We start from the raw sequence: 57,671 nt of genomic DNA, 5'->3' as shown, positions 1-57,671 counted from the left end.
AATGTTCCTGCACAATGCTGTCTAATTCACGCATGAATTTAGGCACTGCATTCCACAGGGTTTGTTCGATGGTGGTAAAGCCCCATTTGGCTTCATCGACAGGGGTTGGGCGATGTTGGCGAATTTCATCGGTTTGCCAAGCCGAGCTGATCAGCTGTTTTAAATCTGCCAAAACTGCCTGACGTTCACGTGGTGTCAGTTTTTGCTGATCCATTTTAAACAAGCAGTCATTAATATCGTCATATTTTTGAATGAGGGTACGACGGCTGACTTCAGTCGGATGCGCAGTTAAAACCAACTCAATTTTTAGCTCGCAGACTTGTTGAAAGAGTGTTTCTGCAGAAATTTGGTTGTCTTTAAACTTGATAAATAAGTGATCTAGTGGGTTTGGAGAAACGCCATTTTCATCAAATTCGCTTTGGCGACGGCTCCGCACCACATGATATTGCTCGGCAATGTTGGCAAAGTTCAAAAAGTGGGTAAAGGCACGGGTGAGCGGTAAGATTTCATCATCTTCCAGACTTAAAAACAGTTGTTCGAGTTGTTTTTCAGCTTCGGCTTGTCCATCGCGCGCGCCTTTAGATAAAGCACGAATTTGTTCGACCTGATTAAACAAATCTTGTCCTGCGTGTAACTTGAGGGTTTCACCCAATAAGTTGCCAAGTAAGCGTACGTCATCGCGTAGAGGAGCATCAATTTGTTGAATCATTCGTTGTTCTCCATGTTCTGTGTTTTTCTACTCTGTTAAGACTATACCCCGATTTAGATACAATCCAAGCGGGCTATCTACAAAAGTTGCATGGATTTTGCGCATCTGAAGTTATAGTGCCAAGTGGCAGTATTTAGGAGAGAAATACAGGACGGAGATATGAGTCAGTTGATCATTCGTATATGTGTAAGGTGAGAGTTAGATTTCGCATGATGAGGCTGCAAAATTAGCTTGCTCAGCCATAACGCAGCATAAAAATACCAATCGCATCTTCAATAATCTTTTGAGATTGTGCAGCATCGGGCACGGCACGTACACCGAGTAAAACTTCATGGTGACGTAAACCATGCAATAAGGAAACGATCAATTCAGTTTGCGTTTTTGGTTCATCGGCCTGAATAAACTGCAATTCTACTGCTTGGCGAAAGAAGCTTTCCCACATCGCGCGAAGTTTGGCATGTGAGGCATTGTAAAACTGCAATGCCAACGGATTTTGCTCCGAGGCCAGTTCCATCAGCAAATGTTCTAATTTAATCGCTTCAGGCATATTGACCAAGTTCAAGGACAGTTTACAGGCTTGGTATAAGGCCTGCTTAAAATTGCTATGTGCAGTCAAGTCCAAAGGTTGTGCTTTGAGCAGACTTTCACAGGTTTCTTCAATGGCACAGGAAAATAGCGTGGCTTTGTCTTGAAAGTGGTTATACACCGTTAATTTGGTCACGCCTGCTTCACGTGCAATCTGATTCATACTAGAACCATGAAAGCCCAACTTTAAAAACAAGTGTTTTGCCGACATTAAAATGCGTTGGCGTTTTTCTAAATCTTTTGGTCGTCCGACATGAATCTGCACACGCTCATCCTAATTTGCATCAGTACAACTGGAAAATGACGCTTCAGTTTTAATTAATGTACCCAGTGGTATATTAATTAAAAAATAATCAATTTAATATAGGGGTTTGCACGCACTTCATAAATGGCTTGCGCTGTAGGCTAAAACTGAGCAGATCAGGCATGAAACGCAGGGAATAGCGAGACTATTACCAAGTTTCATAACGCAATCTGAGAAAGTTTTAGCCACAGCCTTTCAGGACAAGCATATTTTTTACTGCTATTACGTTATGAGTCAGTTACTTAGAATGACTAAGTTTCCTGCCTCATGCCTTATATCAGCTAAAAATATGCGCTGTCGCAAACATAGACGAAGTGTCAGCAAACCCTACCGTATTCTGCCCTAAAAAAAACGTTTAAATAAGAGCAAACCTGATGAACACGACTCAGAATCTCATTGCCAGCCTGATGCTGCTGTGCTGTATCACCCTAATTGGATGCAGCAAGCAAAAAACCGAGGTTGAACAGGAAGTCCCTTTGGTGATGGTGACCCAGCCTAGCAGTTTACATCTTGAGCAAAAAAGCTATGCAGGCGAGGTGCAAGCACGTCAGCAAACGGCTTTGGCATTTCGGGTTGCAGGGCAAGTTACACAGCGTTTTGCCGATGTGGGAGATCAGGTCAAAGTTGGGCAAGTCTTAGCAAAACTGGATGTGCAAGATGCCGCATTGCAGCTCAATGCCGCGCGTGCGCAACTCGAAAGTGCGCAATCTGCTGCAAAAGTTGCCAGTGATGAATTGCAGCGTTTTCAGCAATTGTTACCTATGAATGCAGTCAGCCGCTCGCAATATGATGCAGTCAAAAACCAGTATCAACATGCTATGGCACAGTTGAAACAGGCACAGTCCAATTATGCAGTTAGCAGCAATCAAACTGACTATAACCAGTTACGTGCCACAAAAAATGGTGTGATTACCGAACGTAATATTGAAGTCGGGCAGGTTTTAGCGGCAGGGCAGGTCGCTTATCAATTGGCGATTGATGGGGAACGTGAAGTCGTGATTGGCGTACCTGAACAAGCGGTGGGTGAAATTCGAGTCGGGCAAGAGGCAACGGTAAGTTTATGGTCACAACCCGATACCCGTTTTGCAGGCACGGTTCGAGAAATTTCCCCTGCGGCAGATCAGTCGCGTACTTTTAAAGTCAAAGTGGCTTTACGTGAAGGCAATGCACAGATTCAATTGGGGCAAAGTGCGCGGGTATTTCTGACTCGCCAAGCCAATCAGGGTTTATATGTGCCTTTATCTAGCGTGTCGGCAACAGGGCAACAAGCTTTTGTTTTGGTCTTACAGCCAGACTCAACCGTGCGCCAAATTCCTGTTACATTGGGCGCTTATGGACGGGATAGCGTGCCTGTACTCAGGGGCTTGCAGCCGCAAGACTATGTGGTGATGGGTGGGGTGCATTTACTGCGTGATCGACAAAAAATTCGCCCGATTAACCGTGACAATCAAGCTGTACAGGCAGTCAATCCAACAGCTCAGGCAGCTTCTGCGGCCACACAGACGGAGCGTTAAAATATGAATTTTAACTTATCCGAATGGGCGCTGAAAAATAAGGGTTTAGTGGTCTATTTGATGCTGTTGTTGGGCATTGTTGGTATTTTTTCCTACTCTAAACTGGCACAAAGTGAAGATCCGCCGTTTACCTTTAAAGTGATGGTGATTCAAACCTATTGGCCAGGAGCGAGTGCCAAAGAGGTTTCCTTACAAGTCACTGACCGTATTGAAAAAGAATTGATGAGCACGGGCGATTATGAACGCATCATGGCCTATTCGCGTCCGGGCGAGTCCATGGTGACTTTTATTGCCAAAGATTCTATGCGCTCCAGCCAAATTCCAGATGTTTGGTACAAGGTGCGTAAAAAGGTCAATGACATTCGCCATGAACTGCCACAAGGGGTACAAGGCCCATTTTTTAATGATGAGTTTGGCGACACTTTTGGCAATATTTATGTGCTGACAGGCGCAGACTATGACTACGCCACCCTCAAAGAATATGCCGACCGTTTGCAGCTACAATTACAGCGGGTCAAAGATGTAGCCAAAGTTAATTTGGTGGGTTTACAAGATCAAAAAATATGGATTGAGTTATCTAACACCAAAGCCGCGCAACTCGGTATTCCTGTTACCGCGATTCAGCAAGCCTTACAACAACAAAACAGCATGGCAAGCGCAGGTTTTTTTGAAACCCATTCAGACCGTATTCAGGTGCGTGTCAGCGGTGCGTTGCACAGTGTCGATGAGTTGAAACAAATGCCGCTGTTGGTGAATGGCACCACCATTCAACTGGGCGATGTTGCCGAGGTCTATCGTGGGTTTAGCGAACCTGCTCAACCGCGTATGCGCTTTATGGGCGAAAATGGCATTGGCATTGCGGTGTCGATGCGTAAAGGCGGTGATATTCTGGCTTTGGGTGAAAATCTGGAAACAGAATTTGCCCGTTTGCAAAAAACTTTGCCTTTGGGCATGCAACTGCAAAAGGTTTCTGATCAGCCTGTTGCGGTAAAACACAGCGTCAATGAATTTATGAAAGTGTTGGCTGAGGCGGTGATTATCGTGCTCTTGGTCAGCTTCTTTTCACTGGGTTTTCGCACGGGCTTGGTGGTGGCATTTTCCATTCCACTGGTCTTGGCGATGACTTTTGCAGGTATGCATTTGTTTGATGTCGGACTGCACAAAATTTCACTCGGTGCGCTTATTTTAGCCCTCGGATTGCTCGTGGATGATGCCATTATCGCCATTGAAATGATGGCAATTAAGATGGAGCAGGGCTATAGCCGCTTGCAAGCCGCAGGTCATGCGTGGCGTACCACTGCTTTCCCTATGCTGACAGGGACATTGATTACCGCGGCAGGTTTTTTACCCATTGCCACAGCAGCCTCAAGTACAGGGGAATATACCCGTTCAATTTTCCAAGTGGTCACCATAGCTTTGGTGGTGTCCTGGTTTGCTGCCGTGCTATTCGTGCCGTATCTGGGCGATAAATTATTGCCAGATTTTCAGCGTCATGCACAGCGAGCGCCGTGGTATCAACGTCTTTGGGCGCGTGTACGCAAACAAGCTGAACCGCAGCCTGTGCTACAGCACGCAGGTGAATTACACGACCCATATCAAACCCGCTTTTATCAAGTGTTTCGTGGATGGGTTAATACTTGTGTGCGCTATCGAAAAACCGTCATTGCAGCGACCGTGGCCATTTTTGTCCTATCCATTGCCATGTTTAAATTGGTACCACAGCAATTTTTCCCACCTTCCAATCGGGCAGAAATTTTAGTCGATTTAAAACTTGAAGAAGGTGCGTCTTTAACAGCCACAGAAGCAGCCGTTAAAAAAGTTGAAAAGTTCTTGGCGCAACAACAAGGCATCGACAATTATGTAGCCTATGTTGGCACAGGTTCGCCGCGTTTCTATTTGCCTTTAGATCAGCAATTGCCGCAGGCCAGTTTTGCCCAATTTGTGGTATTGGCATCGTCTTTAGAAGACCGCAATGAAATTCGCCGTAATTTATCTGAACAAATTCGCTTGTTATTGCCAGAGGTGCGTACTCGCGTGTCATTATTGGAAAATGGCCCACCAGTGGGTTATCCATTGCAATTCCGCGTGTCAGGAGAAGACTTGGCACAAGTGCGACAATGGGCACAGCAAGTCGCAGCCACCATCAGTGCCAATCCAAACAGTACCAATGTGCATTTAGATTGGGGTGAGCCGAGCAAAGTCATTCAATTGCAGATTGATCAAGACCGTGCCCGTCAAATGGGGGTGTCGAGTCTGGATTTAGCTAACTTCCTTAATAGCTCTATCAGTGGCGCGGCTATTAACCAGTATCGTGAAAAACGTGAACTGATTGAAATCCGTTTACGTGGTGATCAAACCGAGCGCCTAGATGTCGCATCTTTAAGCAGTTTGGCTATACCGACTTCACGTGGAACATCGGTGCCGTTGGCGCAAATTGCACAAATTGAATACCGTTTTGAAGAAGGCTTAATTTGGCATCGTAACCGCTTGCCGACCATTACCGTACGTGGTGATATTCGTAGCAATTTGCAACCTGCAACGGTGGTGGCAGAACTGTCTGAACCGATGGCGGCCCTGCGTGAAAAGTTGCCAAGTGGCTATTTAATTGAAGTGGGTGGCACGGTTGAAGAATCGGCACGTGGGCAAAAGTCAGTCAATGCAGGCATGCCATTTTTCCTTGCCGTGGTGATGACTTTGTTGATGATTCAGCTGCGTAGCATGTCCCGTGCATTCATCGTGTTTTTAACTGCACCGCTCGGCATTATTGGCGTGGTATTGTTCCTGTTGCTGTTTAACAAACCCTTTGGTTTTGTGGCGATGCTCGGCACCATTGCCTTATCGGGCATGATCATGCGCAATTCTTTGATTTTAATTGATCAGATTGAGCAGGATATTCGGGCTGGGGAATCGCAGTGGGACGCGATTATTAACGCTACGGTGCGCCGTTGTCGTCCAATTGTACTGACCGCTTTGGCGGCAGTATTGGCCATGATTCCACTTTCTCGCAGTATTTTCTTTGGCCCGATGGCTGTGGCAATTATGGGTGGATTAATTGTCGCGACTTTATTAACTCTGTTCTTTTTACCTGCGTTATACGCACAGTGGTTTAAAGTGAAAAAAAATCCACATAATCTGTAAAAGTGACATAATAACGGGTGCGAAATTTGGAAAATTTCAATATAGTAGCACCTTATATTTTTCAGCCTTTGCATACGTTACAGCATGCGCCAGATTAAAAAATAAAGCATGGCACAGATGGGGTTAAATCACATTATGAAGCAAGATAACTTGGTAAAGTTTCGCCGGTCTGTCGCGATCTCTTACGTGTTGATGTTTTTTGCTTTATTTACTGTGGTGAGTGGTGCATTGGCGTATTGGTATGCACGAAAAGTGATTGTGGTCGATAGCACTGAAGTCTGGTTACAGGCACAGGCTTTATGGATCATGCGTAATGTGGTGATTTACAGTGTATTGGCATTGTTTGCTGCATTGTGGTTTATTCCATTGGCCTTCTTTCCTTGGGATGCCTTTTTATGGGTCAAAGCCTGCACCGTAGCAGGTGTGGTCTTTGCCGTGATTGCCTTCTTATTTTTAATCAATGCTTGGATTAAAGGGCTATCCAAATTTTTGAAAAATAAAGCTGTGTTCTAATGGCTTGAACTTCATCTAAAGCACTTCAGCTAAAATTTTTAACAGCTTTCCCTTGTAAAACTCAGTTTGACCCCAATTTCACACATCAGTTCAGTTTTAATTAGAATTCCGTGAGGAGCATCGCCAGACATGGCTAAACGTGATTATTATGAGGTTTTGGGCGTCTCTAAAACCGCTAGTGATGATGAAATTAAAAAAGCCTACCGTAAGTTGGCGATGAAATATCATCCAGACCGTAACCCGGACAATCCTGAAGCTGAAGAGAAGTTTAAAGAAGCTTCAGAAGCGTATGAAGTTCTGTCAGACAGCGAAAAACGCAGCATGTACGACCGTATGGGCCATCAAGCCTTTGAAGGTGGTATGGGCGGTGGTGCTGGCGGCTTCGGTGGTTTCAGTGCGGAAGATATTTTCAGCCAGTTTGGGGATATTTTCGGTGGAGCCTTTGGTGGGGGGGGGCGTGGCCAGCAACGTCAACGCCGTGGTTCAGACTTACGCTATGTGATGGAATTGACGCTTGAAGAAGCAGTCAAAGGCGTTAAGAAAACCATCACCTTTACAGCACCTGCGCCATGTGAAGCTTGTGATGGTAAAGGCTCAGAAAATCCAAATGATGTTGAAACCTGTCCAACCTGTCATGGTGCGGGTCAAGTACGCATGCAGCAAGGTTTCTTCTCGGTACAGCAAACCTGTAGCACTTGTCGTGGTCAGGGCAAAATTATCAAGAACCCATGTAAAAAATGTCATGGTTCGGGTGTGTCAGATCGTCAGCAAACCCTTGAGGTGACCATTCCTGCTGGCGTGGACAATGGCGACCGCGTACGCTTAACAGGTAAAGGTGAAGCCATTCGTGATGGTCAATCGGGCGACCTATATGTAGAAGTGGTGGTGCGCGAGCATGAAATCTTCCAGCGTGATGGTGCTGATCTGTATATGGATGTACCTGTCAGCATTGCCGATGCTGCTTTAGGTAAGGAAATTGAAATTCCGACTCTAGATGGCCGCGTGAGCCTGAAAGTGCCTGAGGGAACACAGACGGGTAAATTATTCCGTTTGCGTGGTAAAGGGGTAAAACCTGTGCGTACCAGTATGCAGGGCGATTTGCTCTGCCGTATTGTGGTGGAAACACCTGTGAATTTAACGGCACGTCAGCGTGAATTGTTAAAAGAATTACAGACGACGATGGAAGGTGAGGGCAGTCAGTCATCACCAAAGAAGAAGTCTTTCTTTGATCGTTTGTTTGATTAAGGAAACTTAGATTAGGTATGTCGAAGCACAACCTGATCTAAACTCAAATAATAAAGGCGATCTTGAAGATCGCCTTTGTTGTATCTGCTGTACTCTTATTCGACTTCAGGTACATCAATCTCTAAAACATCCACCATTTCAGTGGTTGCTGTTTCAACGATAGTTTGTGGTTGTGCGCTTGCAACAACCCCATGTTCTGCTGCTGTTTCTTCAAGTTCAGGTGTATCAACTTCAACAGCAAGCGGTTCTTGTAGTGTCACGCTAATACGGACTTTGGACAGGCTTTCTAGCGTATCCCCTTCTTGAAGTGCAGGCTCTGCAAATACAGATGCTGTGCTCATGCCCAACAATAATGCCAATACCATGTTCTTCGAATGCATGTAAATCCCCTTTAATTTTTGCAGTTGTTATCATTCGTGCAGGCTAGTCTGCGCATACAAGTTTGCAAATTTGTGAAATAAAAATAAAAAATGAGCATTTTCAGATAAATTTTTAGCATCGCTTTGATAAAAGTTTGCCTGAGATATTTAAAGCGATCATCAGCAGCCCAGTCACAGTTGCTTTCCGATAAAAATAAACCCAGAAACTTGGCAGACAAACTTAGTCTAGGCAGCGAGTTTTGATATAGTAAGCACAATTTAGAATCTATTTTAGGAATATGCTATGTCAGCAACTCCACGCATTGGTGTATTAGGCGCAGGCGGCCGCATGGGACGCATCTTAATTCAAGCTGTTCAAGAAGCAGGCTACCAATTGGCTGCCGCAGTAGAGCGTCCAGAAAGCAGTTTATTGGGTGCAGATGCAGGAGAGTTGGCAGGTGTAGGTACACTCGGTGTGAAAGTCGTGGGCAGCCTAGAACAAGTATTAGCTGACTGTGATGTCGTAATCGACTTTACCGCACCCGCCGCCACAGCACAGCACTTAAAACTTTGTCGTGAAGCAGGCGTGGCGATTGTGATTGGCACCACAGGCATGAATGATGAACAAAAAGCACTCTTAGAAGAATCGGCTCAACAGACCCCAGTGGTGTATGCCGCCAACTATTCAGTTGGGGTAAACGTATCTATTAAACTGCTGGAATTGGCAGCCAAAGTCTTTGGTGATAGTGTAGATATTGAAGTGATTGAAGCGCATCATCGTCATAAAGTCGATGCACCATCAGGCACGGCATTGATGATGGGCGAGGCCATTGCAGCAACCTTAGGTCGTGATTTAAAACAAGACGCTGTTTACTGCCGCGAAGGACACACAGGGCCACGTGAGCGTAAAAGTATAGGTTTCCAGACCATTCGTGGTGGCGACATTGTGGGTGAACATACTGCGATGTTTATTGCCGATGGCGAGCGTGTGGAAATTACCCACAAAGCCACCAACCGCATGAACTTTGCTGCAGGTGCCGTGCGTGCTGCAGCGTGGGTGGTGGGACGCGAAGCGCGTAAATACGATATGAAAGATGTTCTTGGATTTAACGATATTCAGGTTTAAAAACTGCGCAGGAATCCGAAATAGATAAAAACTACTTGAACAATTTTCAATCTACCGCTAAAACTAGGGTCTGATGTCATGGATGATGACGCATCAGACCCGATCTAAAACTAAAATAAGATGCAAAATAAAATGAAAAAATCGCTGCTGATGCTTGGGTTAAGCACCTGTATTTGTGCGGCCTCTGCACAAAATATTGAACATGCCAAACTGAGCATACATAAAAACAATATTAAAGTCTGGACCTTCCAACAGCAGTCTAGCCCTGTGTTTGTGTATAAGGCTGAAACCACCTTCAATGTACCTTTAGAAAAAGCTGCTGCCTTAATTTTAGATGTTGATCATGCCGTGAAATGGGTGCCTTATGTGGGCAGTGTCAAAGTCTTATCACGCGATGACCAAAAAGGTGAGTTCTTGCTGTATATGGTGCTGGATTTTCCTTTTCCACTAAAAGATCGTGATTTAGTGGTCAAAGGTAAAATGAGTAAAGATGCACAAGGTATTATCAGTATTCAAAATAAAGCCATTGAGGGGGGCTATCCCTTGAACCCAGATTATGTGCGTATTCAAGATTACGAAGGCGACTGGACCTTTCAAAAACTGGGCAATCAAAAAGTCAAAGTCAGTACCTATGGCTATGCAAACCCTGAAGGCTCGATTCCTTTAAGTTTTGTGAATATGTTTGTGCAGCAGCAACCGTATCAAATGCTGCAAAAAATGAAAATTGAATTAAGCAAAAGCGGTAGTTTTAAGGCATTGCCTGAAATTTTGCGTTAAATGGTTGAGTTGCGCTGAATTTTTAATCTTAGAAAAATGGATGAAATCGGTGTCGATCTCATCCACGAAGTATTTCGGTCTAGCGGGTAGACTTAATAAGAAAATAATCCTTTTTCTAAAGGAAATTCAATGCCAATCGATGCACCGCCATCATTGCCATGCACATCTGAATCGCTAATCCAGCCATTCAGTTTAAGTGGAATATCTGGGCGTAAATAGTGTGTCCAAGTCAAATCCAAAGCTTTTAACTGATCTTTTTCTGGGAAAGCTTGGTTGGTTTCACCTCTCGCACGTCGATTAGCCGCCTGATCAAATTTGGCAAACAACATACGCGCATTCACGCGGTTCATACGATCAAAACGAATATCACCACCGAATGAAATCATTTGTCCATCACCGCCAATAGCATGCGCTAAAGGATAGCCATGTTGGTAGAAACCATCGGTATAGGTGCTGTGATTATAAGTGATACCTTGTGCATTACCGTTGGTACGGGTGTCAGCCCATTCGGTATAGAGTTGGAACGGCATATTCTGATAGCTTGATGAATAGTCTACCCCAGCCAAATACATTTTTTTTGAAGGTAAGCCGCCTGCTTCATCTTCACCAGCATATTGTGCATAGACGCCCATTGGCACTTGTAGCAATGGCTGTAGGTTCAAACGCGCATCAAAGCCTGCCACTTGGTTAGAGGGGTCAGGTTCGCCAGTACCACCATTGTCTTTATTGCCAACAAAAGCATCCCAAAGTGAGTTCAAGCTTTCTGGACGATCTTCACCTCCCCATTGAAAGGCACGTGAAGCACCCAATTCTAAATAAGGCAACGGTTGTGCAGTGACACGTAAACCAATCAATTTGGCATCGGGTACAGCATCATAATCATGCAACTGACCTGCAAAGGCCTGATATTGCCATGGGCCAATCCATGACAACCATTTGTTGCTGAATGCTTGTTGTTCGGCACGTTGCATAGTCACGCCGTAAACTGGGCGGCTAGCATCCCCACGAATTAAACTGCCGTCATGTGCAGGCCCCCAATAGGTTGGAATTTGCCCTGCAATCAGCCATTGGTTCCAAAGTTTGGCTGCAATATAGGAACCTTCAACATTGACATCTTGACCGTTATCAATTTGTGGGTCTTTTTCTGCATTGACCCGAATTTTAGCATCCCAGTATTGATTGCCTGCATTGAGTTCCAAACCTGCTTGATATTGCGCTTTTTGTTGGTCGCCAAAGGCTTGTGGAATATTTTTTTGATCTGTTTCTGCAAAAAGCGAGGCTTTGAGCAGTTCGTTATTGGCATTTAAATGTGCCACCACTGCATCGATGACTTTTTGTTGATTGTTGTTGCTGACTTTGGCTTGAGAAAGTGCACGTTGAATTTCATCACCACTCATAGGCCAAGTTGACGTACTAATTTGAATCACACCTTGCTGATTTAGCCAGTTTAAATCGGTACGTAAGTTTTGGTTATTTAAGACAATGCCTTGGGCAAAGGTTAAGGATGAGCTTAATGCCAGTGTCGCCAGCAGCGCTTTAGGTGCAAACATGCTTATATATTCTCAGCGTTTATAAACTGTAACCAAGATAGGTTTTTGAGTGGATTTTTGCAATGTGAATTGTTGAGTATTGTTGTAAATTTCAACAGAAAATTATTCTGTAAAAGGTGGTGGCTAGCACAAGTAAGGGCTTTGTAATGAATGTTCCTCCCTTTTTAAAGGGAGGCTAGGAGGGATTATCAGCGTGTTGACTTAAAATCACATTTTCAATCGTTTGGACGACTGCATCGAGTTCATGCAAAATTTGTAAATTGTTAAATCTTAACACCGTTAAATTTAACTGTGTTAAAGCCTGATCACGTAATAAATCATACTTTAAGCCTTTTTCGTTCAAATGTTGGCTGCCATCGCATTCAATAATTAAACTTGCCGCAGGACAGTAAAAATCTACAATAAAATTCAGAATAGGCTTTTGCCGATAAAACTGTAAGCCCAAGATTTGTTTTTGACGCAGTCGTAACCAGAGTTTTTGTTCTGCTTCGGTCATATTGTTTCTTAACTGTCGTGCGTTATATTTTAAATTTTTGTTATAGGGTTGCATGGTTTTTATTCTTTGTTTTAAAAAGTGGTTTATTTTTAATTAGCTTTCTTGTGACATACATAGCTCATATAGCTCATCTTTTTAGATTTTTTTAATCCCCCTCCATCCCCCTTTTTCAAAGGGGAGGCTAGCACAAGCAGAGGCTTTGTAATGAAACATTCCTCCCTTTTTTAAAGGGAGGTTAGGAGGGATTTTAACGTTGGTGGCTTTTGCTATATATAGCTCACCTTTGACTAAGGGGAAAGCCTAGCACCAGCAAAAAGGGTAGATTGAATAAATCAATTCTCATCCTTAGTGGCTTTATAGGCATAAGCATAGTTATAACCATAGCCATAACCACCCGCTTCACGTTGAATATCATTCAAAATAAAGCCGTTGACTTTCACGCCAGCCTGTTCAAAGCGGTTAACAGTCAGTTCAAGCTCTTTCATTTGAGTCTTGGCATAACGTGCCACCACCAAATTCACACCCGCATATTGTGAAATAATAATCCCATCGGTGACGGCAAGAACTGGCGGGGTATCAATCAGAATATGGTCAAACTGGCTAGACAAGTGCGTGAGCATATCTGCAAATTTTTGCGTACTCAACAACTCTGACGGATTAGCAGGGCTTTTGCCGCGACTGATGATGCTTAAATTTTCAACCTCAGTACTGCGTACAATACTGCCTAACTCTTGCTGACCATTCAGGTATTCGGTTAAGCCAGGCTTAGGGTCATAATTAAAGTATTTGTGCATATAACCACGACGTAAATCGGCATCAATCAATAATACGCGCTTATCACTTTGCGCCAAAATGGTGGCTAGGTTAGTTGAAATAAACGATTTACCCGACTCCGGTGCAGGGCTAGAAATCATAATGATATTGTTTTTGGCACTGCTTAAAGCAAAATGAATGGCAGTACGCATGCTGCGCAGGCTTTCAATGGCAATATCATTACTATTTTTAACCGCAAGAATAGGAATATTCTTTTTCTTTTTCAGAAGTTTAGTGTACGTTTCTTGTGCTTTCGAGCGTGGCACAGTGGCATAAACAGGTAAATCCAGTTCATTTTCAATTTGATTCGAGTCTTTAATACCTGAGCGCAACATATTACGCATAAGTGCAAATAAAAGACCAATAAACGTTCCCATAAATAATGAGATAACGAGAACTCTCATTTTTTGAGGTTTAATAGGTGCAATAGGTTCAACAGCTTGGTCTACAATTCTTACGTTACCAATTTCACCTGCTTTCACAATGCGCAGTTGTTGGTAAGAGTTAAGCAAGCCTGTATACAGCTGTTGTTTGACCTCTACTTCACGGAATAGTTGTAAATATTGGCGTTGTAATTCTGGCAAGCGTTTAAGGGTGCCATCTAATTCTGCAATACGTTTATTAATCACATCCAATTGTGCATTCATTTGCTGCATAGCTGGGTGTTCATTAGTGTATTTAGCTGAAGTTTCTGCGATTTGTTGTTCAAGAGACGCTTTTGTGGTTTCAAGGCTAATACTTTGAGAAATATAGAGATTTGATTCTTGTGTAACATCGACCGTATTATATTGTTGGCGGAATCGGTTAAATTCACGTTCTGCCACATCTAACTGTTGTTGCAGTTCAGGGAGTTGATCTTCCAAAAACTTTAAGGTTTGTGCCGTTTCTGCAGTACGACGCTCAATATTTTGTTGAGTATAGGTTATTAGAATAGCGTTGAGTACCTGAGTAATATTTTTTTTATCAACACCTTGATAGGTTAAACTAACAATACCTGCTCCTTTCCCTTTTTCTGAAACTTGGTATTGAGATAACAAAGATGTAATAGCAGCAGGTAAACTTTGTTTACGTATATTATAACTTGTATCAAAATGGTCTTGACTAAAAATAGCGACTTTCCATCCCCCAAATTCAGACTGTAGTTGACTGACTTGGTTTAAAGGTGCAGAAAAAACCACCTTTCCGGTTGCTACATCAGTCAGGCTGTATTTGCCTTGTGCAAATTTTAAAATTAAATTTTTATCTTGAAAGTATTGCGGTATATCGAACTGGCGAATATCAAAACTTTTTTGATTGTCTTTAAATAGGACTGATTGAGATGAATATTCACTGACATATTCATGCTTGGCAATTAAACGACTCCAGAAACTGTCTTCTGTACCCGAAATGCGAATATTTAAATTCAGATGATCAATCACGCTACCCAAAACTAAACGTGATTTTAAAATTTCAATTTCTGCTTGAGCTGGCGAGTCTTGATCAATTGCTGTGGCTAAATTTGCGGATAGGACTGAGGAAGCCCCTTTATTGCTTTCAACTTGAATGAGAGCATCAACCTGATAGATATTTGGTGAGGTTCTTAAATACAGTAAAGCGGAAACGATACTGAGTAGAACGCAAAGGGTAATCAGTTTCCATTGCGCAATTAAGGAAAAAAATAATTCCTTTAAATCAATGCTGTCTTCGGTGTTGGCGGTTTGGCTCATAGTTTAAATATCAAAAAAGTAGAATTTAAAAAAAACTAGAATATCAAGGAACTAGATATATTTTTTCCAGTCGGCAATGCAGGCTTGAATTAACGCGCAGGTCTCATCAAATACGGCCTGATCGTGCTGATAGGGGTCAGCCACGTTTTTACTTTGCCAGTGCCCCAATCTAAAGGTTTTGCCTTTGGCAAAGGGCCAGGTTTGTTCCACATGCTTTTGTTGATTTTGGCTCATCACCAAAATCAGGTCGGCTTGTTTAATTAAGTCTGCATTGAGTTTTTTTGCCACGTGTGGACTCATGTCAATGCCGTGACGTTGCATACATAAACGGGCTTTGTCATCGGCTGCATGACCCACCAAGCCTGAAATACCTGCAGATTCAATCTGTAAGTGTGGGTACTGCTGTTTTAAAAAGTATTCTGCCATGGGGCTACGGCAAATATTGCCAATACACACCACCAAAATGTGATTAATTTTCATTAATTCCCCAAGCGTTCAAAACCAGAAATAGCATTAGAGAATGGGACAATTTGATTAATAATACGTTGCCAGCGCACTAAACCTGTCGCATCAACATAAACAATATCATTGCTGCGCATTTTAAATTGATTGGCAAGACCAAAGTCTCCTATGCTGGTCAAGTCAAGATTATAAATTTCGGTCATTTGATTGTTTGGTTGGTAGCGTACTACATAAATTTTGCTGCGGCTTGCCGTAAAAGGATTGACACCTAAACTTTCACCCAAAACATCGCCTAAACTCATACCTCCTGCACGCATAGCTAAAGCGTGGTTTTTTCCAGCCTCACCCATCACGTATACTTTTTGATCTTCTCTGGCATTGACGTAAATGGTATCGTTAGCCTGAATAAGTAGATTATGTAAAGAATATCCAGCCCTTTCTAATTCGATACTGTTAAGGATGTAACTTCTTCCGTCACGAATTAAAGTAATCGAAGCATTGTCACCTTGCTGGGCATTAATACCACCCGCCATACCTAAAGCATTATATATACTGACAGGCTGGTCTGTTAAATAATATACACCACTCTGCCCAATATTCCCTTGAACTGAGTAGCGTTGTCCTTGATAAGAGGAGACTCGAGCAATCACATCTGGGGTTTTTAAATAACGGGATAATTGACCGCGAAGTTCACGGTTAACTTGGCCTAAAGATTTACCAGCAGCTTTATAGCGGCCAATAATCGGAAACTGAATATAGCCGCTTTGGTCAATTTGATAACCATTTTTAGCGTCAGCATTACTTCCCGAAATTTCAGGATATGCCCATAAATAGATAGAGAGAATATCGCCTGAACTTAAGGTGTATTGACGCTGTGGTGTATGAAATAAATGCGCATAGTCTTGTTGAATATTGTGAACTGCAGGCTGCACCGCAAGCATTGAGTCTTGGGTGAGTTTAATCACATTGACCGCTGTGCCCAAGTCGGTGGTATAGACCCCTTCATTTGGTAAGTCATAGGTTTGTAAACCAGAGGTGACAGCGCACCCCGTAGTGGCAATGCCACATGTCAATAAAACAGCCAGTTGAAAGTGTTGCACGCGAGATTCCATTATTAATTTTTTAAAATATTTTAAATCAATTGCTGCCATTTTACCGAACTTGTGAAAGAGGTATATAGCAATTTGTAACCATTTTGCAAATTTGGTAGAATCTTAAAGTAGAAAAGAGAACTCTTAAAAAAATTATGAAGTTATTCTAAATAGAAAAAGTGTATATTCACAAAAATTATACATTACAATCTTTTTCGCGTCATTTGAGCACAAATCTCAATAGAAATTTCATAAATTTCTGCTAGTATTCCTGCCGAAAGGTTCTCTCTTTATAAAATACAGATATAAATTTAAGGCGCTAAAATGCTACAACTCTCTGAGCTAAAAATTGCCGTTATTGGTTTAGGTTATGTCGGTTTACCCTTGGCTGTGGAATTCGGGAAAAAATTGACAGTGGTGGGTTTTGATATTCATCAAAAACGTATACAAGAATTACAAAGTGGGCAAGATCACACCTTAGAAGTGTCACCAGAAGAACTTAAACAAGCGACACATTTAAGTTACTCAGCCAATTTAGATGACTTACGCAGCTGCAATTTTTTTATTGTGACTGTTCCAACACCTATTGATGAATTTAAACAACCTGATTTAACCCCACTTATTAAAGCCTCTACCAGTATAGGGAAAGTGCTTAAAAAAGGCGATGTGGTGGTGTATGAGTCTACCGTTTACCCAGGTGCAACTGAAGAAGCTTGTATTCCAGTTTTGGAACAAGTGTCAGGCTTAAAATTTAATCAGGATTTTTTTGCAGGTTATAGCCCAGAGCGGATTAACCCTGGCGATAAGCTACACCGAGTCACCAATATTTTAAAAATCACTTCAGGCTCTACTCCAGAAGTAGCAGATTTTGTAGATCAGGTTTATAACTTGGTGATTGAAGCAGGTACTCATAAAGCCGCGAGTATAAAAGTGGCTGAAGCCGCTAAGGTCATTGAAAATACCCAGCGTGATGTGAATATTGCTTTAATTAATGAATTGGCAGTGATCTTTAATAAGTTGGGTATAGATACTGAAGCCGTGTTGCAGGCTGCGGGAACCAAGTGGAATTTTTTACCTTTCCGTCCTGGTTTGGTCGGTGGGCATTGTATTGGGGTAGACCCATATTATTTAACCCATAAAGCACAGTCTATTGGTTATCATCCTGAAATTATTTTAGCGGGCCGTCGTTTAAATGATGGTATGGGCGCTTATGTGGTGACTCAGTTAGTTAAAGGGATGATTAAAAAGAAAATTCAGGTAGAAGGTGCTAAAGTTTTAGTCTTGGGCTTAAGTTTTAAAGAAAACTGCCCAGATATTCGTAATACCAAAATTATTGATATTGTGACTGAACTGAAAGAATATCAAATAGATGTAGATGTGTATGACCCTTGGGTAGATGTGCAGGAAGCCGAGCATGAATATGGCATTCGCCCTGTACAGTCTGTGAGTGACAATAGCTATGATGCGATTATTTTAGCGGTGGCACATGAGCAGTTTAAACAGATGGGGGCAGCGCAAATTCGTGCTTTGGGTAAACCTGCGCATGTACTCTATGATTTAAAATATGTGCTAGACGCGAAAGAAGCCGATATTCGACTTTAATTAAAGTGCAAATAAATAAAAAATAAGGAATGACAAGTTCATGAGTCAATATCAAACAGTATGTGAGCAATTACAACACGCACCAAAAACTTGGTTAGTAACAGGCGTGGCTGGTTTTATTGGCTCAAACTTATTAGAAACTTTACTGAGGCTGAATCAGAAGGTTGTGGGTTTAGATAACTTTGCTACAGGTCACCAGCATAATTTGGATGAAGTTCAGGGTTTAGTGACACCTGAACAATGGGCAAACTTTAAGTTTTATGAAGGGGATATCCGTAACCTAGAAGATTGCAAAAAAGCCTGTGCAAATGTGGACTATGTATTGCACCAAGCAGCTTTGGGTTCTGTGCCACGTTCTATTGCAGACCCAATTACGACTAATGCTGCCAATATTACAGGTTTTTTAAATATGTTGGTGGCAGCACGTGATGCTAAAGTATCTAGCTTTACGTATGCTGCCAGTAGTTCTACCTATGGTGATCATCCTGCATTGCCAAAAGTGGAAGAAAATATTGGTAACCCGCTTTCGCCTTATGCAGTCACTAAATATGTAAATGAGTTGTATGCAGATGTGTTTGCACGCACTTATGGTTTTAAAGCCATTGGTTTGCGTTACTTTAATGTGTTTGGTAAACGTCAGGATCCAAACGGTGCCTATGCTGCGGTGATTCCAAAATGGACCGCAGCCATGATTGCAGGTGATGATGTTTTCATTAATGGTGATGGTGAAACTAGTCGTGATTTCTGTTTTATTGAAAATACAGTTCAAGCGAATATTTTGGCAGCAACTAGGCATAATGATGAAGCCAAAAACCAGGTCTATAATGTAGCAGTGGGCGACCGTACTACACTCAATGATTTATTTAATGCCATTAAGGATGCGTTAAATAAAAATGGTGTGACATATAGTAAAGAACCTATCTATCGGGATTTCCGGGCAGGAGATGTAAGACATTCCCAAGCAAGTATAGAAAAGATTAAATTTTTTTTAGGCTATGCTCCCCAATTCATTATTTCACAAGGTATTGAAAATGCAATGCCATGGTATATAAAATTTTTAGGTAATAAATAAATGAAGATTTTAGTCACTGGCGGCGCAGGATTTATTGGTTCAGCCGTCATCCGCCATATTATTCAAAATACCAATAACCAAGTTCTGAATATAGATAAACTGACTTATGCGGGAAATTTAGAGTCGTTAAAAGAAATCGATAAACATTCGAACTATGAGTTTAAACAAATTGATATTTGTGATACAGAGCAAATCACAGCCGCAATAGACGCATTTCGACCCGATGCAATTATGCATTTGGCAGCAGAGTCGCATGTAGACCGCTCAATTGATGGCCCAGCAGCATTTATTCAAACTAATATTGTGGGGACATATACGTTATTAGAAGTTGCTCGAAAGTATTGGATGGGGCTTGACGCTGAAGCGCAACAAAATTTTCGCTTTCATCATATTTCAACTGATGAAGTTTATGGTGACCTAGAAGGCACCACAGATTTGTTTACAGAAACAACTTCATACGCGCCAAGCTCTCCATATTCTGCCTCTAAAGCCAGTTCAGACCATTTAGTCCGTGCTTGGCACAGAACTTATGGTCTACCTGTCATTGTGACCAATTGCTCGAATAATTATGGGCCTTACCATTTTCCAGAAAAGTTAATTCCATTAGTCATCTTAAATGCGTTAGATGCCAAACCTTTACCTGTATATGGCGATGGTCAGCAAATTCGGGATTGGTTATTTGTAGAAGATCATGCGCGTGCTTTATATAAAGTGGTGACCGAAGGTGTAGTGGGTGAAACTTATAATATTGGTGGTCATAATGAAAAGCAGAATATAGAAGTGGTCAAAACCATTTGTAAAATTTTGGATGAGTTAAAACCACAAGCCAACGGTCAAGCGTATGCGTCATTGATTACATTTGTAAAAGACCGCCCTGGGCATGACTTACGCTATGCGATTGATGCCACAAAAATTCAAAATGAACTAGGTTGGATGCCTGCAGAAACTTTTGAAACTGGAATTCGTAAAACGGTAGAGTGGTATTTGAATAATCAGGAGTGGGTTGCGCATATTCAAAATGGGGAATACCAATCTTGGTTAGAAAAACAATACAAGGCTAAGTAATGAAAATTTTATTGCTTGGAAAAAATGGTCAGGTTGGCTGGGAGCTCCAGCGCTCCCTTGCGCCATTAGGTGAGGTGATTTCACTTGATCGAAATGGTTTAAATCAATGGTGTGGTGATTTAAGTAAACCTGAACAAATTTATCAAACTATTATAGATATAGCGCCAAATGTTGTTGTGAATGCAAGTGCTTATACTGCTGTAGATTTGGCTGAAACAGAACAAGATATGGCTAATCTCATTAATTATGTGGCAGTAGGGAAGATAGCTGAGGCTTGTGCTCAAATTAAGGCACTTTTAGTGCATTATTCTACAGATTATGTTTTTGATGGTGAAGGTACATCAATATTTAATGAAGCAGATACACTGAATCCCTTGAATGTATATGGTCAAACTAAGGCGCTAGGTGAGCAGGCTATTCAAAATGCTCAATGTAATTACTTGATATTTCGAACATCATGGGTTTTTGCACAAAAAGGTAAAAACTTTTTAAAAACAATGCTTGCTTTATCTCAGCAGCGTGAAGAACTATCTATTATTGATGATCAAATTGGTGTTCCAACGTCAGCTGAGTTAATTGCGGATGTAAGTGCTCATGCGATTGTGCAGACATTGCGAGATCAAACTAAAATTGGTATTTACCATTTGGTTGCTAGTGGGGAAACATCGTGGTTTGAGTATGCAAACTATATATTTGAGCAAGCAAAAAAATTAGGTGTACCTTTAGCTATTCAACAAGTTAATCCGATTCCAACAGCAGCATATCCGACACCCGCACAACGTCCACTTAATTCACGATTAAATAATCAAAAAACTCAACATGCTTTTCAAATTTATTTGCCAGACTGGAAAGTACATGTAAAAAGAACTGTAACAGAGGTACTTCAGAAATGAGTATAAAGCGTAAAGGTATTATATTGGCAGGTGGCTCAGGTACACGCTTACATCCTATTACTAAAGGTGTATCTAAGCAGCTTTTACCAATTTATGATAAACCCATGATTTATTACCCATTATCAGTATTGATGTTGGCAGGTATTCGTGAGATTTTAATTATTTCGACGCCTGAAGACTTACCAAACTTTGAAAAGTTACTTGGTGATGGTTCGCAGTTTGGTATTGAGTTGAGTTATAAAGAACAGCCTTCACCAGATGGATTAGCCCAGGCTTTTATTATTGGTGAAAAATTTATAGGTAATGATCATGTGTGCTTAATATTGGGTGACAATATTTATTATGGTCAAAATTTTAGTAAGCAATTAAAAGTAGCAAATGCTGTTGATGTTGGTGCAACTGTTTTTGGTTATCATGTGACTGATCCAGAGCGTTTTGGTGTAGTAGAGTTTGATCCAACAGGCAAAGTACTGAGCATTGAAGAAAAGCCAACCAAACCAAAATCACCTTATGCAGTAACTGGTTTATATTTCTATGATAATCGGGTTATTGAGTTTGCTAAACAGGTAAAACCATCCGCACGTGGTGAGCTAGAAATCACAGATATTAATAATGCCTATTTGAAAGATGGCTCACTCAATGTTGAATTACTTGGGCGTGGTTTTGCATGGCTAGATACAGGAACACACGAGTCTTTATTAGAAGCGGGACAATTTGTATATACTGTTGAAAAACGTCAATCATTAAAAGTGGCTTGTTTGGAGGAAATTGGTTTTCAGCAAGGCTGGATTTCAAAAGAACAGTTAGCTGAAAGTGCAGAAGCACTGAAGAAAACAGATTACGGACAATACTTATTTAAATTATTGGATGAAGTAAAGTGAGAGTAGAAAAAACAAAACTCGACGGTTTATTTATACTTCATCCACAAGTTTTTGGAGATGAACGTGGTTGGTTTATGGAAAGCTTTAACCAGCAGCGTTTTGAATCTGTATTTGAAGAATTGAATTTACCAGTTCCAAATTTTGTACAAGATAATCATAGTAAGTCGAGCCGTGGTGTACTGCGTGGTTTGCATTATCAATTACCTCCTAAGGCACAAGGCAAGCTAGTAAGAGTCGTGCAAGGGAAAGTTTGGGATGTTGCTGTTGATATTCGAAAAGGCTCACCTACATTTGGACAGTGGGTTGGTGAAGAATTAAGTGCTGATAATCATAAACAACTTTGGATTCCACCCGGTTTTGCTCATGGTTTCATAACTTTAAGTGATACTGCTGAATTTTTATACAAAACCACAGATTATTATAGTCCTGAACATGAGCGAGCCATTCGTTGGGATGATCCACAACTTGCAATAGCTTGGCCGTTGTACACAACTGATATACAGATCTCTGCCAAAGATCAGCAAGCTTTAGCCTTTTCACAAGCTGAAGTATTTGAGAATGTGGAGTGTTCGATATGAGTTTAATTCAATGGATTCATTTTCCTCCACTTGGGGATGAGCGTGGTTCACTGGTTGCGCTTGAAACAGGAAAAACCGTACCTTTTGACATTAAACGTGTGTATTACATTTTTGCAACTCAAAAAGATGTTGCTCGTGGTTTTCATGCGCATAAAGATCTTAAACAGATTGTAGTGTGTGTTACTGGAAAGTGTCGAATGATTCTAGATGATAGTAAAGTACGTCAAGAAATTTGGTTGGATTCACCTACTAAAGGTTTGTTAATTAGTGATTTAGTTTGGCGTGAGATGCATGATTTTTCACAAGATTGTGTGTTGCTGGTATTAGCCAGTGAGCATTATGATGAGAGTGATTATATTCGTGATTATGAAGATTTTATAAAAATAGCAAGAGATGCCTCAAAATGAGTTTTATTCACCCACTTGCAAGTGTTGCTGAGTTTGAATTGGGACAAGACACCAAAGTTTGGCAATTTGTAGTAATCTTAAAGGGTGCCAAAATAGGGAAAAACTGTAATATTTGTGCCCATACTTTAATCGAGGGTGATGTCATTATTGGGGATAATGTCACAATTAAATCAGGTGTTTACGTATGGGATGGAACACGTATAGAAAATAACGTATTTCTTGGTCCGAATGCGACTCTAACCAATGATGTAATGCCACGCTCTAAACAATATCCAGACTCTTTTAAGGGAATTACTTTAAAAGAGGGTTGTAGTATTGGAGCAAATGCTACCCTTTTGCCTGGAATTACGATTGGTAAAAATGCCATGGTTGGGGCTGGTGCGGTAGTGACTAAAGATGTTCCAGATTATGCTGTGGTGGTGGGTAATCCTGCAAAAATTATAAGGTATATTAAATGATCCCTTTTCTTGATCTAAAATCTATAAATGCTCAATACCGCGCTGAACTGATTGAAGCTTGTACCCGTGTAATTGATTCGGGTTGGTATATTGGTGGTAATGAATTATTCCAATTTGAAGAAAACTTTGCAGCTTACTGTGGTACTCAGTACTGTGTTGGGGTTGCGAACGGCTTAGATGCATTAATTTTGACATTACGCGCATGGAAAGAGCTGGGTAAGCTTCATGATGGTGATGAAGTGATTGTTCCTTCAAATACCTATATTGCCAGTATTCTCGCTATCACAGCCAATAACTTAACACCTGTATTAGTAGAGCCTGATTTAAATACTTATAATATTGACCCTGCTAAAATTCAACAGGCTATTACTGCTAAAACCCGTGTTATTCTGCCTGTGCATTTATATGGTCAATTGGCAGAAATGCCTGAAATTATGCAAATTGCTAAACAACACAATTTATTGGTTTTAGAAGACTCCGCACAAAGTCACGGGGCACAAATACAAGGTAAAAAAGCAGGAAACTGGGGCGATGCTTCAGGTTTTAGTTTTTATCCTGGAAAAAATTTAGGTGCATTGGGTGATGCAGGTGCAGTTACAACGAATGATGCAGAATTAGCGACCATGTTAAAAGCATTACGTAACTATGGCTCGCATGAAAAGTATAAAAATTTAGTACCAGGCGTAAATAGCCGTTTAGATGAAATTCAAGCGGCGATGTTAGATGTTAAGCTCAAATACTTGGATCAAGAAACTCAGCATAGACGTCATATTGCGAGTTTATATTTGAATGGTATCAAAAATCCTTTAATTCAACTCCCATTGAATGGAATTAATGCTGAATCCTATGAGCAGCATGTTTGGCATTTATTTGTAATTCGTACCAATCAGCGTGAAGCACTACAAAAACATTTAAACAAGCAGGGTATACAAACGCTCATTCATTACCCGATACCACCGCATAAGCAGCAAGCATATAAGGAATGGAATAGTCGAAGCTACCCATTAACTGAAGTCATGCACCAAGAGGTGCTAAGTTTACCACTTAGCCCTGTAATGCGTGATGAAGAGGTGAAGTTGGTGATAGCGGCTATTAATTCATTTGAGGGTTAAGTATGCTAAATTTATTAAAAAAGCTATTGCCTACAATGCTTAAAGAGTGGCTACGTCCATTTAAGATAAAATTTGTAGATAACCCACAAAAAAGAAAGCTTTTCTTGCATATGCAAGAAAAGCATCAAGAGCTTTTACAAAAAATACAAGGCAAAGAAAAAATAAAAGTAGTTTTTTTGGCTATTCATAAGAGCGTTTGGAAAGTTGATCCTGTATTTCAGAAAATGCTGAACGATCCATTTTTTGAACCAGTAATCCTTGTATGTCCCTATACAGTTTATGGGGAAGAGCACATGTGGCAGGATATGCAAGAATGTTATGAATATTTTAAAGAAAAAGGTTATCCACTACTTTCTTCTTATCATGCAGAGGAACAGCGTTGGATAACCCTTAAAGAAATACAGCCTGATATTGTGTTCTTCACCAATCCGCATAATTTAACGCGCAAAGAATATTATGAAGATGCATATTTAAATTATTTGAGCTGTTATGTGCCTTATCATCATGAAGTAGTTAATAACCATGAACAGTTTAATCAGTTTTTTCATGCTGCGCAGTGGATAATCTTCGCTTCGAACCACCAAGTTTTAGAGCTTTATCAGACATTATCTAGCTCTAAAGGTAAAAACGTTATTGTGAGTGGTTATCCTTCCATGGAAAGTCTTTTAAATAAACTTAACTCCTCACTTGAATGTATAGAAAGCTGGAAAACTAATGACGGTAGATTAAAAATTATTTGGGCGCCGCATCATAGTGTTGAACAAACCAAAGAAACACCTTACTCAACCTTTCTACATTATGCTTTCTTTTTCCAGTCGCTTTCCAAAAAGTATAAAGACGAAATAGTTTGGAGTTTCAAACCACATCCTTTGCTTAAACCAAAGTTATATTTACACCCAGATTGGGGTGTTGATATAACGGATGAATACTATAAATACTGGGAAAGTCAGAGCTTCACCCAGCTAGATGAAGGTGAATATGCGGATTTATTTTGCTCTTCTGACGCGATGATTCACGATAGCGGATCGTTTTTAGCTGAATATTTATATGTAGGCAAACCTGTGCTTTATTGTCTTTCAGCTGAAAACACTGGTAGTTTCTATTCTAAATTTGGAATTAATGCATTGAAATCCTGTTTTTTGTCTCATAATCAAGATGATATAGAAGACTTTGTTAAACGCTTGATAAATAAAATAGACATAAAGCCTGAACATAAAGAGTTTTTAGATGGACATGTGTCTAGATACTATTCAAAAACAACACCGTCCGAGCTTATAATCGATGACCTCACCAAAGCTATTAAGCTTACATCAAGTGAAGAAAATAAGGGAAAACTGTGATGAAAAAGGTTATTACTTACGGAACATACGATCTTTTCCATGATGGTCATTATCGTTTGCTTGAGCGTGCAAAAAAGCTAGGTGATTACTTAATTGTTGGTGTGACTACTGAAAACTACGATGAGGCGCGTGGTAAGCTAAACGTTCAACAAAGCCTCATGGAGCGTATAGAAAATGTACGATCTTCTGGTTTAGCAGATGAGATCATCATTGAAGAATACGAAGGCCAGAAGGTTAATGACATTCAAAAGTATAATGTTGATATTTTTGCTATTGGATCTGACTGGCTAGGTAAATTTGATTATTTAAACGAGTATTGTGAGGTTACCTACCTAGAGAGAACAAAAGGTGTTTCCAGTACCGAGCTAAGAAATGATAAATATGGTGTGCTTACTTTAGGTGTGGTTGGAACAGGACGTATTGCCCATCGGTTTGTAAAAGAAGCTCGCTTTGTTAGTGGGGTTAACATAGAAGGTGCATTTGGAAGAACCGAAAGCAAGTTACGTACTTTTGTCGAAGATCATGAGCTAAATTTTTACGAAACAAACTATGATACTTTTTTAGAGAAAGTAGATACTGTTTATATCGCAACGCCTCATAACACTCATTATGAGTATGCAAAACGTGCTTTAGAGGCTGGCCGGCATGTTCTGTGTGAGAAGCCAGCAACCTTAAAGCACGCCCAGCTTGAAGAGTTATTTCTGCTAGCCTCAGAAAAAAAGTTAGTATTTGCTGAAGCCGTTAAGACGGCCTATGCTCCAGGGTTTATCAGAATGGTAGCCGTGGCTAAAAGCGGTTTGATAGGGGAAATAGTAAGCATAGATGCTAGCTTTACTAAGCTGTATGAAGATGAAAGCGCTCGCGAGTTCTCTAAAGATGATGCTGGCGGTAGCTTTACAGAATTAGCAACATATCCGCTGCTTGCGATCACAAAACTGCTCGGAACAAAGGTAATTAACACTCAAGCATATTCTTATTGGTCAAATGAAAAGGATGTGGATTTATTTACAAAAATGAATCTTCAATATAAGAGTGCTATTGCCACTCTCAAAGTGGGTATTGGTGCAAAAACAGAAGGAAATCTTATTATCTCGGGAACAAAAGGCTATGTATATGTGCCTGCACCATGGTGGCTAACCGAGTATTTTGAAGTTCGTTTTGAGAATCAATCAAATAATAAAAAGTACTATTGTAAATTTGATGGAGATGGCTTGCGTTATGAGCTAGCAGAGTTTGTTTCTATGATAAATAACAAGAGAGGATCACATAAGTTACTACCTAATGAGTCACTACATTTTGCCAAAATAGTAGAGGGATTTTTAGATGGTCACAATGTGATTAAACTAGAAAAAAACCATTCTTTTAAATAGATTAATAACTTATGTCCCTGAAACAAAAAGCGATTAGGGGTTTTGCTTGGAGCCTTGCTGATAAGATGATTAATCAGCTTGGCTATTTAGCTGTAACTATATATCTAGCACGGTTGATTGGTCCAGAGAGTTTTGGACTTATTGGTATGCTTACGATTTTTATGCTGTTAGCAGAAAGCGTAATTAGCAATGGATTTTCCGCTGCTCTTGTGCAACGTAGCAAGCAGGTGACACCAGAAGACGAAAGCACAGTATTTTATATAAACATGGCATGGGGCGTGGCCATGTATATTTTACTTTATTTTAGTGCCCCATTCATAGCAGATTTTTATAAGGCACCTCAACTAATCGATATATCACGGCTCCTCTTTGTGGTGATCATTATCAATTCTTTAGTTGTAGTGGTACGTGCGAAATTAACAATAAATATAGATTTTAAGAGTCAAACTATTGCTAGTACGATAGCAACTCTGTTTTCAGGAGTAGTGGGTATTTACTTAGCAAAGCTAGGCTATGACTACTGGGCATTTGTATGGATGTTGATTGTTAAATCAGCATTGAATGCGTTGTTAATTTGGTTGCTTTGCCGTTGGTTGCCGCAGTTCATATTTAGTGTTGAGTCATTCAGGCGCTTATTTAAGTTTGGTTCAAATTTAATGATAGCAGGGTTTGTTGCGACCTTTGTAAATAATCTTTATATTGCACTTATAGGGCGTTATTTTAATGCTACGCAAGTGGGTTATTTCACCCAGGCAAATAATCTAAGTAATAACCTATACTTGATGCTTTCCTCTACTTTGCAAGGGGTTACTTATCCTATATTAACTTCTGTAAAAGAAGATAGAGAGCGGCTAGTTGGTATATACAAACAGTTGATATCTATTACCATGTTGATATCTCTTCCTTTATTAATAGGTTTAGCAGCGGTATCTCATGAGGTTGTTTTACTGTTTTTGGGTGAGGAATGGCTTCCAGTAGCTCCTGTACTAAGTATACTTTGTTTTGCACGTGCAATTACGCCTATTAGTGCGATTAATATGAATATATTGAATGCGATAGGTCGGTCAGATTTATTTTTAAAGGTAGATTTATCTAAACTTCCTATGACTATTGCCGCCCTATTGATATCTGTCCCCTATGGCATAGTGGCTGTAGCTTGGGCTATGGTGGTAACCACTGTTATAGCATTTTTTATAAATGCCTACTTTCCTGGCAAACTATTTAGTTTCGGTGGTTGGTCACAAATTAAGGTTGCGGCTAAATATATTATCGCTGCCGCAATTATGTATGTTGCAGTAAGCCAGTTAGAATTGGAGATTGTGTTATGGTTAAGATTAATTGTCAAAATTTCGCTAGGAATACTTCTTTATCCTTTACTACTTGTTATAATGCGCGACCAGTTTGTAATTAGATATATAAATTTACTTATTGGTAAAGTAAGAGTTTAACGGTTAAATAATATCTTTATGACAATCTCTCCATTAGTATCCGTAGTTATTCCTTGTTATAACCATGAAAACTTTGTACAAGATAGTATTCAAAGTGTAATCGATCACAAATGATGAAACATATTCCAGATTCCAAATTTATTTTACCTCATTTTTAGAATATTTAAGATATGAAAAACTCTTCTGAATTGAATGATGAACGTCCTTTAGTGACTTTTGCTTTATTTGCTTATAATCAGGAACAATACATTCGTGAGGCAATTGAAGGTGCATTTTCGCAAACTTACGAGCCGCTTGAAATTATTTTGTCTGATGATAAATCAAGTGATCGCACCTTTGAAATTATGCAAGAGATGGTTGCAGCATATAAAGGTCCACATAGAGTGATTGCACGGCAATCATCAGAAAATCGTGGATTACTCAATCATATATTGGATGTCGCTCATGAAAGTCATGGTGAATATATAGTAGTTGCAGCAGGTGATGATATTTCATTACCTGAACGTACAAGTATTGTTATTCCATATTTTAAAGATAGAGAAGTATTAGCCCTATCAAGTGATGAAGTTGTGATTGATGAAAAGGGGAAAGTTAGAAATTGGGATGAAGCAAGATTTGCTCAACGCGATATTTGGCATAAAAGTGATAACTCATGGTTACACGGCGCAACAGCAGTATATCGTACTAATTTTTTAAAAATGATACCAAGCTCCAGCAATAAAATAAACTTTGAAGATACAGTTTTTTCTACTTTAATTAGGGCAGCAGGGGGAGAGTCTTTGAGACTAAAACACTCTTTAATAAAATATCGGCATCATTCTAATAATTTATCAGCAAGAAGAATTGATAGAACAAATATAAAAGTAATGGAAGAGAATTTTATAAATCGTTGGAAATCTTATTTAAAGGTTGAGGTTTTTTGTAATCAAGTAATTAATGAAAATTCTTTATTTTTTTATAATGATAAAAATCATTTAGTGAGAAATCAAAAAATTGAATACTATAGTTTAATATCTAATTGGCAGAGTTTGACACTTTATTCTAAATTGAAGTTGTTTATTATTGCTATCAGGTTAGGACATATTAAAGTAATTTTACCTAGAGTTTTCGGCAAGAAAATTTTTTTTCTATTAAAGCGTATTAGATTGCAGGCCCATAAATAATGAATAAAAAGCCTTTAGTCGTTAATGTACTGACCTCTCTTGATTTTGGTGGGGTAGAGTCACAGATACAATTAATTGCCAGAAACGTCAATCTATCAAAGTTTAATCATGCTTTTTGTGCGATTGGTTCTGGCGGTTCAGCTCAAATAAACTTAAAAAATTTGGGTATGCAGGCTGATACTTTAGGTTGTAACGTTAAAATTCCGTCTATAAGTGCAGTATTTGCATTGTGGCGTTATTTCAAAAAGCACAAACCTCAAGTCGTACATCTTCGTGGAGCAGAAGCTAACTTTCATGGTGCTATTGCTGCCCGTTTGGCAGGTGTGCCTGTTGTAATTGCTGAAGAAATTGGAATTCCAAATCATTCAGCTAAGGCGAGACGCATTTTTGCCTGGGCTTATCATTATTGTGATTGTATTGTTGCTGTAGCAAAAGCAGTAAAGGATTCTATAATCGAATTAGGGGAAGCAACTGATGATGAAATTAAAGTGCTTTATAACCCGTTTTCACCCAAAACTTTTCATCTGATTACACCACGTATTGAAAGGCTAAAGTTAGCTTATGTTGGGCGTTTAGAGCCGGTTAAAAACCCAATCGCTGCTATAGATGCTGTTAATTTACTAGAACAACAAGGGATTGAAGCAGAGTTATATATGGTGGGCGATGGGAGCCTTCGCACTTTATTGAATCAACATATTAAGGAATTAAATTTAACAGATAAAGTCAAGCTGTATGGATTTCAAGAATCTCCTTTTGATTTAATTAAAGATTGTAATTTTTATTTATTGCCCTCTTTATCTGAAGGTCTGAGCTTAGCAGTTTGTGAAGCCATGTCAGCGGGTTTACCAGTAATAGCAAGCAAAGTTGGTGGCACTGCTGAAATTATCACTCATGGTAAAACTGGTTGGTTAATTCAAGAACCTACAGCAAAGGCATTAGCAGAGATGATCCAGTTTGCAAATAGATACAATGATGATGAATTACAGTCTATCGCTATTAAAGGAAGAGATGAGGTCTTGCAGAGGTTCGGAATTGAAAATTATTTGAATCAACTAGATGAACTATATGATGGGCTATTGAAAGCTAAATGTAGATAACAAATGCGCGTTAAACATAAATACAAAACTGCTAGTCATGACTATCAAAGTAGACGTATTCGCGTATTACATACCTTAGGTTGGGTATCTTCAGGTGGAGTGGAACAGCTCCGTTTAGTTTTAGCAAGATGTTTACCCAAAGATAAATATGAGCATGTAATTATTACCCAAGAGACAGCAGGTGGATTACCTAATTTATTAAGGGCTGAGGGATGGAAAATACATGTTTGTGATTGGTAGTGTAGGGCGTGTTTTAGATGAACATAAACGTTTTAGCGACTTAATACGTGCGCTTAAAATATTACATGATCAGGGTTTTGTACAGGCAAAGCTTCTTATTATTGGTGGCGGTCCTGATGAACAAGTATTAGCAAATCTAGCAGCTGAATTTGGTTTAACTAAAAGTGTGATTTTTGCTGGTTATCAGGCAGAAGCACGGCACTATTATCCATTGATGGATGTATTTGCATTAGCTTCAATACGCGAGGCTTTTGGATTGGTGTTAGTTGAAGCAATGTTAGCACAAGTTCCTGTTATAGCTACAAGTGTGGGTGGCATGCCATATGTGTTGGATCAAGGGAAAGCGGGTATTTTAGTTCCCCCTAATTCACCCCAGGATTTTGCAAAAGCTATTTTTAGTTTGTATCGAAACCCATTACAATGTCAAAAAATTGCTGAAGCTGGTCGTATGCGCGCTGAGTTAGAGTTTTCTGCAGAACGCTATTGTAATGAAATTGATGCTTTATATGAGTCTTTAGCTAAGTTATGAAAAAATCTATTAAAAATATTTTATTTATTACATGGGATGGGCCCGAAACCCAATACCTTGAGCGATTGTTTTTACCTATCTTTGCAGGCTTGGAAACAAAAGGATATAAATTTCATGTATTACAATTTGGTTGGGGAACGCCAGAAAAGTTCAAACAACGTGCACAAGCCTGTGCACAACTGAATATACCGTATAAGTCTGTAAAAGTTTTTCGTGTTTTTAAAGCTATTGGTTCTTTTTTGACAGCTTGCTTAGGTCAACATACTATACAAAAAGCAGTAGCTAAGTGGAATATTGATACATTAATGCCACGTAGTTTAATGCCTGCATTAGCAGTTTTAAGTATGCCTAAAGTTGCTCGTAAAAAATTGAATATTGTTTTTGATGCAGATGGTTTGGCAGCTGATGAAAGAGTTGATTTTGCAGGCATTTCACCAACCGCTAAGATCTATCGCTTGCTGCGTGATATTGAAATGCAAATGTTATGTCAAGCTAATGGAGTGATTACCCGCACAGAAGCAGCAAGAAAAATTTTAATAGCCCGTGCAGGAGCAAGCTTGCCTCCAGAACGATGTTATCGAGTATCAAATGGTGTGGATGTTACACCTTTTGTTAAAGCTTTTGAGCTATCTATTCCAGATCAAAAAACTGATTTTGTATTATGTTATTGTGGTTCTATTGGTCCCCAATATCGGCTCCCAGAAATGCTGGATATAGCTGTTAAACTTAAACAAGTCATACCTCAATTACGATTTAAATTATTTTCTTCAGCATTGCTAGAAATTCAAAAGCAATTAGAAGAAAAAGGTTTAACTGGGCAAGACTGGATTGAATATCAAACTTTGCCAGCTATAGAAGTGCCAACAGCGCTAGCAAGTTGCGATTTAGCATTAGCTTTAAGAGAACCAAAGTTTTCTACACAGGGTGTATTACCTATCAAGCTGGGAGAATATCTATTGGCAGGATTGCCAATATTAGGTACCCCTAATGTAGGCAATGCACCCGAATTGACAGAGGCAGGTGTCTTTCATTCAGCTGAGTTAGATGAATTAGAAAAGAGTATTGATTGGGTAATCAACAATTATTTACCTCAACAAAAAGAGTGGAAAAAACGTAGTCATGAAGCTGGTTTGCACTATTTTTCATTAGAAGAGACTATTAAGCAATATGCAGCAGCATTAAGTGCATTTCAGGAAAAAGACCAGTGAAAAAGAAAATAAAAGTATTAGCATTAACGCGTTATAGTACTTTAGGTGCCTCTAGTCGTATGCGTTTTTTGCAATACCTGCCAGCACTTGCGGCAGAAGGATGTGAGATAGAAGTACAGTCTTTATTTGATGATGAGGCTTTATTATCAAAATATCAACAAGGTAAGTATGGGCTTATAACTGTATTGAACTCCTTTATTGAAAGAATCGCTATCATGCGTAAGCGTAATTTATATGACTTGTTATGGATTGAAAAAGAAGCTCTACCTTGGATGCCGGTATGGCTAGAGAAATCTATGTTACAAGGCATACCTTATATTTTAGATTATGATGATGCATGGTTCCATAATTATGATTTGCATCGTTTAAAAATCATACGCCAGTTGTTTGGGCATCGACTTGATGAACTTATGTCGAATGCAACTCTTGTAATTGGTGGTAATCAATATCTAGCACAACGCGCTCGACTTGCTGGAGCACCATGGGTTGAGATACTACCAACAGTAATTGATCTAGAACGTTATTTTAAACCTCAAATAAAATCTAAAACAGATAAAATACCAGTAGTCGTTTGGATAGGATCTCCAAGCACTGTTCGTTATTTACAAATTTTGGAAAAACCTCTGCAACAGTTAGCTCAACGCATACCTTTTCAGCTTCGAGTTATTGGAGGTGAAATAGATATATCTGGAGTTAATGTGCAGTGTCTTCCTTGGTCAGAAAATACTGAGGTAGAAAATATTGCAAATGCTGATGTGGGCGTAATGCCTTTACTAGATTCCCCATGGGAGAGAGGTAAGTGTGGTTATAAGCTAATTCAGTATATGGCTTGTGGTTTACCTGTGGTGGCTAGTCCAATTGGCGTAAACACTGAAATTGTGAGGTCAGGTGAAAACGGTTACTTGGCAAATAATGTAAATGAGTGGATTGGCGTATTAGAACATTTATTAATAGATGCTAATTTACGTAACCAGATGGGGCAGAGTGGGAGACAGCGTGTTGAACAAGAATATTGTTTACAGGTGGCAGCACCAAATTTAGCAATGTGGTTAAAAAAAGCAGCAGTAGGATCTTAAAAGTATGTGTGGATTAGTAGGCTTTTTAACACCAGGAAAATGGCGAGCAGATGGCGCTGCACTTCGCATATTGGAACATATGTCTAACGCTATTATGCATCGAGGACCTGATGCAGACGGTTATTGGAAAGATGAGAATAGTGGCATAGCGCTTGGGCATAGACGATTATCTATTCTGGAGCTATCTGCTGCAGGCGCACAACCGATGCAATCTGTCTGTGGTCGATATGTAATTGCATTTAATGGGGAAATTTACAATCATTTAGATTTGCGTCAAGAGATGACTTCTCATCTATGGCGTGGGCATTCTGATACTGAAACCTTACTTGCTGGTTTTAGTTCTTGGGGTATAGCGAAAACAATTGAACGCTGTATTGGCATGTTTGCCTTTGCTGTATGGGATAAAAAAGAACACGAATTGACGTTAGCGCGAGACCGAATGGGTGAAAAACCTTTATATTATGGATGGCAAGGGCAAGGAAATGATATAGTTTTTTTATTTGGGTCAGATCTTGCATCATTAAAAAAACATCCTGCTTTCAAAGCAGAAATTAATAGAAATGCTTTGTCTCTTTATATGCGCCACAATTGTATTCCTGCACCCTACTCAATATATGAAAAAGTTTTTAAACTTCCTCCCGCCTGTTTACTTACGGTCTCATTAAAACAACGTGAACCTGAGATTAAGAAATATTGGTCTTTACCTAATGTGGCAGAACGAGGTGTAAATAATCCTTTTTTAGGTACAGATAATGAAGCGGTAGATCAGCTTGAAATTCTATTAAAAAATTCTGTACGTCAGGAGATGATATCAGATGTTCCTTTAGGGGCATTTTTGTCTGGAGGAATTGATTCATCAACAATAGTAGCTTTAATGCAAGCACAGAGTAGTCGACCAATTAAGACATTTACAATAGGGTTTGATAATGAAGGCTATAATGAAGCTAAACATGCAATGGCGGTTGCAGAGTATCTAGGTACGGACCATACTGAATTATATGTTACACCAAAGCAAGCACTGGACGTAATTCCAAAATTACCTGCACTCTATAGTGAGCCTTTTGCTGACTCATCACAAATTCCTACTTTTTTAGTTAGTCAATTGGCTCGTCAACAAGTTACAGTATCTTTATCTGGTGATGCTGGAGATGAACTTTTTGCTGGTTATAATCGTTATATTCAGGTACATAACCAATGGAGTTCTTTATCACGTATACCAATAGCCCTACGTAAAATAATAGCAGCTGGTTTATATGGTTTGTCCCCCAATAGTTGGAATATTTTATTAAAGCCTTTAGAACCTACATTACCACCCTCGTTGCGCTTGGCAAATATTGGAGAAAAATTACATAAGGCAGCGAGTGTCCTAACTTCTCATAATGTCGATGAGTTGTATTTAGGATTGGTTAGCCATTGGAAGCCTGAAAGTATTGTATTAGGCGCGCAAGAACCCTCAACATACTTACGTGGTAATTCCCCATATTTGGGGACATTAAACGCTGTGCAACGTATGATGCTTTTAGACGCAATGACTTATTTACCTGATGATATTCTGGTTAAGGTAGATCGAGCTGCAATGGGAGTATCCCTCGAAACAAGAACACCGTTTCTCGATCATCGAGTCGTAGAATTTGCTTGGCAACTTCCACAAAATTTGAAGTTGCGCGATGGGGTTGGAAAATGGGCTCTGCGACAGGTATTGTATCGACATGTTCCTAAAGAGTTGATAGAACGTCCTAAGATGGGATTTGGTGTACCTATAGATAATTGGTTGAGGGGGCCATTGCGTGATTGGGCTGAAGAGTTGTTGAGTGAAACGAAATTGCGTCAACAAGGTTTTTTAAATCCGTTATCTATTCAGCAAAAATGGGCAGAGCACTTAAGTGGTAGACGGAACTGGCAACACCATCTTTGGGATGTATTGATGTTTCAAGCTTGGCTTGAGCACCAAGAAAAACTTAATTAAAAGTTGATTATAATGCTAAGTATTAGTGTTTAATATTATCTAAGTACTATATTCCGAGATTTTTGTAATGCTATCAAGCTCAGCTTTGCAGTTAATTAGTGCCTTTTTAGTATTTGTGGTAGGTTTATTTATTATTTCAGGAGTACGTAAGTACTTAGATTCAAATTTAAAAAGAGCTCTACTACTCTATATCTGGCATACTATGCTATGCATGGTGTACTTTTGGTTTATATTTTATAAAGGCGGTGATGCAGCTATGTATTTTAAAGAGGCATCATTATACGGGTTTGATAATGAGTTTAGTCTGGGTACAGCTGGTATTATCTATTTTACTAGTTTATTAGTTCAAGTATTGGGGCTTTCATTTTTAGGCTGCTTTCTAGTCTTTAATATATTTGGTTCTATAGGCTTAATTGCATTTGACTCTATACTGAAACATGCAACACAAAAAAGTTCACGTCACTTAAAGCTTTTAGCTACCATTATTGTATTTTTACCCTCTGTTAGCTTTTGGTCATCTGCAGTAGGTAAAGATAGTATTTCATTCATGTCCGCGTGTTTAGCATTATGGGCTGCATTAAATTTTAAAAAACGTATTATTCTGTTTATTGTTGCCGTCTTGGCTATGTTGTTGGTGCGTCCTCATATCGCTGCTGCTATGGTGGCAGCCTATGCCTTAGCATTTATTTTTGACCAACGAGTATCTATTATTCAAAGATTATTCATTGGTAGTATCGCAATCATATCTAGTGCTGTTGTGGTTCCATTGGCAATGCAATATGCAGGTTTGGGAGATGCTCAAAATGCTGCAGATATTGAAGCGTATATAGAACAAAGACAAGGTCATAACTTAGAGGGGGGGAGTAGTGTTGATATCAGCTCAATGAGTTTACCAATGCAACTTTTTACTTATTTATTTAGACCTTTACCGTTTGAAGCAAACAGTATTTTTGCTTTAGCAGCATCAGTAGATAATATAATTTTACTATTTTTATTCATATTAGGTGCAATTGCTATTTTTAAGAAAAGTAAACCGTTAGTGGAATCTAACCGTGCTTTTTTATGGATTTATACCATGATGGTTTTATTTATATTAGCAACAACTACAGCAAACTTAGGCATTGCAATGCGTCAAAAATGGATGTTTGCACCTATTTTAATATTCTTATTAATTAGTGTGATACGACCACGCAAAATAAGAGCAAAGGTTTAATTATGAAGTTTTTACTGATTTCTAGCTTTCTTCCTTCCGTACTTAATTTTCGTGGTAAGTTACTTGAAGCAATTAATCAACAAGGTTTAGAAATTCATATTATTGCGCCTAATTTAACATTATTTAAAACTGAACAGCAAAAGCTAGAGGCTCTAGGTTATTATGTGCACGAAGTACCTATACAGCGTACGGGTACAAACCCAGTTGCAGACTTAAAAACATTACGGGCAACGTATAATTTAATGAAAAAAATAAAACCAGACTATGTATTGTCTTATACCATTAAACCTGTGATTTATGGCACATTAGCCGCGTGGTTAGCCAAAGCACCACATCGTTTTGCACTGATTACAGGTTTAGGCTACGCCTTTCAAAATGTAGAATACGGCAGTAAGCGCAGTTTTTTCCAAAAAATCGTACATGGTTTATATCAGCAAGCCCTTTCGCATAGTCATAAAGTCTTTTTTCAAAATCCAGATGATTTAAAGCTTTTTCAAGATTTAAAACTTTTGCAACCTAATTTGCCTACAGTGGTGGTTAATGGCTCAGGGGTGAATGTTACGGACTTTAATGTATTGCCTTTTCCTGTTAATACACAAAATAAGTCTAAGCTTTCATTCTTACTTATTGCCCGGTTATTGGGTGACAAAGGCGTAAGGGAGTATGCAGAAGCAGCAAAACTAATTAAACAGCAGCATCCAGAAGTTGAATTTCATTTGGTCGGCTGGATTGATGAAAACCCTGCAGCAATCCAACAATCAGAGTTAGATACTTGGGTTGCTGATGCAAGACTGAAATATTGGGGTAAGCTTTCAGATGTCCGACCCGCTATTGCAGAAAGTTCTGTCTATGTTTTACCGTCTTATAGAGAGGGAACACCGCGTACAGTTTTGGAAGCTATGGCAATGGGAAGAGCAATTATTACCACAGATGCTCCTGGCTGTCGAGAAACTGTAATTCAGGGCGAAAATGGCTTTTTAGTTGAAGTAAAATCTGTGACGAGTCTAGTCGATGCGATGCAAGAGTTTATAAATAAGCCTGAATTAATTGAGCAAATGGGTCAGAGATCTAGAGAAATAGCTTTAAATAAATATGACGTACATCAAGTGAACCGACATATGATGCAAGAAATGGGTTTAATATAAATGCTAAAACGTTTCCTCGATATTATTATTGCTTCTATTGCTCTGATTTTACTGTCACCGTTGTATTTTTATGTGGCATATAAAGTGAAAAAAAATCTAGGTTCGCCTGTTTTATTTCGTCAGGTGCGCCCGGGTTTAAACGGCAAACCTTTTGAAATGATTAAATTTCGCAGCATGAAAGATGCAGTAGATGCACACGGCAACCCTTTACCAGACACTGAGCGATTAACTCCATTTGGCAAAATGCTGCGTTCTAGTAGTTTGGATGAAATGCCGGAGTTATGGAATGTGATTAAAGGTGATATGAGCATCGTCGGACCACGCCCATTACTCATGGAATATTTACCGCTATATAACCAAGAACAAGCCAAACGCCATTTAGTCCGCCCAGGTATGACAGGGCATGCACAGGTCAATGGACGTAATGCCATTAGTTGGGAAGAAAAATTTAAACTCGATACGTGGTATGTTGAAAATCAATCGGTTTGGTTAGATTTTAAAATTATGCTGAAAACGGTTAAAAAAGTACTCGCCAAAGATGATATTAACGAAGCAGGCGAAGCGACTATGACTAAATTTACAGGCACAAAATCGGATCAACAGCATGACTGAACTGTATGCAGTATATGGTGCTTCAGGCTGTGGACGTAGTTTGATGCCAGTGGCAAGAGCCCAATTAAAGCGTTTGGGAAATCCTGCTGAAATTGTATTTATAGATGATAGCTTAGTTACAGAAACCATAATCAATTCACATCGCGTCATGAATTATGCGGCATTTAAAGCACATCCTGCAACACAAAAACAGGTATTAATTGCGATTGCCAATAGCCAAGTGCGTGAAAAAATTGCGATAAAACTTGAACAAGATGCAATTGAACTCTGGAGTGTTCAGGCAGATAATGCAGTGCTGATGGATGAGGTTAAAATTGCTGCAGGTGCAGCACTTAGCCCTTTTGTGAGCATTACCTCAAATATAAAAATTGGTAAATGCTTTCATGCCAATTTGTATAGCTATGTAGAACATGATTGCGTGATTGGTGACTTTGTGACCTTTGCCCCAGGTGTTCAGTGTAATGGCAATATTCACATTCATGATCATGCCTATATTGGTGCAGGTGCGGTGATTAAACAAGGCACGCCAGACCAACCTTTAATTATTGGTCGCGGTGCGGTGGTGGGTATGGGTGCTGTGGTGACTAAAAGTGTACCTGCAGGCGTGACTGTAGTGGGTAACCCTGCAAGAGTACTGAAAAAGAACTAATTTTTTAAGATGAATACGATTAATATTCTAGGATAAAGCATGCTAAACACAGCATTTGAACCATGGCCAAGCTTTACAGAGCAAGAGGCAGATGCCGTATCTCAAGTTTTACTGTCTAACAAAGTCAACTACTGGACAGGGCAAGAATGCCGTGAATTTGAAAAAGAGTTTGCCCAATTTGCGCAAGCCAAATATGCCGTAGCACTTGCCAACGGTACTGTCGCTTTAGATGTTGCGCTCAAAGCCTTAAACATTGGCGCGGGTGATGACGTGATTGTCACTTCACGCACCTTTTTAGCTTCGGCAAGCTCCATTGTGACAGCAGGTGCAAACCCAATTTTTGCAGATGTAGAACTCGATTCACAAAACATTTCTGCCCGTACTATTGAAACAGTATTGACGCCAAATACCAAAGCCATTATTTGTGTACATTTGGCAGGCTGGATGTGTGATATGGATCCGATTATGCAACTGGCAAAAGAAAAGGGTCTGTATGTGATTGAAGACTGTGCCCAAGCGCATGGTGCGATGTACAAAGGCAAATCTGCAGGTTCGATTGGGCATATTGGTGCATGGTCGTTCTGTCAGGACAAAATTATGACTACAGGTGGCGAAGGCGGTATGGTCACCACCAATGATCAACAGCTATGGAAAAAAATGTGGTCTTACAAAGACCATGGTAAAAATTACGACAGCATTTATCACAAACAACATCCGCCAGGTTTCCGCTGGTTACATGACTCATTTGGCACCAACTGGCGCATGATGGAAATGCAAGCGGTGATTGGACGTATACAATTACAGCGCATGCCAGAATGGACACAAAAACGTACCGAGCATGCACAGCGCATTTTGGCAGCGTTTCAAGACAGTCCATATTTTACTGTGCATTATCCAGACAGCGACTATGTGCATGCTAACTACAAATGCTATGTGCAGGTCAATAGCGAACAGTTACCTGCAGATTGGTCACGTGATCGTATCATGCAGGAAATCAATGCGCTGAATGTACCTTGTTTTAGCGGTTCGTGTTCAGAAGTGTATTTGGAACACGCCTTTGATGGCACAGCATGGCGACCTGTACAGCGTTTGGTCAATGCACAGCAATTAGGCGAAACCAGTTTAATGTTCTTGGTTCATCCAAATTTAAGCAATGACAGCATAGAAAAAACCATTGCAGCCATTCAGCAGGTGATACAACAGATGGCAGGCTAAGCCATACTTGTGATGCAGCCCTCAAGTGGTGATCTTCATCTTGCGATAGGGCGCAAAGGGCTGCGTTAGGTTGGTTGTTGTAGCTTTACATCATTCGGCTTTTGCAGTGCGATAGAGTCATCTAATCTTTAAATCGAAAATAGAGTAAAATATGACAAAGTCATATATATTACTTTGATAAAAATAGTGTGAACTGAGGGTTGTTTTAAGATGTCTCATCCAATCTATCCTCAGTAAAAAATTGAGAAGCCTCATTCCGTGAAATCCATTATCGAACCTGCTGTAGAATCCCCCCGTTTAGTCAAACTTGCATTTTTAATGGTGTTGGACTTTTGTGTATTTCCTGTCTTGCTGTGGCTATGTTATGCCATCCGCCAGTTTGATTTAGGCGCAGAAGTGGTGCCCAACTTGGCTTTTGGTTCGGTATGGGCGAGTGTGATTGCCGTTGTGTCGCTGTTTATTTTTGGGGTGTATCGCTTTATTGTGCGCACCTACAGCGAACTGTTTATGGTCAAATTGGGGTTGGGTACTGCTTTGACTGTGGCAGGGTTGTATGCGTTGGCTTATTTTACCGATGCCTTTATTCCCACCTCTATTCCGCTCATGTTCGGCTTTCTCATGTTCGCTTGGGTCTGGTTTAGCCGTGGTTTTATTCGCTTTATCGTGCGTTCTTATTTACAAGCCGATGTACAAAAAAAACGTGTGGCGATTTATGGTGCAGGCAATGCAGGACAGCAAATTGCGGCAGCACTCTACAATTCCGATGAACACTTACCCGTATTATTTATAGATGACGATCCATCACTCAGTGGGCAGCAGTTAGGACGTTTAAAAGTCTATGACGCAGACAGCGCATTAAAATTGTTAGCTAAAAAAAATGTCGATGAAATTCTGATTGCGCTGCCTTCTGTAGGACGGATGCGTAAAAGCGAGATCGTCAAATTTTTAGAACCTGCACATATTAAAATTACCGAAATTCCGGGCCTGACCAAACTGGTCGATGGTGAAATTCACGTATCGGATATTCAGGAAGTCGATATTATTGACTTGCTCGGGCGTGACCCTGTGCCGCCAGTCCCTGAACTGTTGGCTAAAAATATTCAAGACAAAATGGTCTTGGTTACAGGCGCGGGTGGTTCCATTGGTTCTGAATTGTGTCGTCAAATTGTCAAAAACAAACCCAAAGCCTTGGTAATTTATGAACTGACCGAATTTGCGTTGTACAGCATTGACAAAGAATTACGCTTAAATAGCGATGTCACGATTATCCCGATTTTAGGTTCAGTGTTGGATCAGGCCAAACTAGAGCGAGTGATGGAACAGTACAGGGTTCAAACCGTGTACCATGCGGCTGCTTACAAACACGTGCCCTTGGTAGAATGTAACCCATTGGCAGGTTTGAAAAACAACGCCATTGGTACAGCATTTAGCTTAAATGCAGCGGTCAAAACAGGTGTAGAAACCTTTGTACTCATTTCTACCGATAAAGCCGTGCGTCCAACCAATGTTATGGGGGCGTCTAAACGTATGGCAGAATTGTATTGTCAGGCGATGGCAGAAGCGCAAGATCAGACTCAAATTAGCATTGTCCGTTTTGGGAATGTTTTGGGTTCATCGGGTTCGGTGGTGCCGTTGTTTAAACAGCAAATTGCCAAAGGTGGGCCTATTACCGTGACTCATCCTGAAGTCACCCGTTACTTTATGACCATTCCAGAAGCCTCGCAATTGGTGATTCAGGCGGGTGCTTTAGGTCAGGGGGGCGATGTATTCCTGCTGGATATGGGGGAACCTGTACGCATTCAGGACTTGGCTCGTCAAATGATTGCACTGAGTGGTTTAAAAGTACGAGAAACAGGCAGTCAGGAAGGTGATATTGAAATCCAATATTCAGGCTTACGTCCTGGCGAAAAACTCTACGAAGAATTGTTGATTGATGCCGATAATACCGAAGTGACCCAGCACAGTCGCATTTTGCGTTCTTATGAAAAAATGTATCCGTTGGATGAATTGCTGATGGTGTTTGAGCGTATGCATGACTTAACTGCAATTCAAAGTGATATCGACTGGGCTTTAGCACAGCTTGAACACTATGTGGATGGTTATGCCCGTGGGACAGAAATTAAGGTGAACTAAATTTCAAAAACTAAGTTGAAGTAAGTCAGTTCAACTTGTTGATGAGTAGAATTTAACTAAAAAATTTGTGTGAAATTAGGTATCTGAGATGATTAAAAAAGCCATTTTACCCGTTGCAGGTTTAGGCACCCGTTTTCTGCCAGCCAGTAAAGCCATTCCCAAAGAAATGGTGACCGTGGTCGATCGTCCTGCGATTGAATATGTAGTGCGGGAGGCAGTTGCAGCAGGGATTGAGCAAATTATTTTGGTGACCCATTGCTCTAAAGCCTCCATTGAAAACTACTTTGACCGTAACTTTGAGCTAGAAACCACTTTGGAACAAAAACAAAAACTGGATTTGCTCAAAGAAATTACCGAAATTTTACCTGCGCACGTGAGTGTGGTGAGTGTACGTCAGCCACAGCCTCTCGGTTTAGGCCATGCGGTGCTATGTGCCAAATCTGTAGTAGGCAATGATGCTTTTGCGGTACTGTTACCCGATGTATTGGTTAAAGATGATGCGGCACAAAATGACTTGGCGCGTATGATTCAGCGTTTTGAGCAATCTCAGGCTGCACAAATTATGGTTGAAGCTGTGCCAGATCATCTGGTCGATCAATACGGTATTGTCGATGTAGCCACAGCACCTGCTGAAGGTGAAAGTACCGTGATGCAGGGCATTGTCGAAAAACCCGCAGTAGGCACTGCACCTTCTAATTTATCGGTGGTGGGGCGTTACGTTTTGCCTGCAGAAATTATGACTTTGCTCGAAAACACCCCTAAAGGGGCGGGTAATGAAATTCAATTGACCGATGCCATTGCCATGTTGCAGCAAAATAGTGTGGTGGAAGCTTACCGTATGCAAGGTCAGACTTTTGACTGTGGCAGTAAGTTGGGTTACTTAAAGGCGGTGTTGCATTATGGGCTTGATCATCCAAAACTAGGTGATGATTTTAAAGCCTTGATTCAAGAATTAAAGATTGAATCTTAAGGATGGGTTGAGGGAGGAAAGATTAGAAAATCTCTCCTAGCCTCCCTTCTTACGCAAGAATTTAAAGCAGTGCTTAAATTCTTGCTCAGGGAGGAACATCCCATTACAAAGCCCTTGCTTGTGCGAACCTCCCCCTTTTCAAAGGGGGATTGAGGGGGATTAAAAAAAGGAGAGCCAAATATGGTGAAAACTTCCAATGTTGAAAATCTCTCCCAACCTCTCTTTAAAAAAGAGAGGGGTGCTCATTATAAAATTGATTTTATATGCGAAAATTTAAAGCAGTGCTTAAATTCTTGCTCATGGTGGAACATCCATTATAAAGCCTTTGCTAGTGTGAACTTCCCCATTTTCAAAGGGGGATTGAGGGGGATTAAAAGACCTGAAAAGTTAATTTATATATGATGTAGGAAAGGATGAAATGTAAAAATCTTTCCTAATCTCTCTTGAATCAAGAGAGTAACCCCATGAAATAAACAGCATCAACCAATACATAGGAACACATTTTGAAAGTCGCAGTCTTTGGTAAAACCCTCTATGCAGGCGTGATGTCTGCACTTTTGGCAGAATGTGGGCATCAAGTCTATTGGTGCGATATCTTTCAAGACGCAGCCCATCCACTCGAACAGCAACATCTCAGCTTTCAAGACCAAGCCTTGAGTCTGTTATTACAACAACAATGCAGCAAAGGCTTTTTACATTATTGTGATTTTGCTGCATTGCCTTTAGATGTGGATGTGTATCTACTCAGTTTGAACCCAACTGAAGAAGCCCACGCCGTAACCGTTTTGGGGCAGTTACAACAACGTCCGATCATTCACCCTAAATTGATGATCAATGCCTCGACTTTGGGCTTAAATGGCACACAGCGTCTGCAAAAAATCTTGCCACAAGATGACTGGATGTATTTACCCGACATGATTCAAGAGGGCAATGCCATTCAAAGTATGACCCGCGCACAGCAACTCACGGTGGGTTGTGAAAATGAACGTGCAAAAGTCAAACTCAAAGAATTACTCCGCCCTTTATTTCCACGTGCACAGCAATACCTGTTTATGCCCGTGTTGGATGCAGAATTTACCAAACTGAGTATTTCAGGCATGTTGGCAACCCGTATCAGTTATATCAATGACTTGGCGGTGGTGGCAGAAAAACTGGGGATTGATATTGAGCATGTGCGGCAGGGTATGGCGGCAGATAGCCGTATTGGTGCATCGTATATGTATCCTGGTGCGGGGTTTGGTGGTGAAAACTTTAGCCATGATATTCAGACTCTGGCCAGTACCGTATCCACTACAGGGGTAAAAAGTCAGCTGTTGGCGCAAGTTTGGGATATTAACGAACAACAAAAAGAACTCTTGTTTAGAAAGCTTTGGAATTATTATCAGGGCGATTTAAACGGCAAAACTGTGGCCATTTGGGGCGCAGCCTTTAAAGAAAATACCGCACGGGTGCAACATTCTCCCATTCATGTGATGTTGCCTGCTTTGTGGGCGCAGGGTGTGACGGTCAAATTGCATGACCCACAAGCCTTGCCTGAAATTGTGGCACAGTATGGTCAGCGCGATGATCTAATTTTATGTACAGACCAATATCAAGCCGTCGAAGGTGCATCGGCATTATGTGTGCTGACCGCGTGGAAACAATATTGGAGTTTGGATTATCCAACTTTGTTGCAGCAGATGCAGCATCCGCTGATTTTGGATGGTCGCAATATTTATGATCCTGAATTTGTAAAGGCACAAGGTTTTGCTTATATGGGAGTCGGTCGCTAATGATTCGCAGCACAATGCCACAGACGCAAAGTTCGATCTCCCCAAATGACAATGCTTTGCCGCAGTTACAACAATTGCAGCAACAGTTTCAGCATCTGCATTTAAATCAGCTCTTTGCTCAAGATCCGCAGCGTTTTCAGCGTTTCTCGGTGGCTTTGGACAGTGTGCTGTTTGACTATAGCAAGCATCGGATTGATGCCAAGGTGTTGCAGACTCTGGTTCAGTTTGCACAGCAGAGTCAGCTTGCTGAGTGGATTGGACGTTTATTTTCAACGGCAACGGGCTCAGAGAAAATTAACTATACCGAACAGCGCGATGCGATGCATTGGGCCTTGCGTTTGCCTGCGACCAGTACAGCAGCATGCGCTTCCGAACAGACCGATGCCTACGCTGCATTGACTGAGCAAGTGCATACCCAGCTTGAGCGTATGTATGCCTTGGTGGAAAAAATCCATGCAGGCCAATACCGTGGTGCCACGGGTGAAGTGATTCAGGATGTGGTCAATATTGGTGTGGGTGGCTCAGATTTAGGCCCGTTGATGGTGACCCAAGCCTTATCTGATTTTAAAGTGGCGACTGAAAAACCACTGAATGTACATTTTGTGTCCACCATGGATGGCAGCCAGTTATCTGAATTGCTGCATCGTCTGCGTCCTGAAACTACTTTATTTATTATTTCGTCCAAGTCTTTTGGCACCATTGATACCTTATCCAATGCGCAAACGGTGAAACAATGGCTGGAAAAGGCTTTGGGTACACATGCGCAAATTCTGAAACATCACTTTATTGGGGTATCCACCAAAGCAGATAAAATGACCGCTTGGGGCATTTGTCCTGAAAATCAGCTCTTGCTTTGGGATTGGGTGGGTGGTCGCTATTCGCTATGGTCGTGTATTGGCTTACCGATTGCCCTGACCATTGGCGTTGCGGGTTTTCAACAGTTTTTAGCAGGTGCACATGCGGTTGATCAGCATTTTCAAACGGCTGCATTTGATCAGAACATCCCAGTGCTGATGGGCTTGCTGGGGGTGTGGAATAATAATTTCCTGAATATTCAGACTCATGCGGTGTTGCCTTATGATGGACGTTTAAAATACTTCGCTTCGTATTTACAGCAATTAGAAATGGAATCTAATGGCAAGTCGATTCAGCGTAATGGCGAGGCGGTGAGCGTCGATACTTGCCCGATTGTTTGGGGTGAGGTTGGGCCGAATGCACAGCATGCGTTCTATCAATTGTTGCACCAAGGGACACATGCGGTCAGCTGTGATTTTATTGCCCCTGTGCAGCGTTATAATGCCAATCAATTTACCTATGCGGAAAATGCTGAGGCTTTGGTAGAGCAGCATCATTTGGCCTTGTCCAACTGCTTGGCGCAGTCGCGGCTTTTGGCCTTTGGTAATCAAGCATTAGATCAGCAGGAATTAGATGGCTTAGCTGCGTATAAGCAGTACAGTGGTAATCAGCCAAGTAGCAGTATTTTATTGCAAGAACTCAATCCGTATAGCTTAGGCATGTTGATTGCTTTGTATGAACACAAAGTCTTTGTACAATCGGTGCTGTGGAATATCAATCCCTTTGACCAATGGGGTGTAGAAAAAGGCAAGGAAATTGCCAATCAGCTCTTGCCTATTTTAAATGGGCAGCAACAGGATTTATCGGCACTCGATGCATCGACCCAAGGTTTATTAAAAATTTTATTAGGAAAAATAGATGGCTAATATTTTAGTCACAGGCGGTGCGGGCTATATCGGTTCACATACCTGTGTTGAGTTGCTGAATGCAGGGCACAGCGTGGTGGTGCTAGATAATTTATCTAATAGCTCGGCAGAGTCATTGGCGCGGGTGCAACAATTGACAGCTAAACCCTTGCATTTTATTCAGGGCGATATCCGTGATGCTGCTGCTTTGGATGCCCTGTTTGCTGCACATCAAATTGATGCGGTGATTCATTTTGCAGGACTCAAAGCAGTGGGAGAAAGCCAACAAATTCCACTGAGCTATTTTGATAACAATATTGCGGGTTCAATTAGCTTGATGCAGGCGATGCAGCGCGCGCATGTGTTTAAATTGGTGTTTAGTTCATCGGCTACAGTATATGATGAAGCCAATATTTCGCCGTTGAATGAAGAGATGCCAACGGGCATGCCAAGCAATAACTATGGCTATACCAAACTGATTGTGGAACAGCTTTTACAAAAAGCAGCCCTTGCCGATGCACGTTGGTCGATTGCGCTATTGCGTTATTTTAACCCTGTGGGGGCACATAAAAGTGGTTGCATCGGCGAAGACCCACAAGGTATTCCAAATAATTTAATGCCTTATGTCACCCAAGTGGCGGTGGGACGTCGTGAAAAACTGTCAATTTTTGGGCAGGATTATCCCACGCCAGATGGTACTGGTGTGCGCGATTATATTCATGTGGTCGATTTGGCCAACGCGCATTTATGTGCCTTGAATAACCGTTTGACTGCCCAGGGTTGCCGTGCTTGGAATATTGGTACGGGTAATGGAATTTCGGTGCTGCAAGTGAAGAATACTTTTGAACAGGTCAATGGTGTGCAGATTCCATTTGAGTTTGCACCACGTCGTGAAGGCGATGTGGCGATATCTTTTGCAGATAATAGCCGCGCCGTGCAAGAACTCGGCTGGACACCTCAATATGCTTTAGAGGATATGTTGGCAGATAGTTGGAATTGGCAGAAGCAGAATCCTCATGGATATGGATCAAAAATGAATTTTATTTATGGGATCATTTGTCACCAACTTACGCATTCACTGGTTTTTCTCGTGAATGAGCTTGTGAAGAGTCCCCATAGTATTATTCTCATTCATGTCGATCAGAAAACAGATATTGTCCCGTTTCATACTCAATTTGGACAGCATGATCGGGTATATTTTTTAGCAGACCGGACAGATGTACGATGGGGCAGTTATAGTCAAATTGAGGTCATGTTAAAGCTCCTGCAGGAAGCGCAAAAATATGATTACGGCTATTTTTTCTTCCTGTCTGGAGATGACATTCCTTTATGTTCAAATTCAGTAAGAGAATTATTTCTAGAAAAAGAATATCAAAACCAGACAGAGTTTGTGGGCCATGATGATTTAGCAGATGATGTGGAACAACGGGTTAATGTCCTTTATTTACCGATTATGTATCAGAAAGTTAAATCACCGTTATTTCGGTTCCTGAACAGAGGGGCATCATGGTATTGCCAGCACTTTCGTAAACAGGATATTTCTCATTTACCTAAACTATATAAAGGTTCAAACTGGATCACCCTCACCGATCAGGCTGTAACATTTATTCTGGATTATCTGGAAGCAAATCCGGATTATGCAAAAACCTTTAAATCTTCACTGTGTGCAGATGAAATCTTTTTCCATACCATTATTTATAATTCCCATTTTCAGCAACGCATCTATCATGCCCAGCATAGGATAAAGGATTGTGAAAGAGGGCTAAGATATATTGACTGGGCTTCCGGGCCAGATTATCCAAGGACTTTAGATGTTTCTGATTTTGATAGAATGAAGCAGTCAGGCATGCTGTTTGCACGGAAAATGAATACCAACATCACAGTCGATATACTTGAAAAATACTTTCCATAAAAGATTCATATAGTAAAAGTACCCTGAAAACTGGAGTTTTTCTCTAGTTTAAAGGGCACTGTTTTTAGGTTTTTTTTGAGGAATTAAGCTTCGCCTTGGATCAATTGCGTCAACTCATCCACATAGTCCTGCATTGGGCGTGGATTGTGGTCACGACGGCTTTCAATATTTAAGCGCAATAATGGCTCAGTATTTGACGCACGGACATTAAAACGCCATGTACCGAAATCCAGACTCACACCATCGGTTTGGTCAATTGCTGGGTTTTGGCTAGCATAATGCTCAAAGATTTTTTGGATGGTGGCTTGAGTGTTAGCCACTTTAAAGTTAATTTCCCCCGAACATGGGAATTTGGCAATCATTTCTTCGACTAGATTTGATAGCGATTGTCCTGTTTCAGACAATACCGAAACCGCCAATAGCCATGGAATCATGCCGCTGTCACAATAGGCGAAATCACGGAAATAGTGGTGTGCGCTCATTTCACCGCCGTAAACGGCATTGTGCTCACGCATCACATCTTTAATAAAGGCATGCCCAGATTTAGATTGAATCGCTTCACCCTGATATTGAGCGACCACATCAAAGGTATTCCAGACTAAACGTGGGTCATGCACGATTTTCTCGCCTGCTTGTTTGAGTAAAAATGCCTGTGCCAATAAGCCAACAATATAATAACCTTCAATGAATTGACCTTTTTCATCGAATAGGAAGCAGCGGTCAAAGTCACCATCCCATGCAATGCCCATGTCGGCTTGATGTTCTAATACGGCATTACGGGTACTGTCACGGTTTTCCACTAAAATTGGGTTTGGAATACCATTGGGGAAGGTGCCATCGGCATCATTATGAATTTTGACAAACTCAACAGGGATATTCAGGGCTTTAAATTTTTCTTCAATTGCATCGACCACATGTCCTGCAGCGCCATTGCCTGCATTCATGACCAGTTTCATTGGGCGAATTTTGCTAGGCTCGATATAAGTCATTAAATGGTCAATAAATTGAGGCAAAATATTGTAGCTTTGAGTGCTACCTTTGTGCTCAACTGGGGTAAATTCGCCCGATTCTGCCAAAGCCTGAATGTCTTTTAGACCAGTATCGGCACTAATCGGACGTGCATTTTCACGAACCAGTTTCATGCCGTTGTAGTCCATGGGGTTATGGCTAGCAGTCACTTCAATGCCACCTTGCACGTCTAAATGAAAGGCTGCGAAATAGACTTCTTCTGTGCCTGTCATGCCCAAATCTAGCACATTGACCCCTGCATCATTTAACCCACGAATGGTGGCTTGCTTTAAGCTTTCGCTGCTGAGACGGATATCGCAGCCAATTGCAACGGTTTTGGGTTGGTAAATTTGTCCGTAAGCACGACCAATTTTATAGGCAATCTCATCATTGAGTTCTGTGCCTAATTTTCCACGAATGTCATAGGCTTTAAAACACGTCAGTGCGCTCATGTACTGTCCTAAATAAGTGATAGCTGTCAATGCGCTCTATGATAATCGAACTATGAACAATTCGCTGTAGAGAATGGAATATCAATTGCTTGAAGATGTTTCAGGTCATTAACCGTGTGTGGGGCTGTTGCAAGATGGGGCAGGTCAAAGACTATGGGTTAGAAAAGATGTTGTGATGGCAAGGGTGTTTTTTATTGAGTGAAGTTAGTTAAAATACGGCTCAGACTTATGTGTTCGATATGATTGAAGATGGAATTACAGAAAAGTACTTTAGAGCCAGAGCAGAAACTTTCTGCGCCACAGAAAAAATTTCAGAAATTATGCCAAAAAATTGAGCAGGAACAGCTACGTTTGAATGAATGGCAGACCGCACAAGCCGATATTCAGGCACGTGCCAGCCGTGAAATTTTACCGACTTATGCGCAATTGCGTGAAGTTATATTTCAGCAAATTCAACAATTGCTTCAGCAAAAACAACAAAAAGTGACGGCAGCCCAGCAAACTAAGCTGGATCAAAAAATTGAGCAACTCAGTTTACAACTTTTGGATTCGCAGCAGATGTCTACCGAACAAGTTCAGTTTTTAACAGAATTGCTGAACAGTTATGGGCATCATATTGAATTGCTAGACACAGATGATGTGGATTTAAGATCTGAAGCTAAAACAGCAACAGAGTCAGAAGACGAAAATGTTGAACAATGTGAACAAAATAGTTTTGAACATGATGAGTCTGAACAAGAGCGCTTGGCACAGCTCAAGCTAGAAAGTTTGAAGCATTTTCTTTGTGAAGAATATGACCTAGATTTAGATTTTTTTGATTTTCAGCATGATCCATTAGATTTAGATGACTTTATAAAAAAATTTGAACAAAAAATGCAAGAACAAGAGGAGCTGGATTTTTTAAGTCAGTTGAGTAGTGCGCAAAAAGCTTTTGCCGAACAGCAAATTGCCCGTGAAAAAGCCAAAGCAGCAAAAAAACAGCAACAGCGTGAAGAAGCCAAGAAACTAGCAAATCAGTCCATTAAAGCGATTTACTTAAAAATTACAGCGTGGATTCACCCAGATCGTGAGCAAGATGAGCAGAAAAAACAAGAAAAAACCGTATTGATGCAGCAAGCCAATCAGGCTTATGAAGCCAATGATTTATTGACATTGTTAAATTTGCAAATTCAGTTGGGTCAGCAGCATAATTTGTCTTTCGCCAATCAACAATTAAAAGCGTATAACCTGCTTTTAGAAGAACAGTTAGAAACTTTGCAAATGCAAGTAGATGACATTATTTACTCTTTTAATTGGAGTCAGTTTTTATATTCTAACCGTAAAATTAAAGTGCAGGATTTGTATCGAAAATATGAGCAAGACTATCGACATGTTCAACAAAAATTAGCTCGAGCGCAAGAGATACTGGAAAAATATCAAGACCTTAAACAATTAAAGCAATTGATGCGCAGTCAATATGTGTGGGAAATGCATGCTGTGATGATGTAGACATATTGAGGTTTGGGTCTGGAATAAGGTGAAGCTTGGGCTTGCAATAGCGATATTAGCAGTGATGACAAAGATTCATTGATTAGCAAGTCTTTGTAATATATTTTGACGTGTAGCAGTGCTGAATAGATTGACAGAATTAGGTAAACTAAATTCCTAAGTTTTCACTTAAATTTGAATGGCTTAGAGAGGTTTGGCTTTGAATGTTTATGCAAAAAGTAGTCTTTATTTACAATATTCCTTTTGAGTGAATCCAAGTTATGCTCAGGTTGGGCCGTTCGGCTACTATTCTGAATTGACACCTTTGTCCGTTATAATTGTATAAACATTTTTAGTGTCTGGTAATTATGTCCTCATTGATCAATTTTCTATCTCGCTTTAGTACAGCAACTCTTCAGCGTAGTCTTAGCTATGCTAAGCGCATTGATAGGGAAACGATTGAGTTCTTTGAGGAAAAAGACGGGGTTACGATGTATGCCCAAATTGAAGGGACAGATTATTACGATACTGCAATTACCTATAATCCCCAAAAAGACCGTTTAATCGATGACGACTGCACTTGTCCGGTTGGATATAACTGTAAACATGCTGCTGCTTTAGCGCGGTTATTCTTTCAGGAATATCGCCAGGAATTTCAGCAGCGTTATGCTGACTCTCAATCCCCGCAGGGAATCGCAAAACGCCTACGGGGGGATGATCAGGCACAGCGCTGGTTGAATGATTTTAAACGGTATTTACAACAGACTGAACCAGAGCAATCTGTCAAAACAAACAATTATTTAATTTACCTGTTAGATCAGTCTGTCAGCTTAAAGAAATTGACAGTTGATGTTCAGAAGGCCAGACGCAATAAAAACGGCTCAATTGCGGGGGAAAGTTATTATACCCAATATGAAAATATCACCAGAAAGCATCTGACTTTACCTGAACAAAAACGACAATTATTTAACCAGATTTATTATTATGCCAAAATAAACAGTGACGAACGTTTTTATCAAAGCAATCTTGATATCTCCGGAATTTTATTGGAGCATTTCAAATCTTTTATTCAAAGTGGCGATGTGTACTGGCAAAAAAAGAGCCATACTGCACTTCAATGGTCAGAACAAGACTATCACATCGAACTGATCTGGCAACAAGGTGTAAACAAACAGACAGAGCATTTAAATATTGAATTGGTCAATGGTGATATTCGACTCGATTTAAAATCAAATCCACATATCCAAATTCTCGCTAGCCAGCCACCGTGTTATGTGGATATTCAACAGAACACGGTGGGCCAGTTATATGGTGAATATACGGCAAATCTTCTGTACCATTTTTTACAGATGCCTGATCTTCCATCTATGCTCTTGCCAGAGTTTGAGAAACTGACTCATCAATATTCAGACGTGAAAAATCTGCCTCAGCCCGAGTCTATTCAGCATATTGATGTCCTTGAGGGTAGTCCCCAGCCAATTTTACGCTTCGGTGTTTTAGATAAATTTGATTGGAAATGGGAAGAATCTGTTTGTGCTGAAATTGAATTCTCCTATGCAGGCGGGCGAATTAAAGCAGGTACATCAGGTGACAGTTTCATTGGTGAGCAGCATGACAAAATGGTGCGACAGCTTCGGGACTTAGTTCAGGAACAACAGTCAATCCAGCGTTTACAGCTATTGGTCGAATCACTGAAGTGGGTGAAAGATCTTAGTTATGACCAGCAATTAAAACTGGATAAACAACGTCTCGATTCTATGGTTTTTGCTTTCTATGGAGACTGGATCAAACAGCTGATGCCCATCAATCAAATTGAGTTGATGGGCTGGCAGATAGAGCATCTGGAAAACAGCCCCTTTAACCTGCAATATGTTGAAAATTTAAATATTTCTATCACTGAATCTGAAGGCCAGCAGGACTGGTTCAATATCGGGGCGACGGTTCAAGACAGTGCAGGCAATTCTTATAATTTACTTGATGCGCTCGTAGCTTTGGTGCGAGTAAATCCTGATTTACTTGATCCGCGGACGTTTATTCATCTGCATGACAGTCAAATTTTCACCGTGAAAACTGCAGTTGATCAACCTGATTTGGCTCTATCCGCTAGGGATATTAAGCCGGTATTGTTACATCTGCAGAGCATTTTACAGCAAGAAGAGCGCAGTATTGATCGCTATGATGCGAGTCAATTATTAGAATTGCAGCATAATCTTGGGATGACATGGCAGGTCAGTGATCGCCTGCAGCAATTTGTACAGAAATTCAAACAAGGCTATCAGCAACAACTGCCGACACCACAAGGTTTTCAGGGGGAGTTGCGTCCATACCAGCAGCAGGGCTTAGGCTGGTTACAGTTTTTAAGGGAAACCCAGCATGGCGGGATTCTGGCAGATGATATGGGCTTGGGGAAAACAGCACAAACTTTAGCCCATTTACTCATGGAAAAGCAGGCTGGATATTTGCAGGACAGTCCCGCCTTAATTGTTGCACCCACATCGCTGATGCATAACTGGTTCAAAGAAGCGGAGAAATTTACCCCTGAGCTCAAGGTATTGCTGCTACAGGGGCCCGACCGCCATCAGAATTTTGAGCAGATTCCGCACTATGATATTGTGTTAACCACCTATCCGCTTCTAGCGAGAGATGAAGAACAACTAAAGCAATATGAATATCATCAACTCATTTTGGATGAGGCGCAGAATATCAAAAATCCACGTGCCAAAGCTGCACAGGTAGTACGCCAATTAAAAGCACGACATCGTTTGTGTCTAACCGGTACACCTATGGAAAATCATTTGGGTGAGCTGTGGGCACTATTTTATTTCCTGATGCCAGGATTTTTATATTCACAAGAAATTTTTAATAAAAAGTACCGTCATCCGATTGAAAAGCGCGGTGATGAGCAGTTAAGACAAAAGTTGGTCAACCGGATTAAGCCCTTCATTTTACGTCGCTTGAAAACTGACGTAGCCAAAGAGTTGCCAGAAAAAACCACGATTGAAGTCAATATTGATATGAATGACCAGCAATCCAAGTTATATGAGGCTGTTCGTGCCACGATGCAGGCAAGCATTCAGAAAATTGTGGCAGAAAAAGGCTTTAAACGTAGTCAAATTCAAATTTTAGATGCCTTACTGAAGCTACGTCAGGTGTGCTGCCATCCTAGCTTACTAAAGCTGGATTCAGTGAAAATTGGGCAGGCGCATTCTGCCAAACTTGAACAGTTGATGGATATGGTCGTTCCAATGGTGGAAGAGGGGCGAAAAATTCTTATCTTCTCTCAGTTTACCTCAATGTTGGAACTGATTGAACAACAGTTCCATCACGCAGAAATTGGCTATGTGAAGCTGACTGGAAAGACCAAAAAGCGAGATGAAGTCATTACAGCGTTTCAGTCTGGACAAGTGCCGGTATTTTTAATCAGTCTGAAAGCAGGAGGGGTCGGTTTGAATCTAACTGCCGCAGATACGGTCATTCACTATGATCCATGGTGGAACCCTGCTGCTGAAGATCAAGCTTCAGATCGTGCATGGCGGATTGGACAGGACAAGCCGGTATTTGTCTATAAGCTGATTACTAATAAAAGCATAGAAGAAAAAATTCTTGCCTTACAGCAAAATAAAGCAGAACTGGCACACTCTATTCTAAGTACAGATCATGAAGGCGAAGCGAAACTGACGGAAAATGACGTGATGAACTTGTTTGAGAAATTTTAGTTTGGTTTCAGATTACCCTAATCATCTGTAAGTATCTGAAAGTCCGGATGCAATTTTTTCCAATGTTCTCTTAATTTTTCTTTATGAACAGAAATCATAGGTAAGTCTAGTAATAGCACTGGCCATACCGACCGTGCTTTGTCCATGATCGCGTGAAGTTGTTTTTCAATAACACGCCATGGAACACCGACTTTTTCAGCCCATTGTTCAAAGTGTTTCATCTCAGCTAAATACCAATCTTTATTTTTGGCAAGATTTAAGGCGAAATGACGCTCATTTTCAATATATACACTTGTCATCAATATATCGTATGCAGGGGATAATCTTGGCGTTGTTTTATCGTGATAAATCATACTCCAGTTCTTTAAGTGTGCATCTCCATTGGCGAGTAAAATATTGACGAGTAAACGGCTGGCAAATTGCTGAATATCAAAAATTTTGTTATCTGAATAGTGATAAATGATCTTACCGATCTGCTCATAATTTGTGGTGCTGTATTTCTGGTGTGGATATGAACCAAAGATCTGAGCAAAATCTTCAATATGAATAAGCTCTGTAGTATTAGCAGTACTCTGCCTATCTAATCTCTTAATTGCAAAAGCATATTGCTCTTGGGGTAGATTTAATGGTGGAAGGTCTTGTAAGAGTGCCATATCTACCAAACGAATCTCTGGGATATCTATTCCGACCATTTTGGCAAGGATCATCATAGAGTATTCATTCAGCGGAACAAAAGCATGTCTGGTAGAAGGAGTTTTGACAATCCAATCACCGAGTAGGCTGGATTCCGTTGCCTGTGCTAATGTAAAACGCCCATCTTTGGCTTTCATGGAAAACTTCATTTGGACGCCAGCCAAGGAAAACTTATTATTTGTCTGAATCTCTTGTTTTAATATCTGATCTGGATTCGAGATCTGAAGCTTAAATTTTATTCCATCTGGGATTTCTTCTGGATCTACTGGGGTTGCAATCAGTGCCCCAGGTAAGTCATGACCTAAAGCTGCCAATAACTGAAATTCATTGTCTATATGTATTTTGAGGCTTTGTGCTATGAGTTCGCGTAATGCACCTTCTGGTAGCAGATTTGATAGCAAGGGGTGTAAGCGCTGATGTGTAACATAGGTCTTTTCTAAAATCTTATCCGCTTGAGGATATAAAGGGGAAGTAAGCAAGCTCAAGGTCGGACGTTGCTGATCCAAGTGAAAAGAATCTGTGAAAACCAGAATATTTTTTCCGCTCTGAAATCCTGCCAAGTATCCAACGACAACGTGATGTAATGTTAATTTCAGGACTGCAACAGTATTCATGGTTCCTCTCCTCCGAGAAGACCTTTCCATGGGTTAGACATTAAGTCATCTTGATCTTCAATAGTGACTTTAATTTCATCATTCAATAATTGTCTAATCAAATGAACCTTATCATCTGGGATGAGCATCAGTTGAGCATTTAGTCCTGCCGCAATAATTTCTAAGGTATCTAATCGAGGATTGCCTTGACTTTCCAGTTTTTGGTACTGCTGTCTTGAAATGCCTGTACGTGATTGCATATCAACTTGCTTTAAACCCAATAGGGTTCGTCTTTTTTTGACTTGCTGTAGTAAAGACTTATTTGGTGTAGACATATTTATTGCTTTTTGGTGGTGTAAGAAGCATATTAGTTGCTTTTTTATTAAGAAGCAATGACAGAAATTATTAACAGGCTCCGCGGCATCAATATTTAGGATCTAGGCAAGCTGATCTTGTTTAACATAAGCCACTTAGTAGTAGCTAATACTATCTTTTGTTTTGGAGTTTTTTTTATCTTGTATGATTGAT

Annotated in this window: 48 protein-coding genes and 2 pseudogenes (1 of these 50 running past the window's edge); 39 read left to right on the top strand and 11 right to left on the bottom strand. The window is 40.4% G+C overall.

Annotated features, from left to right (window positions below; genetic code table 11):
• Nucleotides 1-709, bottom strand: partial view of a phosphoenolpyruvate carboxylase gene (gene ppc, locus FTU98_RS08725; protein WP_131261313.1) — the 5' portion only. It extends 1,976 nt beyond the left edge of the window; 709 of the gene's 2,685 nt are visible here — the first part of the coding sequence; its start codon is at nucleotides 707-709; the stop codon falls past the left edge of the window.
• Nucleotides 710-944: 235 nt separating this feature from the next.
• Complete coding sequence (locus FTU98_RS08720; protein WP_019837343.1) at nucleotides 945-1,559, bottom strand: TetR/AcrR family transcriptional regulator; 615 nt, start codon at nucleotides 1,557-1,559, stop codon at nucleotides 945-947.
• Between the two features lie 413 nt (nucleotides 1,560-1,972).
• On the opposite strand from FTU98_RS08720, the gene FTU98_RS08715 reads away from it, so the two are divergent.
• The 4 genes from FTU98_RS08715 (at nucleotide 1,973) to dnaJ (ending at nucleotide 8,008) form a co-directional block, all read left to right on the top strand.
• Nucleotides 1,973-3,112: an efflux RND transporter periplasmic adaptor subunit gene (locus FTU98_RS08715; RefSeq protein ID WP_180009313.1), complete on the top strand. Its 1,140-nt coding sequence runs from the start codon at nucleotides 1,973-1,975 to the stop codon at nucleotides 3,110-3,112.
• Nucleotides 3,113-3,115: 3 nt separating this feature from the next.
• The gene (locus tag FTU98_RS08710; RefSeq protein WP_179991420.1) at nucleotides 3,116-6,250 is read left to right on the top strand and encodes an efflux RND transporter permease subunit; all 3,135 of its coding nucleotides are present in this window, start codon (nucleotides 3,116-3,118) and stop codon (nucleotides 6,248-6,250) included.
• Nucleotides 6,251-6,385: 135 nt separating this feature from the next.
• Entirely contained in the window at nucleotides 6,386-6,763 is a 378-nt protein-coding gene (locus FTU98_RS08705; RefSeq protein WP_180051103.1) for a hypothetical protein, read from the top strand.
• 129 nt (nucleotides 6,764-6,892) lie between these two features.
• Nucleotides 6,893-8,008, top strand: coding sequence for a molecular chaperone DnaJ (gene dnaJ / locus FTU98_RS08700; RefSeq protein WP_004970338.1), 1,116 nt, complete (start codon nucleotides 6,893-6,895; stop codon nucleotides 8,006-8,008).
• Between the two features lie 95 nt (nucleotides 8,009-8,103).
• Here the strand turns inward: dnaJ and FTU98_RS08695 are convergent, their stop codons facing one another.
• Nucleotides 8,104-8,388 carry a hypothetical protein gene (locus tag FTU98_RS08695; RefSeq protein ID WP_167845638.1) on the bottom strand — a complete coding sequence of 95 codons (285 nt, stop codon included), beginning with the start codon at nucleotides 8,386-8,388 and terminating at the stop codon, nucleotides 8,104-8,106.
• 283 nt (nucleotides 8,389-8,671) lie between these two features.
• Here FTU98_RS08695 and dapB point away from each other — a divergent pair, with 283 nt between their 5' ends.
• Nucleotides 8,672-9,493: a 4-hydroxy-tetrahydrodipicolinate reductase gene (dapB, locus tag FTU98_RS08690; RefSeq protein ID WP_004970334.1), complete on the top strand. Its 822-nt coding sequence runs from the start codon at nucleotides 8,672-8,674 to the stop codon at nucleotides 9,491-9,493.
• Between the two features lie 132 nt (nucleotides 9,494-9,625).
• Nucleotides 9,626-10,270: an START domain-containing protein gene (locus FTU98_RS08685; RefSeq protein ID WP_167845639.1), complete on the top strand. Its 645-nt coding sequence runs from the start codon at nucleotides 9,626-9,628 to the stop codon at nucleotides 10,268-10,270.
• Nucleotides 10,271-10,362: 92 nt separating this feature from the next.
• On the opposite strand, the gene FTU98_RS08680 is transcribed toward FTU98_RS08685, so the two are convergent.
• The 5 genes from FTU98_RS08680 to FTU98_RS08660 form a co-directional block, all read right to left on the bottom strand.
• Nucleotides 10,363-11,820: a capsule assembly Wzi family protein gene (locus tag FTU98_RS08680; RefSeq protein WP_180051089.1), complete on the bottom strand. Its 1,458-nt coding sequence runs from the start codon at nucleotides 11,818-11,820 to the stop codon at nucleotides 10,363-10,365.
• Nucleotides 11,821-11,995: 175 nt separating this feature from the next.
• Complete coding sequence (locus FTU98_RS08675) at nucleotides 11,996-12,370, bottom strand: endonuclease domain-containing protein (RefSeq protein ID WP_167845641.1); 375 nt, start codon at nucleotides 12,368-12,370, stop codon at nucleotides 11,996-11,998.
• Nucleotides 12,371-12,648: 278 nt separating this feature from the next.
• Nucleotides 12,649-14,835, bottom strand: coding sequence for a polysaccharide biosynthesis tyrosine autokinase (locus FTU98_RS08670; RefSeq protein ID WP_180051086.1), 2,187 nt, complete (start codon nucleotides 14,833-14,835; stop codon nucleotides 12,649-12,651).
• Nucleotides 14,836-14,886: 51 nt separating this feature from the next.
• A complete protein-coding gene (locus tag FTU98_RS08665) occupies nucleotides 14,887-15,315 on the bottom strand; it encodes a low molecular weight protein-tyrosine-phosphatase (RefSeq protein WP_180051083.1) in 429 nt (142 codons plus the stop codon).
• On the bottom strand, nucleotides 15,315-16,397 hold the full coding sequence (locus FTU98_RS08660) for a polysaccharide biosynthesis/export family protein (RefSeq protein ID WP_373885890.1): 1,083 nt from the start codon (nucleotides 16,395-16,397) through the stop codon (nucleotides 15,315-15,317). Before FTU98_RS08660 ends, FTU98_RS08665 begins: the two co-directional genes overlap by 1 nt.
• A 315-nt stretch (nucleotides 16,398-16,712) precedes the next feature.
• Between FTU98_RS08660 and tviB the strand changes: the two genes are divergently transcribed.
• From tviB to FTU98_RS08510, 31 genes and pseudogenes are all read left to right on the top strand, one after another.
• Complete coding sequence (gene tviB / locus FTU98_RS08655) at nucleotides 16,713-17,990, top strand: Vi polysaccharide biosynthesis UDP-N-acetylglucosamine C-6 dehydrogenase TviB (protein ID WP_180051080.1); 1,278 nt, start codon at nucleotides 16,713-16,715, stop codon at nucleotides 17,988-17,990.
• Between the two features lie 40 nt (nucleotides 17,991-18,030).
• Complete coding sequence (locus tag FTU98_RS08650) at nucleotides 18,031-19,062, top strand: NAD-dependent epimerase/dehydratase family protein (protein WP_180051077.1); 1,032 nt, start codon at nucleotides 18,031-18,033, stop codon at nucleotides 19,060-19,062.
• Nucleotides 19,063-20,127 carry a dTDP-glucose 4,6-dehydratase gene (rfbB, locus tag FTU98_RS08645; RefSeq protein WP_180051074.1) on the top strand — a complete coding sequence of 355 codons (1,065 nt, stop codon included), beginning with the start codon at nucleotides 19,063-19,065 and terminating at the stop codon, nucleotides 20,125-20,127.
• Nucleotides 20,127-21,020: a dTDP-4-dehydrorhamnose reductase gene (gene rfbD, locus FTU98_RS08640; RefSeq protein WP_180051071.1), complete on the top strand. Its 894-nt coding sequence runs from the start codon at nucleotides 20,127-20,129 to the stop codon at nucleotides 21,018-21,020. The genes rfbB and rfbD overlap by 1 nt, the downstream gene beginning before the upstream one ends.
• Nucleotides 21,017-21,901 (top strand): glucose-1-phosphate thymidylyltransferase RfbA, encoded by an 885-nt coding sequence (gene rfbA / locus FTU98_RS08635; RefSeq protein ID WP_180051068.1) that lies wholly within the window; start codon nucleotides 21,017-21,019, stop codon nucleotides 21,899-21,901. The genes rfbD and rfbA overlap by 4 nt, the downstream gene beginning before the upstream one ends.
• Complete coding sequence (gene rfbC, locus FTU98_RS08630) at nucleotides 21,898-22,479, top strand: dTDP-4-dehydrorhamnose 3,5-epimerase (protein WP_180051065.1); 582 nt, start codon at nucleotides 21,898-21,900, stop codon at nucleotides 22,477-22,479. The genes rfbA and rfbC overlap by 4 nt, the downstream gene beginning before the upstream one ends.
• Nucleotides 22,476-22,886 carry an FdtA/QdtA family cupin domain-containing protein gene (locus FTU98_RS14060; RefSeq protein WP_168390856.1) on the top strand — a complete coding sequence of 137 codons (411 nt, stop codon included), beginning with the start codon at nucleotides 22,476-22,478 and terminating at the stop codon, nucleotides 22,884-22,886. The genes rfbC and FTU98_RS14060 overlap by 4 nt, the downstream gene beginning before the upstream one ends.
• Nucleotides 22,883-23,344, top strand: a complete 462-nt coding sequence (locus FTU98_RS14055; RefSeq protein ID WP_168390855.1) for an acyltransferase — start codon at nucleotides 22,883-22,885, stop codon at nucleotides 23,342-23,344. Before FTU98_RS14060 ends, FTU98_RS14055 begins: the two co-directional genes overlap by 4 nt.
• Entirely contained in the window at nucleotides 23,341-24,456 is a 1,116-nt protein-coding gene (locus tag FTU98_RS08615; protein ID WP_180009154.1) for a DegT/DnrJ/EryC1/StrS aminotransferase family protein, read from the top strand. Before FTU98_RS14055 ends, FTU98_RS08615 begins: the two co-directional genes overlap by 4 nt.
• 2 nt (nucleotides 24,457-24,458) lie before the next feature.
• Nucleotides 24,459-25,796, top strand: a complete 1,338-nt coding sequence (locus FTU98_RS08610) for a CDP-glycerol glycerophosphotransferase family protein (RefSeq protein ID WP_180009152.1) — start codon at nucleotides 24,459-24,461, stop codon at nucleotides 25,794-25,796.
• Entirely contained in the window at nucleotides 25,796-27,166 is a 1,371-nt protein-coding gene (locus FTU98_RS08605; RefSeq protein WP_180051062.1) for a Gfo/Idh/MocA family oxidoreductase, read from the top strand. Before FTU98_RS08610 ends, FTU98_RS08605 begins: the two co-directional genes overlap by 1 nt.
• Nucleotides 27,167-27,177: 11 nt before the next feature.
• A complete protein-coding gene (locus FTU98_RS08600; protein ID WP_180051059.1) occupies nucleotides 27,178-28,614 on the top strand; it encodes a lipopolysaccharide biosynthesis protein in 1,437 nt (478 codons plus the stop codon).
• 18 nt (nucleotides 28,615-28,632) lie between these two features.
• Nucleotides 28,633-28,719: pseudogene (locus tag FTU98_RS13970) on the top strand (glycosyltransferase family 2 protein); the annotation flags it as partial.
• A gap of 65 nt (nucleotides 28,720-28,784) precedes the next feature.
• A complete protein-coding gene (locus tag FTU98_RS08595) occupies nucleotides 28,785-29,777 on the top strand; it encodes a glycosyltransferase (RefSeq protein ID WP_180051056.1) in 993 nt (330 codons plus the stop codon).
• The gene (locus tag FTU98_RS08590) at nucleotides 29,777-30,874 is read left to right on the top strand and encodes a glycosyltransferase (RefSeq protein WP_180051053.1); all 1,098 of its coding nucleotides are present in this window, start codon (nucleotides 29,777-29,779) and stop codon (nucleotides 30,872-30,874) included. The genes FTU98_RS08595 and FTU98_RS08590 overlap by 1 nt, the downstream gene beginning before the upstream one ends.
• 3 nt (nucleotides 30,875-30,877) lie before the next feature.
• On the top strand, nucleotides 30,878-31,114 hold the full coding sequence (locus FTU98_RS08585; RefSeq protein WP_180051050.1) for a hypothetical protein: 237 nt from the start codon (nucleotides 30,878-30,880) through the stop codon (nucleotides 31,112-31,114).
• Nucleotides 31,098-31,643, top strand: a complete 546-nt coding sequence (locus FTU98_RS08580) for a glycosyltransferase (RefSeq protein ID WP_180051047.1) — start codon at nucleotides 31,098-31,100, stop codon at nucleotides 31,641-31,643. Before FTU98_RS08585 ends, FTU98_RS08580 begins: the two co-directional genes overlap by 17 nt.
• Nucleotides 31,640-32,851, top strand: a complete 1,212-nt coding sequence (locus FTU98_RS08575; RefSeq protein ID WP_180051044.1) for a glycosyltransferase family 4 protein — start codon at nucleotides 31,640-31,642, stop codon at nucleotides 32,849-32,851. The genes FTU98_RS08580 and FTU98_RS08575 overlap by 4 nt, the downstream gene beginning before the upstream one ends.
• The gene (locus FTU98_RS13965) at nucleotides 32,848-33,927 is read left to right on the top strand and encodes a glycosyltransferase family 4 protein (RefSeq protein WP_218948275.1); all 1,080 of its coding nucleotides are present in this window, start codon (nucleotides 32,848-32,850) and stop codon (nucleotides 33,925-33,927) included. Before FTU98_RS08575 ends, FTU98_RS13965 begins: the two co-directional genes overlap by 4 nt.
• 4 nt (nucleotides 33,928-33,931) lie before the next feature.
• Nucleotides 33,932-35,893 (top strand): asparagine synthase (glutamine-hydrolyzing), encoded by a 1,962-nt coding sequence (gene asnB, locus FTU98_RS08565; protein ID WP_180051041.1) that lies wholly within the window; start codon nucleotides 33,932-33,934, stop codon nucleotides 35,891-35,893.
• A 67-nt stretch (nucleotides 35,894-35,960) separates the two neighbouring features.
• The gene (locus tag FTU98_RS08560) at nucleotides 35,961-37,106 is read left to right on the top strand and encodes a hypothetical protein (RefSeq protein WP_180051038.1); all 1,146 of its coding nucleotides are present in this window, start codon (nucleotides 35,961-35,963) and stop codon (nucleotides 37,104-37,106) included.
• Nucleotides 37,107-37,108: 2 nt separating this feature from the next.
• Complete coding sequence (locus FTU98_RS08555; RefSeq protein ID WP_180051035.1) at nucleotides 37,109-38,251, top strand: glycosyltransferase family 4 protein; 1,143 nt, start codon at nucleotides 37,109-37,111, stop codon at nucleotides 38,249-38,251.
• Entirely contained in the window at nucleotides 38,252-38,863 is a 612-nt protein-coding gene (locus tag FTU98_RS08550; RefSeq protein WP_180051032.1) for a sugar transferase, read from the top strand.
• Nucleotides 38,856-39,512: a NeuD/PglB/VioB family sugar acetyltransferase gene (locus tag FTU98_RS08545; RefSeq protein WP_167845662.1), complete on the top strand. Its 657-nt coding sequence runs from the start codon at nucleotides 38,856-38,858 to the stop codon at nucleotides 39,510-39,512. Before FTU98_RS08550 ends, FTU98_RS08545 begins: the two co-directional genes overlap by 8 nt.
• 39 nt (nucleotides 39,513-39,551) lie before the next feature.
• Nucleotides 39,552-40,727 carry a DegT/DnrJ/EryC1/StrS aminotransferase family protein gene (locus tag FTU98_RS08540; RefSeq protein ID WP_180051029.1) on the top strand — a complete coding sequence of 392 codons (1,176 nt, stop codon included), beginning with the start codon at nucleotides 39,552-39,554 and terminating at the stop codon, nucleotides 40,725-40,727.
• A 258-nt stretch (nucleotides 40,728-40,985) separates the two neighbouring features.
• Nucleotides 40,986-42,860, top strand: a complete 1,875-nt coding sequence (locus FTU98_RS08535) for a nucleoside-diphosphate sugar epimerase/dehydratase (RefSeq protein WP_180051027.1) — start codon at nucleotides 40,986-40,988, stop codon at nucleotides 42,858-42,860.
• A gap of 88 nt (nucleotides 42,861-42,948) precedes the next feature.
• Nucleotides 42,949-43,830, top strand: a complete 882-nt coding sequence (gene galU, locus FTU98_RS08530; protein WP_167845665.1) for a UTP--glucose-1-phosphate uridylyltransferase GalU — start codon at nucleotides 42,949-42,951, stop codon at nucleotides 43,828-43,830.
• Between the two features lie 503 nt (nucleotides 43,831-44,333).
• On the top strand, nucleotides 44,334-45,602 hold the full coding sequence (locus FTU98_RS08525; protein ID WP_167845666.1) for a nucleotide sugar dehydrogenase: 1,269 nt from the start codon (nucleotides 44,334-44,336) through the stop codon (nucleotides 45,600-45,602).
• Between the two features lie 14 nt (nucleotides 45,603-45,616).
• Nucleotides 45,617-47,323 (top strand): glucose-6-phosphate isomerase, encoded by a 1,707-nt coding sequence (gene pgi / locus FTU98_RS08520; protein WP_180051094.1) that lies wholly within the window; start codon nucleotides 45,617-45,619, stop codon nucleotides 47,321-47,323.
• A pseudogene (galE, locus tag FTU98_RS08515) lies at nucleotides 47,316-48,326 on the top strand (UDP-glucose 4-epimerase GalE); the annotation flags it as partial. The gene pgi and the pseudogene galE, both read left to right, overlap by 8 nt.
• Nucleotides 48,327-48,335: 9 nt before the next feature.
• Nucleotides 48,336-49,214, top strand: coding sequence for a beta-1,6-N-acetylglucosaminyltransferase (locus FTU98_RS08510; protein WP_180051092.1), 879 nt, complete (start codon nucleotides 48,336-48,338; stop codon nucleotides 49,212-49,214).
• Between the two features lie 83 nt (nucleotides 49,215-49,297).
• On the opposite strand, the gene FTU98_RS08505 is transcribed toward FTU98_RS08510, so the two are convergent.
• Nucleotides 49,298-50,674, bottom strand: coding sequence for a phosphomannomutase CpsG (locus FTU98_RS08505; protein ID WP_180051024.1), 1,377 nt, complete (start codon nucleotides 50,672-50,674; stop codon nucleotides 49,298-49,300).
• A gap of 249 nt (nucleotides 50,675-50,923) precedes the next feature.
• Here FTU98_RS08505 and FTU98_RS08500 point away from each other — a divergent pair, with 249 nt between their 5' ends.
• Nucleotides 50,924-52,162 (top strand): hypothetical protein, encoded by a 1,239-nt coding sequence (locus FTU98_RS08500; protein WP_131261285.1) that lies wholly within the window; start codon nucleotides 50,924-50,926, stop codon nucleotides 52,160-52,162.
• 347 nt (nucleotides 52,163-52,509) lie between these two features.
• On the top strand, nucleotides 52,510-55,857 hold the full coding sequence (locus FTU98_RS08495; protein WP_180051021.1) for a DEAD/DEAH box helicase: 3,348 nt from the start codon (nucleotides 52,510-52,512) through the stop codon (nucleotides 55,855-55,857).
• A gap of 17 nt (nucleotides 55,858-55,874) precedes the next feature.
• Here the strand turns inward: FTU98_RS08495 and FTU98_RS08490 are convergent, their stop codons facing one another.
• Nucleotides 55,875-57,164 carry a type II toxin-antitoxin system HipA family toxin gene (locus FTU98_RS08490; RefSeq protein WP_180051018.1) on the bottom strand — a complete coding sequence of 430 codons (1,290 nt, stop codon included), beginning with the start codon at nucleotides 57,162-57,164 and terminating at the stop codon, nucleotides 55,875-55,877.
• Nucleotides 57,161-57,478, bottom strand: a complete 318-nt coding sequence (locus tag FTU98_RS08485; protein WP_004970272.1) for a helix-turn-helix domain-containing protein — start codon at nucleotides 57,476-57,478, stop codon at nucleotides 57,161-57,163. Before FTU98_RS08485 ends, FTU98_RS08490 begins: the two co-directional genes overlap by 4 nt.
• Between the last annotated feature and the right edge of the window lie 193 nt (nucleotides 57,479-57,671).

Source organism: Acinetobacter sp. YH12211 (genome assembly GCF_013418015.1).
Classification (GTDB): domain Bacteria; phylum Pseudomonadota; class Gammaproteobacteria; order Pseudomonadales; family Moraxellaceae; genus Acinetobacter; species Acinetobacter towneri.
This window is presented reverse-complemented; position numbering and strand designations above follow the sequence as displayed.

Coding starts and splice junctions, on each gene's coding strand:
- FTU98_RS08685 (WP_167845639.1), top strand. CDS start 9,626: ATGAAAAAATCGCTGCTGATGCTTGGGTTAAGCACCTGTATTTGTGCG.
- FTU98_RS08585 (WP_180051050.1), top strand. CDS start 30,878: ATGCGCGTTAAACATAAATACAAAACTGCTAGTCATGACTATCAAAGT.
- FTU98_RS08545 (WP_167845662.1), top strand. CDS start 38,856: ATGACTGAACTGTATGCAGTATATGGTGCTTCAGGCTGTGGACGTAGT.
- FTU98_RS08675 (WP_167845641.1), bottom strand. CDS start 12,370: ATGCAACCCTATAACAAAAATTTAAAATATAACGCACGACAGTTAAGA.
- rfbB (WP_180051074.1), top strand. CDS start 19,063: ATGAAGATTTTAGTCACTGGCGGCGCAGGATTTATTGGTTCAGCCGTC.
- FTU98_RS08705 (WP_180051103.1), top strand. CDS start 6,386: ATGAAGCAAGATAACTTGGTAAAGTTTCGCCGGTCTGTCGCGATCTCT.
- FTU98_RS14060 (WP_168390856.1), top strand. CDS start 22,476: ATGAGTTTAATTCAATGGATTCATTTTCCTCCACTTGGGGATGAGCGT.
- FTU98_RS08670 (WP_180051086.1), bottom strand. CDS start 14,835: ATGAGCCAAACCGCCAACACCGAAGACAGCATTGATTTAAAGGAATTA.
- FTU98_RS08580 (WP_180051047.1), top strand. CDS start 31,098: ATGTTTGTGATTGGTAGTGTAGGGCGTGTTTTAGATGAACATAAACGT.
- FTU98_RS08560 (WP_180051038.1), top strand. CDS start 35,961: ATGCTATCAAGCTCAGCTTTGCAGTTAATTAGTGCCTTTTTAGTATTT.
- FTU98_RS08505 (WP_180051024.1), bottom strand. CDS start 50,674: ATGAGCGCACTGACGTGTTTTAAAGCCTATGACATTCGTGGAAAATTA.
- pgi (WP_180051094.1), top strand. CDS start 45,617: ATGCCACAGACGCAAAGTTCGATCTCCCCAAATGACAATGCTTTGCCG.
- FTU98_RS08695 (WP_167845638.1), bottom strand. CDS start 8,388: ATGCATTCGAAGAACATGGTATTGGCATTATTGTTGGGCATGAGCACA.
- rfbA (WP_180051068.1), top strand. CDS start 21,017: ATGAGTATAAAGCGTAAAGGTATTATATTGGCAGGTGGCTCAGGTACA.
- FTU98_RS14055 (WP_168390855.1), top strand. CDS start 22,883: ATGAGTTTTATTCACCCACTTGCAAGTGTTGCTGAGTTTGAATTGGGA.
- tviB (WP_180051080.1), top strand. CDS start 16,713: ATGCTACAACTCTCTGAGCTAAAAATTGCCGTTATTGGTTTAGGTTAT.
- FTU98_RS08575 (WP_180051044.1), top strand. CDS start 31,640: ATGAAAAAATCTATTAAAAATATTTTATTTATTACATGGGATGGGCCC.
- FTU98_RS08605 (WP_180051062.1), top strand. CDS start 25,796: ATGAAAAAGGTTATTACTTACGGAACATACGATCTTTTCCATGATGGT.
- FTU98_RS08495 (WP_180051021.1), top strand. CDS start 52,510: ATGTCCTCATTGATCAATTTTCTATCTCGCTTTAGTACAGCAACTCTT.
- FTU98_RS08590 (WP_180051053.1), top strand. CDS start 29,777: ATGAATAAAAAGCCTTTAGTCGTTAATGTACTGACCTCTCTTGATTTT.
- FTU98_RS08710 (WP_179991420.1), top strand. CDS start 3,116: ATGAATTTTAACTTATCCGAATGGGCGCTGAAAAATAAGGGTTTAGTG.
- FTU98_RS08665 (WP_180051083.1), bottom strand. CDS start 15,315: ATGAAAATTAATCACATTTTGGTGGTGTGTATTGGCAATATTTGCCGT.
- FTU98_RS08650 (WP_180051077.1), top strand. CDS start 18,031: ATGAGTCAATATCAAACAGTATGTGAGCAATTACAACACGCACCAAAA.
- FTU98_RS08615 (WP_180009154.1), top strand. CDS start 23,341: ATGATCCCTTTTCTTGATCTAAAATCTATAAATGCTCAATACCGCGCT.
- FTU98_RS08715 (WP_180009313.1), top strand. CDS start 1,973: ATGAACACGACTCAGAATCTCATTGCCAGCCTGATGCTGCTGTGCTGT.
- FTU98_RS08610 (WP_180009152.1), top strand. CDS start 24,459: ATGCTAAATTTATTAAAAAAGCTATTGCCTACAATGCTTAAAGAGTGG.
- FTU98_RS08485 (WP_004970272.1), bottom strand. CDS start 57,478: ATGTCTACACCAAATAAGTCTTTACTACAGCAAGTCAAAAAAAGACGA.
- FTU98_RS08550 (WP_180051032.1), top strand. CDS start 38,252: ATGCTAAAACGTTTCCTCGATATTATTATTGCTTCTATTGCTCTGATT.
- asnB (WP_180051041.1), top strand. CDS start 33,932: ATGTGTGGATTAGTAGGCTTTTTAACACCAGGAAAATGGCGAGCAGAT.
- FTU98_RS08510 (WP_180051092.1), top strand. CDS start 48,336: ATGAATTTTATTTATGGGATCATTTGTCACCAACTTACGCATTCACTG.
- galU (WP_167845665.1), top strand. CDS start 42,949: ATGATTAAAAAAGCCATTTTACCCGTTGCAGGTTTAGGCACCCGTTTT.
- FTU98_RS08600 (WP_180051059.1), top strand. CDS start 27,178: ATGTCCCTGAAACAAAAAGCGATTAGGGGTTTTGCTTGGAGCCTTGCT.
- FTU98_RS08680 (WP_180051089.1), bottom strand. CDS start 11,820: ATGTTTGCACCTAAAGCGCTGCTGGCGACACTGGCATTAAGCTCATCC.
- FTU98_RS08500 (WP_131261285.1), top strand. CDS start 50,924: ATGGAATTACAGAAAAGTACTTTAGAGCCAGAGCAGAAACTTTCTGCG.
- FTU98_RS08490 (WP_180051018.1), bottom strand. CDS start 57,164: ATGAATACTGTTGCAGTCCTGAAATTAACATTACATCACGTTGTCGTT.
- dnaJ (WP_004970338.1), top strand. CDS start 6,893: ATGGCTAAACGTGATTATTATGAGGTTTTGGGCGTCTCTAAAACCGCT.
- FTU98_RS08595 (WP_180051056.1), top strand. CDS start 28,785: ATGAAAAACTCTTCTGAATTGAATGATGAACGTCCTTTAGTGACTTTT.
- rfbD (WP_180051071.1), top strand. CDS start 20,127: ATGAAAATTTTATTGCTTGGAAAAAATGGTCAGGTTGGCTGGGAGCTC.
- FTU98_RS08555 (WP_180051035.1), top strand. CDS start 37,109: ATGAAGTTTTTACTGATTTCTAGCTTTCTTCCTTCCGTACTTAATTTT.
- dapB (WP_004970334.1), top strand. CDS start 8,672: ATGTCAGCAACTCCACGCATTGGTGTATTAGGCGCAGGCGGCCGCATG.
- FTU98_RS08540 (WP_180051029.1), top strand. CDS start 39,552: ATGCTAAACACAGCATTTGAACCATGGCCAAGCTTTACAGAGCAAGAG.